Raw genomic sequence first — 56,362 nt, forward strand, 5'->3', positions numbered from 1 at the left:
ACATATACCCTACCGCATGAGAAAAGCCGTCAAGACTTATTGCGTATACAAACATAATGGCTAATATTCCCATGAGTGAGGGCATTAAAATGAGATTCAATTTCTCAATTCCCCCCTTGATCCCCCGAACCAAAACAGCGGTTGTAATCAAAAAAGCAATCGTATGGTAAAAAATCTGGGTTCCTACGCTTTGAGTCAGCATCGTAGTAAACGTTTTCTCCGCTTCACTTACAGAAGAAGGCAAATGGGTCATTGCAGTAATAATATAGTTGAATATCCAGCCGATAACCACTGAATAATAGATCATCACAAGCGATCCGGTCAATCCCATCCATCCGGCATATTTCCAACGCCCTTTATGGCGCGGAGCGAGGGTCTCGAAATTGGTGACACAATCCCTGCGCCCCAAAAAGCCGATCAGCATTTCGGCAATCATCACGGAAAACCCGACAATCAAGACAGTAATCAAATAGACCAGGACAAAAGCCCCGCCGCCATATTCCCCGGTAATGTAAGGGAATTTCCAAATATTCCCCAATCCCACAGCCGATCCGACGGCCGACATCATAAACCCGATTCTACTAAACTGCGCTAATTTCATTCTGTTCCTTCATTCTCATCCATCAGTATGAGCAAAATCAGTTCCCTATCGCCGAATTTTCTCGATTTTAGGGGATATTTTCACCTTATTATAACAAACTTGCAAAAGAGTATTGACATCTGTCTTATTTTGAACTATAATTTCGCCTCACTAATTTAGCTCGCTAGAGTCAGATTAGAGACAGTGTCGGGGCGTAGCTCAGTATGGTTAGAGTACTTGGTTTGGGACCAAGGGGCCGGAGGTTCGAGTCCTCTCGCCCCGACCACTTTTTTGTTTTAAATGGTAATTTTCAAATAAACCCTTTTTGTTATGGTGGAATTAGCTCAGTTGGTTAGAGCACTGGTTTGTGGTGCCGGGGGTCACGGGTTCGAGCCCCGTATTCCACCCCATTACGTTTATTTGAAACCCTTTTGACATTCGATGTTTTAGAAGGCGATTGTGCGTTCGTAGCTCAACTGGATAGAGTAACGGACTTCGGATCCGTAGGTTATAGGTTCGAACCCTATCGGGCGCACCATATAGTCAACTTGCGTCCTTAGCTCAGCTGGATAGAGCAATGCCCTTCTAAGGCATCGGTCAGAGGTTCGAATCCTCTAGGGCGTACCACCTTAGATTTTTTTATATGTGCGGATGTGGTGAAATTGGTAGACACGCCAGACTTAGGATCTGGTGCCGCAAGGTGTGAAGGTTCAAGTCCTTTCATCCGCACCATCAATCGATAAACCCCTATTTATACGGGCCTCGGTAGACTTCTTTAACAATCAATCAATACAACAATTACTTCAACCATCAAACCTTTTCTATCCCATTGCTTCATCAAATTTATTAACAGTGTCCATTGTTTCGGAAATAATCGGTTCCAACTTCGTATAGTCAATTTTATGCTGATCTAAAAACTCTTCGATTGCCCCGACATCCAGTATCTCTATCGAACGTACCATGGTCAGTAATTCACCGTAAAACCCGTCTCCTTCAAAGAGGGCCCGCTCTATATCAGGGGCAACATTGAGCCTTTTAAGTGCCTCACGATGGGGTATATTAAACAGCAGATGGATCAATGACAGCATCCCCACAAAATATGCCGTTGCCATTTGGGCTTTTGTCGGATTGGGATTGATCAGCTCCAAAAGTTTTGTCATCAGTTCTGTCCGGTGAATGACCATAAGGAGCAGCGGAATATTGTCTTGGTCTGATTCCTGAGGTTCAGAAAACATCAGCAGCAGCATCCATCTCGACAGTGGTTCTCGCCCCATCAGGGTAAGAACATGCCGGATCGAAGAGACCGGATTACGGAGCGAAAAAACGGCTGAATTGATAAAACGGATCAATTTAAGGCTGATCATATGATTCATTTCGAATGCTTTGACAAGCTCATTGATTCCGGTTTCGCATTGGAGCATATTCCACAGCTGCATTACCGCTTCTTGATCCAGTGAAAAAGAGGGGTTCTCAAGTACTCTGGGTTTAGAGATAAAATATCCTTGGAAATACGAAAAACCCTTGGATACACACTCCGCATGAATATCATGCGACTCTATTTTCGATCCGATAACGATTAACCCTTGCTGTTTGAGCTGTTCCACATCCTCCCGTTTGATCCGTCTGCTTCGGGTTATATCGATTTTAACATATTCCAAATAAGGAAAAATCGGGGAAAATTTCTCAAGATTCTCCGGAGTAAAGGCAAAATCATTGAGCGCAAAGCGGTACCCTTCTTCAGAAAGTTTTCGGAGACGATCGCACAAGAGCGCGTCGACATTACTCTCCTCCAGCAGTGCATAGACAACCCGTTCTTTGGGGAGCAAGGAAAGAAGCTCGTTAAAAATAAACTGATGATCCGCACGGATGAATCCAACCCGCTTGCCGAGTATACGATCAATCCCGAATGAACTTTGAAGATCATTAATCAGGGTTGCCGTAGCATGTATATTACCGCGTTGTCTGGCATAAAAAAGGTCATAGGCAAAAAGAGCCCCCCGTTCATTAACAATGGGTTGGCGTCCGATATAACTGCTGCCCATCGTTACCCTTTTTCCACAATCAACACCGCGGAAGGCTCATAGAAATAATATCCTTGTGATGCATCGATACCGATCGCTTTAACCTGGTGATAAATCTCTTCATTCGCTACAAATTCCGCAACGACATCAATCCCCATTTCATGGGCAAAATCACAGATATGTTTGACGAAAATCTGAGCATTACGGTCATGCGGAAGATTTTTAATAAGAGAGCCGTCAATCTTAAGCGTATCAATATTAAGTTTCAGCAGATGGTCAAAATTCGAATACCCGGAACCAAAATCATCAATCGCAAAACGGCACCCGATCGATTTGAAACGATCAACGAATTCACTGACGTTACTGTAGTTTTCAATCCCTTCACTCTCTAAGATTTCAAATATCATTAATTTCCCTACACCGTTTTCATGAATCGTTTGTTCCAGATAATCGGCTAATCCGGGGTTGGTAAGATCTTGCGTTGAAAGGTTCAAACTCACCGGAAGAGCAGAATATTTAAAAATCTGCACCACCTTGTCAATCATAATCTTGGTGAGCTCAGGATAAAGCTTTGTTTTTTTCGCTATCTCTAAAAAAAGATACGGAGAAACAATCGTACCGTCGCGGTCAATAATCCGCATCAATGCCTCATATTTGATAATTTTTCCGCTGCCATTATCAACGATCGGCTGGAAATAAGGAACGACTCTGGACTCCTCTATCGCTTCTTTGATCCGTTTATACCATGCGATATTATTTTCTTGCTCACGTTTGGCATGCGTAGAAAACAGCTCTAAACTATGACGATGGCGCTTAGCTTGATTAAGAGCTGCGGTGGCATCTTCCAATACCCTCTCACTGGCGCGTGATACCCCTACCGTAATAGTGAGAACAATCTCGATCTCATCGATCACAAACGACTCTTTTTGCGTTATGATAATCAGCTCTTCCAAAAATTGGACAAAAGCATTCAGATCACTGCAATGTGTCGCAACGATAGCGTACTCGTCGCCTCCCATCTTATAGAGGGTAATGTTTTCATGCGAAATGAGTTTTAAACGAAGCCAATGGCCGTATCCCGACAAAATCGCATCTCCGATAGCAACTCCGTATACTTCGTTAATATCGCTGAAACGGTCAATATTAATAATGGCCAATCCGCATAAAGAGTTTTTTCTAAGCGCATCAACCAAAGAAAATCGGTTGGGCAAATCAGTAATCGGATCAGTTGTAAGATGATAATGGAGCTGTTCGCGCTGGGTAAACGAGCGTATGGCAAATCCGATGTCTCCTGCCAATTCCTCAAGCATTGAGATTTCTTTAGGCTCAAATCCTTCCAAACGTTTGGCATACAAGGTCATAGCCCCTATAGGCGACGCATCAATCGCGCTGATCAAAGGAAGCGAAATCATCGAACCGTACTGTCCTTTTTCCGCAATAAAGCGCCACGATTCTAACGAGCTTTCATGTTCTAAATGTTCGATGACGATGGCCGTATTCTCTCTTATCGCCCGAATGGCAGGATCGTTTAAAGCCCCGTCAAGCGCAACTTTCATTTTCGGATACAAATACCCCGTAGGATCTGCGGAATGGGCTCGGAGAACAAGCGAATTGCCCTCTTTCAATCCAATATGACACAGCTCATACCCTGGATGCTCCGCTAAACGCTGACATGAAAGTTTCAGTAACTCTTCAACATTTTTAGACGTAATCAACAGCTGGTTAATATCTGCTACCGTCCTGAGAATGCCGTCTAAATAAAGAGATTCATCAAGCGCCTCTTTCAGATCCGTTTGCTGGGTTTGCATCAAACGAAATGAATTGCATAATGTTTCATCAAGAATAGAGAGTTCTTCAATCAAATGGGGTTCCTGCGCACCATTGTGATTTTGTGCACGCAATGTTATCCGCTCAAGGGGCTGAATAATCAGCCGACGCACTGTACCCAATACCGCCAAAGCTGCTATTCCTAAAAATAAAAAGAGGGCAAGGCCGTAGAACATGGCGATATAATTAAGCCGCTCAAAAATAAATCCTTCATTCAAATCGACCAGTAATATTGCCCGCTTTTTGATCGCCCCCGAAAAATAGCTCAGCTCACTCGAATAATGAAGATGTTCCCCTTCAATCAATCCTTCTGAGATTTGGGAAAGAGGGAGGTATTCCTCCTTAATTGGTTTGCCGACAAGGGAACGCGATGATGAGACTGCAATCGTTTTGGAGTCCAAAGACAATGAAAGTGTTGCCATAGCACGATCAATCGAACTGGCCTGATCCAGTAAAGTCTGCATGTTTTCAAAACGATTTTGCTGAAGCGATTTTTGAATATCCTCTTCAAGACGAAACATCCCCTGATTAATTCCCTCAGAGAGGTAACGAAGCATTCCAACGCGTTCAATCTTATAAAAACTGCTTGACAAAACCCCTATCGCAATAATAAATCCAATAACCCCCAACAAAGCAAAACGTTGTATTCTCACGGCAATAGCCTATCCGTTTTCACCTGCTGCGCATCGAGATGACGGATGATCTCTTCGGGTCTTTTCTGATAAAGCCACTCTATTTGAGTCGTTGTTGCCATAAATTCATCATAGCTCTGCCCTTCCAAATACCCTTTGATCGTATCATAATACTCACGCGGATCACTTCGAAGACGATCTACCCCTAATGAAAACAGCTCTTTAAGGTGTACAAACTCTTTTTCTCTCCCTTTTATCACCTTTTCATCCACGAATAGCGCATCAATGACAAAAAAAGTATTCATTGTCTGAGTAGATGCAAGGGGGCGAAATCCTTTTTTAAGAAGACCTGAAAGATAAGGCTGATACGAGATAATGATCATCGGAGAATCGGTTTTTTCCAAAGTGGAAATACTTTTCTGAGAAGCATCAATTTTATGAAATTTTGCTTCATTCAAAGCATATTCGGCTATAAACGCGTCAAAAAAATCATCATTCAGCGATCCTCGCTCCAGATAAACATCGATCTTCTTTTTGGCGGAGCGAATCTCATCCATCGAACAGTTTGAAACAATCGCATCCGCTCCGAAAGAGCGATCGACTAAAAAAACCGGTTTGATCGTATTTTTATTTTTAAAGTGGAGCAACTCATACTGCGTCGCGGTAAAGCCCTGAGTAAATCCGCGGTCATACAGGCGCGCATTGTCCGAAAGATCCACCAGCCACATAAAACGAAACGGAGTATTTTCCAGCCATCCTTTCTCTTGGGCATAAATAAAAGGGGTGAACCCGATCCATGGATTGGTAGAAATCTGAATTTTTGAAGACTCTGACGTGCGGCTGATATAAAAATACCAAAGTGCTGTAGAACCCATCAAAAAAAGTAAAACAAATCCAAGAATTCGAGCTTTTCTCACAATGCACTCTCTTCATTTTTAACATTGCTTTTATACTAGCACATAATTCTTTATAAACTTCCAATAACATCATTTAAGAGTTCTTAATGTTACAATGGCAAGACATAAAAAGGGAGTGAGAAATATGCGTCTGTTGATTGGCTTAGCGGTTGGATTTTTAACCTTATGGGGAGTGGATGGTTACAATGGGAAAAGTATCCTGCTAACCCTTCCCTCACCATCGGGTATTATCGTCACGCCCGAACAAAACATCAGCGTCCTTGCTCACCCTAATAACCGAAATCTTGGGATTGCCTTTCTCCCGGTTGACTATTATGCACCCATAGGTGAAAGCAACGTTACATGGATCTCTCCGGGTAAAACTCTGCCGATTTCTCTCACTGTTCACAATGCGTCATACCCGACCGAAACTCTCAGCGTTGATCCGGAAAAAGTGACTCCTCCCCCCGAAGCAGAAGAGAGAATTGCACGCGAACGTGCGGAAGCAAAAGCGATTTACGGACACTTCACTCCTGTCCGCTACTGGGACAAACCCTTCATTCGACCGCTGGATTCCAATATTACCAGTGAATACGGTTCGGCACGTACCTACAACGGCACCCTCAAAAGCTATCACGGAGGAGTTGATCTAAGAGCCAGAGTCCCTATTCCGATTCAAGCTTCGAACGACGGAATCATCGTCCTCGTACAAGATCGCTATTACTCCGGCGGGACGATTATCATTGATCACGGCGAAGGGCTCTACACCTGCTACTTTCACCTCAGCCGATTTGATGTCAATGTGGGGGATTACGTCCATCGCGGAGATACAATCGCTCTTACCGGTGATTCTGGACGGATAACGGGACCCCATTTGCATTTTGGCATCATGGTCCACGGCATTCAGGCTGATCCCCTTGATTTGCTCGCACAGATTGAACAATTATTTGAAACTTCAAAGGAATCTTTATGAAGCGTATTTTCCTCATTAGCACTTTGCTGACAGCTCATTTGAGCGCTTTTTCCACAACAAATATTCAGTATCTGTATGGAGAATTTGAGGGAAAAACATTTTTGGATACCCAATACGGTGCAAAACAGACCATCACCGCTGAACACTATCGGACATTTGAGTACGGCGATCTGTTTATGTTTGCCGACTACGCTTACACCCGAAAAGGTCTTCAATTCACCAACAAAAAAAACGACCTTTACGGGGAAATATCCCCCCGCCTAAGTCTTAATAAGATTGCCGATATCCCTACTTCTGAGGGGTTGGTAAAAGAGTGGTACGGAGCATTTCAGTACAATGGTTCAGATACGTACCACGCATGGCTTTACGGTGCAGGTGCCGATTTGAATCTTCCGGGATTCAGTGTTTTTGGCGTTAACCTCTACCGTAAAATCCAAAATATCGGTGACGATACCTATCAGCTCTCGCTAAATTATTATGCTCCATTGGGGAACCGGTGGCATTTTGAGGGATTTTCCGACTGGACGACAGGAGATTTTTTAACGCAGAATCAACTTCTTTTTGATCTTTCGCCGATATTACAGATCACTTCGGGAAAGTTGGAAGTAGGGACAGAGTGGCACTATTACCACGAAAACACCTATCACACCGATAACGATGTATTCCAGGCAATGATAAAATATGTCTGGTAGGCTATTCTTCTTTCATGGCAACCCATATAAAACCGGCCAAACTGCCTCCGACAAAAATCACTAAAAATCCGACTTGAACCCAGTCCATACCGCTCATTTTTTTCCTTTTATCCATTTGCCCCGTGTAGACGAGAATGGTTCCTTGTAAGCATATCCCATCTTGGTTAACACTCTTTCGTTTTTCACTGCAAGATTATGCGGGGAGCGCGTTTATATCTTTCTCTTTGAGCTGTCCGCACGCGGCACTGATATCGAGACCTTTTGAATCACGAATCGTACACAAGACGCCGTGATTCACCAGATATTCCTGAAATGCAACCATATCCGCACGGGTCGGGCGCTGGTAATCGCTGCCGGGATAAGGGTTAAAATAGATCAAGTTCACTTTGGCCTTGATACCGTGCAGGAGTTTGACCAGTTTTTTGGCTGAAACCAAATCGTCATTTTTATTTTTGATAACAAGATACTCAAACATCACCCGCTTGCGCGTATCGATCGGAAACCGCTTGACCGCATCGATGATCGAAGCGATATTGTACGCTTTGTTCATCGGAATCAGTTCACTGCGGAGTTCGTCATCGACGGCATGAAGGCTGATAGCGATATGGACCCCCAGATCCATCTCTCCCAGCTTGTCGATTTTTGTACTCAATCCGCTGGTCGAGACCGTTTGCCGTTTCCCCGAGATGGAGAGTCCCTCTTCGTCTTTGAATATCGTGATCGCTTTGGCTAAATTCTCCAAATTATCCAACGGCTCCCCCATCCCCATATAGACGATGTTAAGACGGCGGTGAGCGGCGAGGTTGTTATCTATTTTCACGGCCAGAACCTGTGCGACGATCTCCCCGGCACTAAGATCACGTGTGAATCCCCCTTTTGCCGTCAGACAAAACGAGCATCCGACCTTGCATCCGACCTGCGTCGAGACACAAACGGTAAAACGGGCTTCATGCTCGATATTCCCTTCGTCATCAATACTTTCATCTTTCATTTTCAGCCATACGGTTTCAACGGTTTTGCCGTCGCTAAGCTCGAATAAATATTTGATGGTCCCATCGCTGGAACACTCTTTACGGGCAATTTTCAAGGGCATAATTTCATACGTTGCATTTAATTCTTCGCGCATCGCTTTGGGAAGGTTTTGCATGGTCTCAAAACTCGTCGCATATTGGTGATAGATCCATCCCCAAATCTGCTTGGCACGAAATGCGGGCTTGACCATTTGGGCGAGTTCGGCTTTCGTATAATCAAGGATACACTTCTTAGCCATGGATCAACCCTTTTGCTTTCAGATGATCGCTTAACAGCACTTTGGCAAAGCCGTGATTGGCGATAAAGTCACGGTGAGCATTTGCGTCACAGAAGTTTGTCACGCAAAACACTCCTCCCGCCGGAATCCCGAATACCTGAGCTACGCGCATCACACTAAAAAACTCCATATTTTCAATCCCCAACCCCAAGGCACGAAATTGCCCCATCGCTTTTTCGCTTGTCGTGATGTAGTTGGACGAATTGACCATTACGTCTTTCTCACCGTTTGTTTGTGCTGAAATAACATTATCAATCGGCGTATAGGCATTATTATCCAAAAAACCTAACTCGATGTTAGCGGCTGTTTTAGACTCGACGATATCATGGATTTTATACTCGCCGTAACTTCCCGCACTTCCGACGAACAGGATAAATTCAGGCTTTTCATTGAGACATAGCCGAGTCAAACTCATGGCACTGTCGATCAGCCCGACCCCGATCGGCAATGCAAAATCAAACGTTTCATTGTTTCCTGCGCACAAAATCATAATTTTCCTTTATACGCCATCGGAATAAAATCCCGATGGACTACGCTAACGCTAAGTTCTACCCGCTTCGGGGCACAATGTCTTCGGCAGAGAGCCCGGTACACAGGTGTGCTTTTCATAATCGAACTGGAATACCGTTAGCGGACAGATAGCGCTTAAGGTCCATAATATCGATCTCTTTATAGTGAAATATACTTGCAGCCAATGCCGCATCGGCACCATGCTCGAACGCTTCTTTGATATGTTCCATCGTTCCCGCTCCGCCGCTGGCGATGACAGGAACATTCACGGCATGACTGATCTGTTCGGTAATCGAGAGATCAAATCCCGCTTTGGTTCCGTCGGCGTCCATAGAGGTAAGAAGTATCTCTCCCGCTCCGCGGTCTACGACCTCTTTGGCCCATTGCAGAGCATTGATCCCCGTATCCACACGGCCGCCGTTGAGATAGACATTGTATTGATCCCCCGTTTTTTTCACATCGATTGCGACAACGATGCACTGGGAACCGAACCGTTTAGCCCCTTCATTGATAAATTCAGGGCGTTTAATCGCCGCAGAGTTAATACTCACTTTGTCGCATCCGACGGCAAGAAGCTTGTAAATATCATCGAGGACCCGAATTCCGCCGCCGACGGTAAGAGGAATAAAGACCTCTTTCGCTACCTGTTCGACGATATGCACGATAGTATCCCGTTCTTCATGAGATGCCGTAATATCCAAAAAAGTGATCTCATCAGCCCCCTCTTCATTGTAGCGTTTCGCTACCTCGACGGGATCACCCGCATCTTTGAGTCCGACAAAATTAACACCCTTTACGACTCGTCCGTCTTTAACGTCCAAACAGGGGATAATGCGTTTGGCAAAATAGTTATTGTTCATTTAAAACCTTGCATACAATCATTGCGAAAGTATATCCCCCATTACCAAAAGTAACGATAAAGGAACCAAATTGATAACCTTCATTCAAAACATCTACAAACAGACATTTTTGTGATTTAATAGGGGATTAACACTTTATTAGGTACAATCAGGCCAATGCAAAAAGACCGTGCCGCTATCGCCAAAAAGAAATTTGGCCAGAACTTTTTAAAAGATGAAGTTGTTTTAACACAAATCATCCAATCGATGCCCGATACGCCTCATCGTATCGCTGAGATCGGGCCTGGATTAGGTGATTTAACTAAGTATTTAGTTGATGTCAAAAGTGTCACCGCTTTTGAGGTCGATACCGACTTGTGCAAGCATTTGAAGCACCAATTTGCCGATGCTATCAGTACCAATACTCTTGAACTCCGTTGCGGAGATGTGTTAGAGCATTGGAAGAGTGAGCTTTTGGATGAACCGTACGATTTAGTGGCAAACCTGCCTTACTATATTGCGACCAATATCATCCTCAAAGCCCTCGCCGATCCGGCGTGCCGAAACTTGCTTGTCATGATACAGCGTGAAGTGGCGGAGAAATTCTCTGCCGCACCCGGAGAGAGAGCTTTTGGAGCGCTCAGCGTAATTACGCAGAGTGTCGGAGAGGCGGAGGTCGTTTTACACGTCCCGCCCACCGCATTCGAGCCTGCTCCCAAAGTCGATTCGTGCGTACTGCTCATTTCTAAACGTACGAACCGTAATGATGAAGGGTTTGAAGAATTTTTACGAACGGCCTTTACACAGCCTCGTAAGACCCTCCACAAAAATCTAACCGCACGCTATGATGGCGATCTTCTCGTTCGAGCCTTTCAAGAGCTTGATCTGGAACGTTCCATCCGACCTCATCAGCTTGATACCTCTGACTTTCACCGGCTCTACGCCCTTATAAAATAATCTTTTCAGGGCACTTTAGAGCATCTAACTATACTCAATATATTGCGCTTTTAAAAAAGCGCCCATAAGGAAAATTTATGTCCGATGAACAAACTGAACCACAAGCGCAGCCTCAAGGTGAAGCCGGCCAACGCCGAAATAACCGCAGACCGTTTCGCAGCCGAAATAATAATCGCCCCGAGGGTAGTGAAGGTAACGTAAGCACTGAAGCGCGCACAGATAACCGTCCTCCTCGCATGGATAACCGTCCACCGCGTACCGACAACCGTCCTCCTCGCACCGATACAAGAGGCAATACGGGTGAAGGTCAAAGTACCGAGCCGCGTGAAGACAATCGACCACCACGTACAGATAACCGCCCTCCTCGTACCGACAATCGCCCACCGCGTACTGACAACCGTCCTCCTCGTACCGACAATCGCCCACCGCGAACTGATCGCCCTGAGGGAGCAGACAACAACAATGCAACCGATGCCGAGCCAAACCGCTCAGGCCGTGACCGCGGTCGCGGAGGACGCCGAGGAAGCCCTAGTACGCCGATCGACAACAACTTGCGTGATTTCGTCCTTAAAAATCAGGAAGCACACAAAAATCGTCTAAATCCGCATTTCAAACTCAACCTTGAAAATAACGAAAAAATCCGCATCACCCCACTCGGCGGTCTGGGTGAGATCGGTGGAAACATCACGGTTATTGAAACGGAAAATGAAGCGATTATCATCGATATCGGGATGAGTTTTCCGGATGAAGAGATGCACGGTGTTGACATCCTTGTTCCGGATTTCAGCTATTTGAGAGAAATTCGTAAAAAAATCGTTGCCGTTATCATTACGCACGCCCACGAAGACCACATCGGCGGGGTTCCTTATTTATTCAAAGAGATGCAATTCCCGATTTACGGAACACCATTGCCGCTTGCCATGATCGGCAACAAATTTGACGAACATCATATGCGCGATTTCCGTCGTTATTTCAATCCGATCGTCAAACGTCAAGTGTATCGTGTCGGAAATGATTTTGATATCGAGTGGATGCACATGACCCACTCGATTATCGACTCATCCTCATTGGCGATCACGACCAAAGCGGGTACTATTATCCATACGGGTGACTTCAAAATCGACTTCACCCCGGTTGATGGTTACACAGCCGATATTCACCGTCTTGCCCACTATGGAGAAAAAGGGGTGTTGTGTCTATTAAGCGACTCAACCAACTCTTACAACAAAGAGTGGACTCCGAGTGAACTTACCGTTGCTCCAGGATTTGATCGTATTTTCTCAAAAGCAGAAGGTCGTATTATCATGTCGACGTTCAGCTCAAACATTCACCGTGTCTACCAAGCAATTCAGTACGGTCTCAAATACAACCGTAAAGTATGTGTAATCGGACGCTCAATGGAACGCAACCTTGAGGTATGTATGCAATACGATTACATCAAGCTCCCTAAAAACATCTTCATCGATGCCGAAGAAGCCAATCGAATGAACGATAAAGACGTGTTAATCGTTACCACCGGAAGTCAGGGAGAACCGAGTTCAGCCCTTTTCCGTATGGCAATCGGCGAGCACCGTCATATTAAAATCAAACCGACGGATATGATCGTCCTCTCCGCCCGTGCGATTCCGGGAAATGAAGGCTCAATTTCAGGAATGCTCAATTACCTGCAACGTGCCGGTGCACGTGTGGCTAATGACCGCGACATTCACGTATCGGGACATGCAAGTCTGGAAGAGCAAAAATTGATGCTTCGCCTTACCAACCCGAAATTTTTCCTCCCGATCCACGGTGAATATAATCATATTATGAGACACCGCGATACAGCTATCAGCTGCGGAGTGCCGGAACGCAATATTCTCCTGATGAGCGATGGTGACTGTATTGAAGTCAATACGAAAATGATGCGTAAAACCAAAACCGTCAAAACGGGTAAAACATATATCGATAACCAAAACAACCACCAGATCGAAGACGACATCGTTATCGATCGCCAAAAAATGGCCTCTGAGGGGATGGTTATGCTCGTTGCTCAAGTCAGCGCCGCAGAATCACGACTTCTCTCCAAACCGTTGGTTACCAGCTTCGGTATCGTAGCCGACCGTCATGACAAAGCCTTTGCCCAAGAGATGGAAGATGTTTTAGAACACTTCTTGATCAACCTCAAACCGGGACTCATCGAGAACCCTAAAGCATTGGAAAATGACTTGCGCCAGGTAGTCCGTAAACATATCTATCGCAAAATGAAAAAATATCCTCTAATCGTACCTCACGTTTTCGTGATGTAAAAGACGCTTTAGCGTCTTTTACACCTTACTTCGTTATACTCTCTCAAAATTACTTTCATAGACTGCTAAATGAAAGCACCCCTATTAATTAGGAAGAATAAATGTCAATTTCAAAAATCAGTACTAAAGAAAATATCTTTGGTGACCATATCGCTTTTGTAGAAGAATGGGATTTTTCGCAAGCCAACACGTCCGAAGAAAACCGCATTTTCGCCATCACTCAGGTAGCATCGATTTGCTATCAATCTCCAAAAGCTTTAGGCAGTGAAACCCTTTATAATCGGTTAATGGCAGAATCCATGGGGCTCCCCTCAAGTTCATTTGAATTTGTGCCTGTATTACTGGATTTTAGCAACCCGATGCACTTGGAACTTCTCCAAAAAGAATATAGCAATGTAAAAAAGTTTGGAGAACTTGTGGAAGACGGCAAGTACCTTCTCACGAACTATCGGGCCATTGTCTATGATTTTGAAAATGACAAAGACGGCTACAGTTTTGATATACGACAGATTTACAACACTCCGGATGAAGCAAAAATCATCCGTAAGAACTTTCATGTCTTTTTGTATAAAGTTGATTTGCCGACACGATCTCAAATGGTGCGCCATCGTATTAACTGGCAAGAACTTTCACGACGATACGTCTCCGGAAAACGGGTCCCCTTCGATTTTTACATTAGCGAAAAAATGGTTCCGATAACGACAGGTGACTACGACACGCAGAAAATCATTGACCTATGCGTCGAGCATTATATGAATGCCATTGATGCCGGTGTCAAACCTCAAGAAGCACGAAGAATCATACCGCAAGCTGCATATTCTCAAATTTGGGGGGCATTTATGCCGACACAGCTTGAGAATTATTTTAAATTGCGTCTTGATGAACATGCCCAATGGGAAATCAGAAAAACAGCGGAAGCTATGAAAGAGTTACTCCAAAATTCACCAAAAGAGGATCATTAATTATGAAAAAAAGTCTATTTCTCGGCATGCTTGCCACAGTATTGTTTATGGGCGGATGTGCTGAAAAACAAATTGCCATCAACGGTATGATTTGCCCTGCAGGTAAAACGGAAGATCGTATCAGAGCCGATTTCCAAGAATGCCGATATTATGATCTTAAAGCTGCAACCGAAGCATCAAAGGCACCGATAACGGTTGAATGTCAAAAATGTCTGGAAAGCAAAGGGTACAAAATCGAGCAATAAATCGTTCTTTGAACGGTTTGTCGTTAAATGAATTGGGATTTTAAAAAGAGAGATCTGCCTCAAAAGAGGCAAGCTTTAGGAGCTTTGCTCCTGAAGCATTTAGAAGAATTATAATGCTGATTTAGCTTGAGCGGTGAGGGCAGTAAATGCCGCTGCATCGTTCATAGCCATATCTGCTAGGATTTTGCGATCAAGTTCGATGTTGGCACGTTTAAGGCCGTTCATGAATACTGAATAGCTCATTCCGTTTAGGCGGCATGCCGCATTAATACGGATAATCCACAATTTACGGAATTCACGTTTTTTCTGTTTACGATCACGAAATGCGTATACGAGTGAACGTTCGAGCTGCTCTTTCGCTTTACGGAAATGTTTGTGTCGTCCACTGTAGAAACCACGTGCGAGTTTCAATACTTTTTTATGACGTCGGCGTCTTACGACACCAGTTTTTACTCTTGGCATTTTTTTCCTTTCTTGACCCAATCCATTTTAAAATTTAATGAATAGGTGCCGCTCTGCGGACTTGCCCAGCTATTTGCTGGAGAGTTAAATCGCTAAAGCTATTAGCCTACGATCATCTTTTTGATGTTTTTCACATCGACGGCTGCAACTACTTTTGGTGAGTTTTGCCCGCGACGCGTTGCTGCATCTTGTTTTGTCAAAATATGGCTGCGGAATGCAGAACCACGTTTAACAGTGCCGTTTTTCTTCACTTTGAAGCGTTTTACCGCCCCTTTAACTGATTTCATTTTTGGCATCGGCTTGATCCTTTCGCAAAAATTCTCTAAATGAGACGCGGATTATACCATAAAAAAGCTTTTTATTTTATGTTAAACACTAAAACGAACAACGCATCGTATACGTCAAAAAGACATCTGTTCTTTGTAATTCCAAAATCTATGAAACGTTCATGGGGAGATCTTACTTGAAACCACTTCCCGCATCTGCGGGAAAGATAGTCATGAAGGGGAATAAAAAGAGGGAAAAATTACTTTTTGTCGTCTTTTTTCGGATGGATCATCATATTGCAATAACGTCCTTCCATTTGCGGAGCTTTATACATCGTGCCAATATCTTCAACCATAGGCCAAACACGCTGTAACACAGCTACAGCTGCTTCAGGATGAGCCATTTCGCGACCGCGCAAGAAAACGCGGAAATGAACATGTTTGCCCTCTTCCAGGAACTCACGTGCATGTTTTACTTTATAGCTGACATCGTTTTCGGCAATCTTAACGGAAAGTTTAATCTCTTTGACTTCTACTTTCGTTTGCTTTTTACGAGCCTCTTTTTTCTTTTTCTCTTCTTGGTAATGAAACTTACCGTAGTCCATGATTTTTGCGACAGGGGGTTTCGCATCCGGAGAGATGAGAACTAAATCCAGTCCCAGTTCGTTTGCTTTGTTCATCGCCTCATTGATAGAGATGATACCTAATGCTTCACCGCCGTCAACTACACAGCGTACCTCAGGGACCCTGATATCTTCGTTCATCAGGACTCGGTCTTGTTTTTTAATCAAAAATGTACCTCATTAATTTTTTGTTTAACTAAAGAGAGGAAATCCTCTTCGCTCAAGTTATATTGTTCACGCTTGCGTCGGTCACGCACCGCGATACTCTTATTGTTGACCTCTTCATCACCGAGAACGATGATCATCGGCACACGTCCTTTTTCCGCTGTACGAATTCGCTTATTAAGACTTTCATTTTTGTCGAAAATCTCAAAGTCCGCACCTAAATCAATCAATTTATCGGCCAATTCACGCGCATATGCTTCGTGTGTAGGGGCGATTGGAACGATCGCAACCTGCGTCGGAGCGATAAACATTGGGAATTCCCCAGCGTAATGCTCTGTCAATATACCAACAAATCGCTCAAACGAACCTAAAATTGCACGATGAATCATTACCGGCTGGATTTTAGTGTTCTCTTCTCCGTTGTATTCGAGTTCAAAACGCGCAGGAAGGTTAAAGTCGAGCTGAATCGTACCGCATTGCCATTCGCGACCGATAGCATCGGTAATTTTGATGTCGATTTTAGGTCCGTAAAACGCTCCGCCCCCCTCATCAATCTCATACGCGAGATTATTTTTATCCATCGCCGTTTTCAATGCATTCGTCGAAATTTCCCATACCGCATCATCTCCGACCGCTTTTTCAGGCTTCGTCGAAATCATCATCTTGTAGTTAAACTCAAATGTTTTCATGATTTTATCAACGAAATCAACGACTTCGATAATCTGCTGCTCAATCTGATCCGCCGTACAAAAAATATGGGCATCGTCTTGGGTAAATTCACGAACACGGAATAATCCGTGAAGTGCCCCCGTCATCTCATGACGGTGAACCACACCATATTCGAAATATTTGAGCGGAAGATCACGGTACGAATGCAAATCATGCTCGTAGACTTTGATATGGCCGACACAGTTCATCGGTTTAACACCGAACTCCAGCTCATCAATGTTGGTGAAATACATATTCTCACCGTAGTTTTGATAATGTCCCGATACTTTCCACAAATCGCTTCTCAACATCTCAGGACCGCGCACCGGCTCGTATCCGCGCTTACGGTGTGCTTTGAACAGGAGCTGCTCCAAACGTGAACGCATGCGTGCTCCGGCCGGAAGCCAGATCGGGAACCCTGCCCCTACTTCCTCGCGGAATGTGAAAAGTTTCATCTCGGCACCGATTTTACGGTGATCGCGCTTTTCGGCTTCGGCCATCATGTCCAAATACGCTTTCAATGATTCTTTATCGGCGAATGCGATTCCGTAAATACGGGTCAGCATTTCATTTTTGCTGTCTCCGCCGAGATACGCACCCGAAATTTTGGTCAGTTTGAAATAGCGCAAAAGTCCGACACTCGGCAAATGCGGTCCACGGCAAAGGTCTTCGAAATTGCCCTGCTTATAGATCGATACCGTATCGCTTGGTATTCGGTCCATTACCGCTTGTTTGAGATGATCGTCGGCAAATTTAGCGCGCGCTTCATCTTTGGTAATTTCGTAACGCTCTATTTTTTCTTTCCCTTTGGCGATGTCGAGCATTTTTTTCTCGATCGTTTTCAGATCTTCTTCACTGATGGATTCATTGACTTTAAAATCGTAATAAAATCCCTCTTTAACTACCGGCCCGACATAAAATTTGGCGTCGGTGTACAGCGCTTTGATAGCTTCGGCGAGAAGGTGTGCACACGAATGGCGGATTATTTCGAGTGCATCCGCAGAGTTGTCATAAGCGATCTCTTCGCCACTGATACCCAAGCTTTGCGCGGTTTGCAAATCAAAAATTTGATCGTTATGTTTGATCGCGATAATATCCATAGAAAGTTGCCTCGTAATGAAAATGGTTAAAACTATCGCGGATTATACGGTGTTGTTGATTGGTTTGAGTTTAAATCTGATAAGTATGGAGGAGAATTAGGGTAAAAATGTAAAATGGTGGTCCCAACAGGACTCGAACCTGTGACCACTACCTTGTCGAGGTAGTGCTCTACCAACTGAGCTATAAGACCATCCTACTTAATGCAAGAGCGAAATTATATCCTTGCGGAAGTTAAAAGTCACTTAACTTTTGCAAGTCTGCGGGCGAAAATTTAAAATCATTAGCAATATGACTGATAAATCGATCATGACATCGGCAAAATTGAAAACAGCAAAATCAAATCCGCAGTGCCAATACACATAGTCAACAACACCGCCATGGATGAATCGGTCATACACATTGGACAAACCTGCACCGACCATTATGCCGACGGGGAGAAGATAACACTTTTTTTTAAGCCAAAGCGTATAGCCGACTACACCGATCAACAAAGTGATCTGTATCCATTTCAAATTCTCTTCCAAAAATGCGAACATAGAGAAAGCGACCCCTTTGTTATACACCAAAATCAGATCGATACAGTCAGTGTAATAGCGGAATCCATCCACAAACAGCATTTTAATATTTTGATCGATAATAAAAATGCCGGTTGCGGCCAAGATTAAGATCACCAGCGATTTAAGCATTCAAAGCCTTCTCGAAAAAACTCACCATGCGGTCCATCGCTTTTTCCAACGCTTTCGCATCTTTTCCTTCGAGTAAGATACGGAGCTTGTTCTCTGTGCCTGAGTAGCGGATAAGATGACGCATATGTGCCGCCTCAACAGCTTTAAGTTCTGCAGAAAGCCCCTCAATCTGATCAAGCGGTTTTTTGGTTTTGACTTTGATGTTTACCAACTTTTGAGGATAGAGCTTAAAAGGACGGAGTATTTTGCTCGCTTTTACCCCCGAAGTGAGCAATAACGCCAAGATTTGCAATGCACTGACCAGCCCGTCACCGGTTTTGGCATAATCGTGCATCACGATATGACCGCTTTGTTCTCCCCCGAAATTGATCCCGTTTTCCCGCATCAACTCCAGAACATATTTGTCACCGACATTCGAACGCAGCAGTTTCAGTCCGTGTTCATTCATGGTATCTTCCAGTGCCTGATTGCTCATCACCGTCGCAACGATTCCCCCACCGGTAAGTTGTCCGTTTTGATGCAAAAAGAGCCCTAGCGCTCCTAATATCTGATCTCCGTCAACCTCTTCTCCATGTTCATCCACAACAATCAGCCGATCAGCATCGCCATCCAAAGCCAACCCGATATCGGCACGGTACTGCTTGACTGCTTCCCGCACATCTTTCGTATGGAGGGCTCCGCACCCCTCATTAATGTTGAATCCGTTGGGTTTGTCATGCAAAACAATGACTTCGGCTCCAAGTTCTTCAAGGACGGTCGGCCCGACTTTATATCCCGCACCGTTTGCCGTATCCAAAACGATTCTCAGCCCTTGCAGGGTCAAGTCGCGACTGAATGAATTTTTGAGCTGTACGATATATCGGCCGATCACATCATCAATCCGCTTGGCCGAACCGATCTTTTTACCGGTTACCTGCCCCTCATCAAGACGTGCTTTATCATGGGCAATCGCTTCGATTTGCGCTTCTATCTCTTCGGAAAGTTTGTTTCCGTGCGCATCAAAGAATTTGATCCCGTTGTCTTCATACGGATTGTGGCTTGCCGAGATCATGATTCCCGCATCACAGCGCATATTTTCAGTCAAAAAAGCAATTGCGGGAGTAGGCATAGGACCGATCTGCACGACATCGTATCCAACCGCCGTCAGACCGGTGACAATAGCGTTTTCAATCATATACCCGCTTCGGCGCGTATCTTTTCCCACCAAAATTTTCTTCGTACGGGCACGGTCACTAAAATATATTCCTGCCGCCATCGCCACACGCATTGCCAATTCTGCTGTTAAAAATGAGCCCGCTTCACCGCGTACTCCATCGGTTCCGAATAATTTCATTCCGTTTTCTCCCTAAAAGATTGATAATTTAGATACTCTCTATAAAATTTAACTTAATTTTAATTATATTTAAGGTAGCATTCTACCCTAAAAAAAATTCGACAAGGATAAATGCCATGGCAAACCATAAGTCAGCATTGAAACGTATCCGTCAGACGGAAAAGCGTACAGAACGCAACCGATTCTATCGTACGCGTATTAAAAACATCGTTAAAGCAGTCCGCACTGCAGTGGATGCAGGAAACAAAGAAGAAGCCCAAGCTGCTCTTGTTGTTGCCAATGCCAACCTTCATAAATATGTAAGCAAAGGTGTCTTGAAAAAAGAGACTGCTGCACGTAAAGTAAGTCGTCTTCACCTCGCTGTTAACGCGATCCAAGCTTAATACATTAAAAGCTGAAACTTGCCCTTCCGGGCAGATTTTGGTTAACCTCTTTTCGCACAACGCCTTTCTTTAGGAAATACTATTTATGTTATCCGACAAACTCACCCCTTTTATTAATCGTTACAACGAATTGACCGAACTTCTGAGTTCTCCCGACATTGGTTCAGATATCAAACGGATGACCGACCTCTCCAAAGAGCAATCTGCACTTCAAGCCATTGTTACCAAAGCAACCGAGTACAAAAAACTTCTTGATGATATCGAAGAGAATAAAACTCTTATTTTTGACAATGAGCTCGGCGATTTGGCAAAAGAAGAACTCAAAGCGCTCGAACCCTTGGTTGAGCCGCTCGAAGAAGAGATCAAAAAACTCCTCATCCCTGCCGATCCAAACGATAAACGAAATATTTATATCGAACTACGTGCCGGAACCGGCGGTGACGAAGCGGCCATCTTCGTAGGAGACCTTTTTAACGCCTATGTCCGTTACGCTGATGTCAAAGGGTGGAAAATCGAGCTAATGAGTTCCAGTCCATCCGATGCCGGGGGTTACAAAGAGATCATTGCCCTCATCAAAGGAGAGCAGGTCTACTCACGGCTCAAATATGAAGCGGGAACCCACCGCGTACAGCGTGTCCCTGCAACTGAATCGCAAGGGCGGGTTCATACCTCGGCTATTACCGTCGCTGTTATGCCTGAAGTTGACGACGTTGAAGTCAATATCAATGAAAGCGATCTCAAAATCGACGTTATGCGCTCAAGCGGATGCGGCGGGCAAAGTGTCAATACGACCGACTCAGCCGTCCGTATTACCCATATTCCAAGCGGTATCGTCGTCAATAACCAGGATGAAAAATCACAGCACAAAAACAAAGAGAAAGCGATGAAAATCCTCAAAGCGCGTCTGTACGAGATGCAGATCCAAGAGGCAAAAGAGAAAGAGATGAATGAGCGTAAAGAGCAAGTGGGGACAGGGGATCGTTCCGGTCGTATCCGTACCTACAACTACCCTCAAAACCGTATTTCCGATCACCGTATCAATCTTACCCTCTACCGCCTCGATGAAATTATGCAGGGCGGATTGATGGATGATATCATCGAACCGTTGATTGCCGATACACAGGCAAAAATTATGGAGCGGGCGGGATTATAATTTCTGCTATCTACTTTTCTGTTTAGTCAGAAAAGTAGCAAAAGATCATACCATGATCCAAGAACGCTCGTTCCTCTCGGCACTGCTGCCTTCGGAACGGCTCTATGAATTGGATCATGGAAATTTTAATTTTTCCAAATGGTTTCAAAAACCCCTTTGACTTCCCCTTTAAAGGTAATCGTCCCCTCATCTAGCCCCAGATACAGCGTCTCTCCGCTTTTAGGATACACGCAGGCATTATCGGCAACCGATCCTTCGATAGAAGCCCTGTAAAAACACGCAGCCATCCCTGTTCCGCACGCTAACGTCTCATCTTCTACTCCGCGCTCATAGGTTCGGACACGGATTGCGCCATTGCTCTCTACATGGGCAATATTGACATTGGCATTGTATTTATAACGGAGTTCCCGAGCCATCGCAATGTCAAAATTAGCCATATCCGCATCAAAGGTCACAAGATGAGGAACACCCGTATCGATGAGCCACCATGTCATCTCATACTCTGAAATAGCATCATTGATAACCAGAGGAGGGGTCAAGTCGCTTTGGACCATATCTCCCTCGACCTGCGCTTTTATCACACCCGCGCCCGTTAAAAACTCCATTTTCTCACCGGCTAATCCAAAACGGTACGCATAATGAGCGCAGGCACGGCTCCCATTTCCGCACATCGAGGCGGTGGAACCGTCGGCATTGTAAAACTCCCATTCAAAATCATGGCTGTCATGGGGGAGAATAACAATCAATCCATCCGCTCCTATACCGTTTTGACGGTCACAAAGAGTACGGGCAAGTCCGGATCGATCCGCCCCATGGAAAGCATGAAAGATGACAAAATCGTTGCCGCTGGCGCAATATTTGGCAATTTGAAGCATGATAGCCCTTTATAATAATGGTGTAATTATACCTTAGGAGCCGGATAGAGCGTTTTAATCGTTTCAACAAATTGTTCGCACTCTTTTTGGAGGTGTTTGAGATTCGAGGAATTATCGATCACCCATGTCGCGCGGGATCGTTTTTCATCTATATCCATTTGACTCTCGATACGTCGCAGAGACTCTTCTTTTGAAAAACCGTTGCGCTTCATAAAACGCTCCAATTGCAGCTCTTTCGGGGTATACACCACAACGGAATGTTTAATCGGATACGACGATGTTTCAAAAAAGAGGGGGATATCGATCAGATAAGGATATTTGAGGCGATCTTGTTTTTCGCTTTCTTCTTCGATGGCGGCGCGGATTTTCGGGTGTAAAAAGCTTTCAAGCTCTTTTTTTGCTTCGGGATCGGCAAAAATCTTTTTCCCTAATTCTGCCCGATTTACTTTCGAACCTTTGACAAACTCTTCTCCGAAATGCTCAGCTACCCACGCACTGTTTTCATCCAAAATCCGGTGGCTAATCGTATCCGCATCGATAATGCGAAGACCATTCAGCCCCAGCAAGGATGCCACGGTGCTTTTGCCCGTTGCAATCCCTCCGGTCAGCGCAATAGCATATTCAAACGCCATAGTTATCTCGAATAGCGCGGTTTACTGCGCGTGGGCACTCCGCCAAGGAGAACTTAGCGTTAGCGTAGCTATCGGAACGAGTTTCGATAGCGTCATAATAAGAGTGATATTCAAACGCCATTAATTACGGATAATCCCGAGATAATTTTTACGGATATATTGAGGCATTGCAAACGCTGCGATATGAACATCGCAATTGTAGTATTGATGCCCCTCCAACAGATCACTGCGCTGTAGAATCAGATCCGCTGTCGGATGATACTCTTTGGAACAGAGCAATAGCGTAGAGCCGTCTTCAAGGTGATAGGGCATGATAATTTTGAAATAGTTCCCTAAAATCTGCATGAGGTTGATATTCCCCTCTACGTCATCAAGATCCGGATGGCGCATTACCGCAAGGGCATCCTCTTTTAGCACACGATTAAGATGAGCAAGTACCGCACTATCTGCATTCAGCGTATCAATCATTGCGACATCAATACTTTTATCTGCAGTGTCACGCAATGAACCGAGCAAATCATCACCGCTCACAACCTTAGGCTGGATAGCGCGGTAACGTCCGAGTTCTCCTTGAAGCAGATCACTGTTCTGACTCGCTACCAAAACCGTACTGGGATTTTTATGGGTACACATCGCAACATGGACCATCATTTCGGGGTAAATAAATGTTTTCATCAGGTTAGGGTTCTCTTCTTAGTCGGAATTTTTCAGCGATTGTAACACGCAGAGATTAAAAGGGTTTGAATATTCCATAGATATTTAGTGACTAAAGGTTAATCTGCCGTGTTTGGCTATAATTTTAGCCAATTATTGTCGATAAATCGAGGAGTCTCTATGTGTGCAGAAAGAATTCAGCGTTTTTTGATGGCCATCGTATTAACGATTGCAATGGTTTCCTTTGTGACGGGACACATGCAGTTGGCCGTAATCCTACAAACCTTGGTCATTGTAATGGTTGCCGCATGGGCGCTGAGTGATTTTTGCCCTTCATTATGGGTTTTCACAAAAGTTTTCGGCAAATGTCCCAAAAAAGATTAAACCTCTAAATTTCTCCTAACCACTCTTGCGTTATAATTACTTTATTATTAATTCACGCCCTCGGAAGTAATTCCTTAGGCTACGGTAACACTATGTTTCCTTCAGCAGGAGGCTCGTGTTTTATATTTAAAGTATGAGGAAACCCATGAGCCAAATCAGTTATAAAGATGCCGGTGTCGATATCGATGCGGGTAACAGTTTCGTCGAAAACATTAAACCACTCGTTAAATCGACTGCTATCCCCGGTGTTTTGGGTGGAATCGGCTCTTTTGCCGGTGCTTTTGAGCTCCCGAAAGGCTACCGTGAACCGGTGATGCTCGCGGCAACCGACGGTGTCGGAACCAAACTTAAGCTTGCCATCGATTCAGGTATCCACAATACCGTCGGAATTGATCTGGTCGCAATGTGTGTCAATGATTTGATCTGTAATTTCGGAACGCCTTCCTTTTTCCTCGATTATTATGCGACCGGAAAACTTGACGTTACCGCGGCTACGGCTGTTGTCAGCGGAATCGCAGAAGGGTGCCGTCAAGCCGAATGCGCCCTCATCGGCGGGGAAACGGCCGAGATGCCGGGAATGTATCACAGTGATGATTACGATTTGGCAGGATTTGCTGTCGGTATCGGTGAAAAAAGTGAACTCGACCGCAGTGATAAAGTCCAGGCAGGCGATATTTTGATCGCATTGCCGAGTTCAGGCTTGCACTCAAACGGTTTTTCATTGGCACGTAAAGTCTTATTTGAAAAAATGGGGATGAAATTCGACGATACTTTCGAAGGGAAACCGCTTATCGAAACACTCCTGACACCGACACGTATTTACGTTAAAACATTTAAAGCGCTCAAAGATAAAATTCAGGCTCTTGCCCATATCACCGGAGGCGGGATCGTCGAAAACTTCCCTCGTGTACTCCCGGAAGGTCTTCGTGCCGTTATCGATGAATCCTCAATCCGCGTTCTTCCGATTTTCGAACTCATCGGTCAACATGTAGAACGAAGTGAAATGTTCCGCGCCTTCAATATGGGTGTCGGAATGATTCTCGTCGTACGTGCGGAAAATGTTGATGCCGTATTGGCGGAAACGGACGGTTACGTTATCGGTCGCCTTGAAGAAGGAAAACGCGAAGCGGTACTCGTTTAAGCAAACTTCTCCCCACTCATCTTTATGCAAAAGATGAGTCCCCCCTCTTCTACTTCCAAGATATTTTTTTCTATTAACATTTCTTTTGTGTTTCTATATTACTATTCTATTATTATATGTGAAAAGGATATTTAAATGAAGGCTAAAACAATTGCAATCGCAGTAGTGGCCATTGCTGTCGGAATACAGTTTGTACCCTATGGAAAAGATCATACCAATCCACCCGTTATGAGCGAACCGCAATGGGATTCGCCTCGTACGCAAGAGCTTTTCAACCGGGCTTGTGCCGCCTGCCACTCCAATGAGACCAAATACCCTTGGTACAGCAATGTTGCCCCGGTATCATGGCTTTTGGCGCGGGATGTCGATGAAGGCCGTGAACATTTTAATGTTTCAATGTGGGGTATTCAAAAGAAAAATGAAGCTAAAGATGCCGCTAAAGAGGTTCGGGAAGGAAGTATGCCGCCATGGTTTTTTCTCCCAACGCATCCTGAAGCCAGACTCAGCAGTACCGAGAAACAAGAGCTAATCAGCGGTTTGGAAAAAACATTCGGAAAAGAAGAAGAGGAGGAGGGAGAGGAAAAATAATCGATTTTCCTCTGCTTTAGCGAAGAGGATCAATCCTCTTCATGTTTCTCTTTCTCTTTCTTTTTCTCTTCACTTTCTAATAGATCAGCACGCGGGAAAGTAAACGTCGACTGACGGGAAACCATCACTTTATCTTTTGCATCAACGGCATATGCATTGATGGTAATCGGAATGACGGTATCTTTACGATCATCATCCACAAGCATTTCATCCGTATATAAAACAACCACTTTTTTCTTAACGACACCCGGTTTGACTTTGAACGGTTTTTCCGGCTTGGCAATTTTAATTTTCCCCTCCATACCGGCTGGAGCGATAACATCAAAATAATAGTCATGGTCTTCATTCAATGTATTTTGTAACAAGAACGTATAGGCATTATCCACTTCTACTTTTCCGTCATCATGTTCATTGATTGAGTACAAGCGGTTCTCTTTGTTGATATTCAACAGCATATACTCTTTTTCGCTGCCCATCATTGCCAAAATAATACTGACAATAATCAAGATAGCCATATAGCCCAATATTTTTGGACGCAAATAATGGGTTTTCCCTTTCATAAACAGGGTCTCTTTTTCACTTGACCATTCGACAAGACTCGGTTTGCCAAGTTTACCCATAACTTCCGTACATGCGTCAACACATTCAAGACAGTTAATACACTCAAGCTGCAACCCTTTGCGGATATCAATATGGGTCGGACAGACGGTCACACAACTCTCACAGGTGGTACATTCCGCATTGCTATTGACGGCAAGCAGATCATTTTGTTTGGTAAACATTTTCTCTTTGTGCTCGTTGTAGATCTCTCCGCCGCGGTTTGGGTTATAGATTGCCATTACCGTATCATCATCATACAAAACGGATTGGATACGTGAGTAAGGACAGACATAGACACAAAAATTCTCTTGCAAGAAAATAACGTCATATACCAAAAAGAGAACAATTCCTAAAATGGATCCTAACAGCACCGTGTGTTCCATAGGGTTTTGGATATATACCATGAAATCTTCCGGCGGTACGAAATACCACATCAAGTCAGCCGCCGCAATAAATGCCAACCCCGTCCACAATAAAATTCCGACCAGGCGCTTAACCTTGTTTTCGAATTTTGAATAGTCCGGTTCCTGCTGTTTGTTTTTGATCCGTTTTCGAAGTCCCAAAAGTTTTGTTTCGATCAAGTCACGGTAAACAACACGGAAAATAGTCTGGGGGCAGATCCATCCGCAAAAAACACGTCCGCCCAATACCGTGATCCCGAAGATACCGATGAAAAGAATCATCAGCAAAAACGGCATCAAATAAAGTTCCTGCATATCAAACTGGATAAACATCAGATGGAGTTTCAGCTTATCAAAACTAAGCAGGAAGAGATGATTACCATCAACCGTTATCCATGGCAACACCAATGAAAAAACAGTAACCAGACCATAAAACCAATACCGCTTAATGCGCCAAGGGGTCCACCCAGACAAATACTCTTTTCCTTTGGGATCTACTGTTTCACTCATTCTACTTCCTTCGCGTTAAATTCAATATTGGGGCACCGGATTGTTCCGATCACCGTTGCTTCCGCATCAACATCATCTCCGATGCCGATTACACCATTAACCACCTCTTTAAGTTCACGTGATTCAATATAGTCTTTGAGAGAGCTTCGACTTACCCCAAGAACGCGTGCAATCTCACTGACACTCTTTCTTTTCTTCAATAAATCGATAATTTGTTCCAAATACATATCAAATTTTGATGATGATTTTGATCCTCTCGGGCGTCCGATCCCTTTTTTCCCGTCATCTTGCAAAACCTGTCGAAGTTGATCAATCAGACCCAAAACGACCATTGTATCACTTTTGCGATCGATAATTACACCCGGTTTCACAAAATGGATCGTGTTGTTGTTTTTAAGGAGACAGCTAAACATTTGGACAACATCTTCGATACAACTGCTCAAGGTCCATGTATCGTAAATAATCAAGGTATCGCCATCCAGTGAACGAAAAAACTCTACGACTTCCTGACGATCGGCGATCCGTTTATTCTGAGATGTTTGATCCACAAGCTCTTCGTTTATCACCATCTTTTTTTGATCGGCATAGCCGTTGATTAATTTAAGTTGCTCATAGACACCGTCAAAATCTTTATCGGGACGTATATAACTGACAGTCATTGTATGCTTAAATCCTTTCAAAAATCCAATTTAATCGTCATCTTATCAAAAAGTGACGAGTAAAGTCAATAGAAAAGATTATTTTTTCGTCATTATTTTTGGTCAATTATGACTACTTCGCATTGAAGCTCAATATCAAACTGCTTTTTCACCCGCGTTTGAGCTTCATGGATAAGCTCCAATGCCTCTTGATAGGTTCCTCCGCCATAATTGACGAGAAAATTAGCATGAACCTCACTAAAGGCCATCGCTCCGACACGCTTTCCTTTCAGCCCCACCGCTTCGATGAGCCGTCCGGCATAATCGCCCGGAGGATTTTTAAAGCAGCTCCCGGCACTCGGTTCATGCGGCTGATTGGAACGCATCTGTGCAAACATTTCTAACCGCTCCGACGAAAATCCCCGTTCAAGATCAAATGCCGCTTCGAATACCACCTCACTGATCGAAGTTTTTCGATATCCGTATTCGAGCTCTGCTTTGTTTTTCCAGCCGCTTGGGGTACGAATGGCGATAAGGTGATTAAAAATCTCATACTCTTTGAGTCCCGCATTCATCTTCAGCATCCCCCCCACGGTTCCCGGGAGCTTTGAGAGATATTCAAAATGGGCAATATCGTTCTTCTTGCAAAAAGAGACAACCCGGCCTCCCGGAGTCGCCGCACCGATAACAAGTCGATTGTCTTCAATCTTGATAAAATCATACTCTTTAGACAGGATCATCAATGGAGGAGGTACAGGGGAGACGAGGAGGTTATTGGCACTGCCGACGATAAAGTGCCCTTCGGGGACAAGATCGTTTTCAATCAGGGCAACATCAACTGCCGGCCCGATACGAATGGAACTGAACTTGGAAAAATCGATACGCTTGGTATTCATTGGGTAAAGGTAGGAATCATATTAAATATACGTATCGTAAAATCCTGCATCTCATTCATCATCCATGGCATCGTCAGAATAATGACGATAACGATACCGATAATTTTAGGGATAAAACTCAGCGTCATCTCATTGATCTGGGTAGTGGCTTGAAAAATACTGACCGCAAGACCCAAAAACATCCCGACAAGTAATGCCGGTAACGCTAAAACCAATGCGATTTTAAACGTTTCAATCCCCAATCCTATCAATTCTTCTTGCATCATAGTGAATTCCTAACGCCATCGGAACACATCCCGACGGCTGCGCTAACGCTTAGTTTCGCTCGGCACGAAGCCCGCGTGCAGTGAACCGCACTCATTTTAACTATTCCTCAATTCAGTATATTCAAGGGGGATCATAAAATCCTTCGGGTCAATGCGCTGTTCAAAAAATCCGTGTTCATAGCCTATCGAAAAAAGTTTTTCAATTGCTTGATATTGGGTATCGTTCAAAGAGATTGATTCGTCGTTCGCATACAATTCCAAATATTTTTCCAATGTTGCCGCATCAATGCGGACCAATGAACGCTCCATTAACATTTTGGAGAGGCGATCTTTGTGATCCCGTGCGATTTGGACGGCTTTGGTTAAAAGATTTTCATATTCAATTGCCGATGTGATAGGCAACGAGCGTCGAATGGCCATCCCCCCCAAAGGAAGAGGAAGTTCTCCGCCGGACAGCTCGCACCAAATGTCCCACATTTCACGTTCGACTTCTAATGATTCATCATATCCCAAGATACTTTCATGAATCAGTACACCGGCATCCACAACGCCGTCTAAAACTGCTTGTTCAATCTCTAAAAAGTTCATATAAACGATCTTAGCGTCCGGATAAGCCACTCGAAAAAGGAGGGCATTGGTTGTGAATTTGCCGCTGAGCGCAACCGTGAACCGTTTTTTAAGAAGCGTATCGCGCTTGCGGATTAATTTGGGACCGTACCCTTGCCCGAAACTTACCGCCGTCCGTAACAGAGCATAATCATTCCGGATATGGGGATAAAGTCCGAAACTGATGGCACTGATATCATAGGTCCCTTTCAGTGCTTCTACATTGAGCGTTTCAATATCCAATGCAATATTTTCGAACTGAACATTATTTTTTCCGACCCAACCAAATTTGATTGCGTAATACATAAAAATATCATCGGCATCCGGAGAGTGGGCAATCACCATTTTTTTCACTGAAAATCCTATTCAAAAGTACAAATCAATTAAATTTTAACCAAATAACGCTAAAATATCTCTATTCCATAATGCGAATTATTAATATTTCAATTTGACATATTTTTAGAATATATTTCAATTTGTCATATTATGACGCAATTTTAAAACACTTTAGTCTCAGGAGAGCACCGCATGATGGATCCAAATAAACTCAAATCGCTTGAACTCGCGATGAAACAAATCGACAAAACCTTTGGTAAAGGGACGTTGATGCGTTTGGGCGACAAAGAGATCGAACCGATTAATTCAATCAGCACCGGATCAATCGGGCTTGACTTAGCACTCGGAATCGGAGGAATACCCGAAGGTCGCGTGGTTGAAATCTATGGACCTGAGAGTTCTGGAAAAACGACTCTCAGTCTGCAAATTACCGCTGAATGTCAAAAAAAGGGCGGAATCTGTGCCTTTATCGATGCAGAACACGCACTCGACATCGGATACGCTAAAAACCTCGGAGTTGACGTCGAGAATCTTCTCGTTTCTCAGCCTGACTACGGTGAGCAGGCACTCGATATCGTCGAAACGATCGTACGAAGCGGTGCCGTTGATTTGATCGTCATTGACTCCGTTGCGGCACTTACGCCGAAAGTAGAGATCGAAGGTGAGATGAACGACCAGCAAGTCGGTGTTCAAGCGCGTCTGATGTCCAAAGCATTGCGTAAACTCACCGGTATCATGCACAAGATGAACTGTACCATTATCTTCATCAATCAAATCCGAATGAAAATCGGAACGATGGGATACGGTTCACCGGAGACGACAACCGGGGGGAATGCACTAAAATTCTATGCATCCGTCCGCATTGATGTCCGCAAAATCGCTACCCTTAAACAAGGTGAGAGCCAAATCGGAAACCGTGTCAAAGCTAAAGTCATTAAAAATAAAGTCGCTCCGCCGTTTCGTCAAGCGGAATTCGATATTATGTTCGGTGAGGGGATTTCCAAAGAGGGAGAACTTGTCGATTACGGTGTAAAGCTTGATATCATCGATAAAAGCGGAGCATGGTTCAGTTTTGAAGATACAAAACTCGGCCAAGGGCGTGAGAACGTAAAACAAAAATTTAAAGATGAGCCGGAATTGGCTCACAAAGTCGAAGAAAAAATTAAAGCAGCCATGGGCGTAACCGGTATTATGGTAATGGATGAATCTGAAATGAGTGAGGTAGATGAATGATTTTTATTGATGAAGTAAGTGCGATCGAAGTAATGGATTCCCGTGGAAATCCAACTGTAAAGGCAACCGTTCAATTGAGCGACGGGACACGTGAGAGTGCTATCGTCCCAAGTGGAGCAAGTACCGGTAAGCGTGAAGCATTGGAACTCCGTGACGGTGACGGACGCTATATGGGCAAAGGGGTGCTTAAAGCCGTAGAACATGTCAACTCTGACATTGCGGATGCGATCATGGGCCTTTCTCCGTTTAATCAGGCAATGGTTGATGCCGTAATGAAAGAGCTTGACGGAACTGAAAACTACGGAAACCTTGGGGCGAATGCTGTTTTAGGCGTATCTATGGCGGTAGCACGGGCTGCAGCGAAAAGCCTGAATATTCCGTTGTACCGCTATCTTGGCGGTGCGAATGCAATGGTTCTTCCCGTACCGATGCTCAACATCATCAATGGCGGAAGTCATGCGGATAACAGTGTCGATTTTCAAGAATACATGATTATGCCGATCGGATTTAGTGATTTCAGTGAGGGTCTGCGTGCTTCTGCAGAGGTTTATCACAACCTTAAAAAAATCCTCAAAGACCGCGGTGCCAATACAGCACTCGGCGACGAGGGGGGATTTGCTCCGGATTTAAGTTCTAATGAGGAACCGATCCAGGTTATCATGGAAGCTATTTCAAAGGCGGGTTACAAAGCGGGTGAACAAATCGCTATCGCCCTCGATGTCGCTGCATCGGAACTGGTGACAGAAGGGGGATACCGTCTTGATTCTGAAAACCGCACCGTTACTTCTGAAGAGCTTGTAGGTTACTATGAAGCATTGTGCGCCAAATATCCGATCGTATCGATTGAAGACGGCCTTAGCGAAGATGACTGGGCCGGATGGAAAATCCTTACGGAACGTTTAGGATCTAAAATCCAACTCGTCGGGGATGATTTATTTGTCACGAATGCAAATATCTTGGCTGAGGGGATCAGTAAGGGAATCGCAAACTCCATCCTAATCAAACCAAATCAAATCGGTTCCGTATCCGAAACGATGCTTACCGTCCGACTTGCTCAGCGCAATGGCTACAAATGCGTAATGAGCCACCGTTCCGGTGAGAGCGAAGATGCATTTATCGCCGATTTTGCAGTAGCCCTGAACTGCGGTGAGATCAAAACCGGTTCAACGGCACGCGGTGAGCGTACGGCAAAATACAACCGTCTCCTGGAAATCGAAACGGAAGTAATGTATGGCGAATATCTGGGGAGTTCCCTTTTTAACTGATGCAAAATGATGATCAACTGCTGCGTGAAGAGGAAGGGGAAAGCTTAAGCGAACGCTATTTCGGTCTTCCGACCCATAAATTTCTCCTTGCTGCAGGAGTTGTTCTTTTAGTGGGGGTCTATATGGGGTTCATCTTTTTCGGTGACAACTCATTAAGTGTCCTTCTTGATCTTGAAGAGCATCAAGATTATCTAAGCGAAGACATTGAGCGCTTAAAAGTTGAAAATGCTGCTTTACAGAAGCAGTATTTTGAGCTTAAAGAGCTTGATGCTGATTCACAGTAATGACGGGAGATTTATGAAATTTTCACTTTTAGTCTCACTTATACTACTCTCGCCTCTTGTTGCTCGTGAGAATCCTTTTTTTACCCCTGCTGATTCTAAAGCCAATAAAGTAACCTCCAACATACCCGATACCAAACCGCCGCTAGGGACAGTGAACTATACCCTTCCGGATCAAGCCCGTATTTTAAAAGAAGTTACGTTTACCATACAAAATCTTGACGGAAGTATCGAAACCCGAAAAATGGAGATTGATCACAGTATTGACTGGCATCGCCCGATCAGTATAAGCCAGGGATCCAATGCCTCTTCCGCGCAGCCAGCTGCCGCGAATAGTGCCTCTTCCGCCGATTTTGGGTTTATCCGCTTTAATACCAAAGGAAAACATCTGACCATCAAAACAGCTGACCCGCTTGTCCGTCATTTTGTTCTCAGTGATCCGAGCCGTATCGTCCTTGATTTCAAACGAAATGTCACTTTTAAAGAAGAAGAAAAAATACTCAATGCTGCACCTTATCTAAAAGTGACACTGGGGAATCATGCCAAATTTATCCGTGCAACGATTACGTTGGATGGACGTTACCGCTATTCTTTAAATAAAACAGGCGATTTAATCAGTATTACGTGTAAATAAAAAAAGAAGAATTAAAGGGAAAGATTCTCTCCGAGTGGAGAGAAAGAGGAATTATTTTACGGCAGCCAATGCAGCGTCGTAGTTTGGTTCTTCTGTGATTTCAGGAACGATCTCTTTGTAAGTTACGATACCTTCTTCATTTACAGCGAAGATTGCGCGGCATGTTACACCAGCAAGAACTGAACCGCCAAGCAATACACCATAAGCGTTTGCGAAATCTTTGTTACGGAAATCCGAACATACTGTCAATTTGTCAATCCCTTCTGCTTGGCAGAAACGTCCTGCAGCAAATGGCAAGTCCAAAGATACGATAGTTGCTTTAACACCTTCGATTGAAGAAGCTTTTGCATTGAAGTTACGTGTTTCTGTCGCACATACACCAGTGTCAAGAGAAGGAACAACGATGATAAGTTGTTTTACGCCTTGAGCTCCACCGACGACTACGTCGCCCAATCCAGCTGAATTAACAACCGTTACTTCAGGCGCTTTATCTCCAACATTTACTTCATTTCCTAGAAGTTCTACGTCTGTACCTTTGAATTTTGTAGTTGCCATGTTGGCTCCTTGTTTTTGTTTTATTGATGTGAGAAGTATATTTTAAATCGGATAATTTAACTCTGAATTATAGAAGAGATATTTGCTTTTAAGCTATTTCACAGTTTACAACGGGGATTGATAGAAATATTCTGATAATCACTTAATTCATTCAGCGCATACGCTTCAATCGATGCACGGCCGATCATTGCCGCATTATCGGAACAATATTCGAGCGGAGAAAGATACAACTCTGCCTTAAACGGTTGCAGCAGCTCAAGAACACGTCCGCGTAAATAGAGGTTTGCACTTGCACCGCCGACAATAGCAAAGCGTTTAGGGGGATGTGATTTGAAATATTTTTTCAATTTCTGCAGCAAGTGTTCCGTCGCCGTGCGCTGAAAGGATACGGCGATATCAGGATAAGCAGATGCATCATTCGCTTCAACCGCAAGACGTACCTGATTTTTAAGCCCTGAATAACTGAATGCGATCAAAGGAGACTGCCATAAAGGAACCGTAAAAGAAAATCGGCTTGCATCACCATCTACGGCAAGCTTTTCGATCAGCGGTCCTCCGGGATAGCCCAGATTCATCATTTTGGCTACTTTGTCGAAACTTTCCCCATAGCTGTCATCCATGGTCGTTGCCACCGTATGCATTACATTATAGGATTCCACTTCAATCAATTGTGTATGTCCGCCGGAAACCAGCAAAACCGTTAAAGGCAGAAGGGCCTCTTTCTCTATGAAGAGAGAGTAAATATGCCCTTTGAGATGGTTGACGGGGATCACGGGGATATTCAGCGCGATACTTAATGCTTTGGCCATTACGACCCCTTCGATGAGGGTCACACCGAGTCCCGGTTCATTGGTAACGGCAATCGCTTTCAGTTTCGAAAACCAACCTTCACACTCAGCCAATATCGCCGGCAAGGCCTGTGCATGCAAACGGCTCGCAAGCTCCGGAACGACACCGCCGTATTGCGAATGCTCCAATTCCTGAGAGATCTTTTTATGGTAGATAAGCTTTTTAGTCGCTATTTCCGTAATAGCGATAGAACTGTCATCGCAAGAACTTTCGATACTCAAGATCATGAGAGGACCCACTCTCTAACCCATTGCCATTCGCCAAATCCCGAAGCGGTATTGATATGCCCGCCGTTATGAATGATTTTCATCTCTACCCCAAGGGCTTTTTGAAGCGAATGCGCTTCATCCGGTGTCATATACGGGTCGTTATCCGAAGTGACCAGCAGCGCTTCCTCCGCAAACAGCGAAGAGGGAACATCCAGAGGAAAAAATGTTTTCAAGGTCTCCAGTTCACAATGTAAGCTTGGTGGAGCTACCAAAAGGAGCCGTTTTACAGGGGTGATTTCCCCCTCATGACATAAATGGAACCAGAGGATATTTGCAAGCGAATGGCAGATGACGACATCCGGCTGAAAATCGTTCAAAAGGGCTTTAGCCTGCTTCATCCACCGATTTTTGCTCGGGAAGTGCGGATTATCCAAAAGGGGGAAACTGACCGTGCCGTAATCTTTGGCAATTTCTCCTGCGAGCCATGCCTGCCAATGAGGGTCATCGCTTCCCCCCCATCCGTGCAGTATTAAGACCTTTAACATGAAAGCCCTCGTACATAGCGGCGGACTTCATCATCGATAACGAAAATCTCTTCGATAGAGTCAGGTGTCAGATGAAAGTTTTCATACGCGTTCAAAATCATCGTCGAGATATCGATAAAGCGGATCTCTCCGCGGACGAAACGTTCAATTGCCGCTTCATTCGCCGCATTGACAATGACGCCGCGTGCAGGGTTACGAAGCAAATCATCTTTGATTGCCCAGATCGGATAACGCTCCGCTTCGATAGGACGAAATTCGAGGGCTCCGACGCGCGTCAAATCGATCCGATCCACAATCGGAGTATCCACTTTCCCCATCAAGGCGTATGCAATGGGAAGGCGCATATCCGCATGGGCGAAATGGGCGGTCGTCGAACCATCCGTATAATCAATCATCGCATGGATCAATGATTGTGTCTCGATCAGCGCATCGTATTGCCCCTCGCCGAAAAGCCAGCGCGCTTCTAGCAATTCAAAGAGTTTATTCACCATGGAAGCACTGTCAATGGTTATTTTTTGCCCCATCGACCAGTTTGGGTGTTTTAATGCATCTTCGAGTGTCGCTGTGGATAATTTCTCCAACGGCCAATCACGGAATGCTCCTCCGCTGGCGGTGATCATCATCCGTTCAACAGGGCGTCCCCCCTGATGGAGATACCATAATCCAAAATGTTCACTGTCGATCGGAATAATTCCCGACGTATCCAAGAAAGCCCCTCCGACAACCAGTGATTCTTTGTTGGCAAGGGCTACTTTTTTACCGCATTCCAAGGCTTTAAGGGTGGGGCGGAATCCGACAAAACCGACCAGGGCATTAATGACATGGTTGGAATCCGATTCTTCGATAGCACTCAGAATCGCTTCTTCACCCGAGTACACATTGCTATGCTGGACTAAAGAGCGGTCTTCCTCACGCATAACGACAACGCGCTTCGGATGATGCAATTTGATTTGTTCATTCAGGAGAGTTATGTTGCGTCCGGCAACGAGGGTGTCTACAGAGAGATGAAACTGTTTAGCGATATTGAGCGCATTGACTCCGATCGAACCGGTAGAGCCCAGTAGGATCAAACAAGACCCCGAAGAAGAACGAGCATGATAATCGATGCAAATAAATATCCGTCGATGCGGTCAAGCACTCCGCCATGCCCCGGTAAGATTGAACCGCTGTCTTTGACTCCGGCTTGGCGCTTGAGATAGCTCTCAAACAAATCGCCGAATACCGCCCCTATAGCCGCCGCCATAGAGATAATAATCGCCTGAGCGATATCGACGATCGTGATCCCGATAAAAAATCCGGCACCGGTGGCAACAGCGATACCGCCATACACACCTTCGCGGGTTTTACTCGGGCTGGAGATGCTAAAAGGAGTTTTACCGATGCTCCGTCCTACCACATAGGCACCGACATCTGCCGATGCAACGACGACAAGAAGCCACAAGAGCGAAACAATCCCGTATTCTTGGTACATGCTGAGCGTAAAAAGCATACCGGCGGTCGGATAGATGAAAGGGAGAAAGTTTTTAGGAGAAATATTTTGGGTGTATGCTACCGCTGCGGCAAATATAAGCCCTGCAATCACAACCAAATCTTCCCCATACGGATACAGCGCAGCGGCAAGCCACAAAATCGCCGCATAGGCATACAAAGAGTTGTTCTGTATTCCAAAGAGACGGGTCGCTTCATGGAAAGCGAGGAGATAAATGATCCCCATCACCGACCACATTAGCCAAAAGTTGTTGATGAGTCCGACAATGAGAACGCCGACAACAAGAAAGATTGCCGTTACAACACGTTCTTGTATTGAATTTTTTGCAGTTTGCATAGTTTGGTTAGCCAATAGTATTAAAATTTAGAAATTATAGCACTTTTCTTGTATTTTAAGGTCTATGAAATTGGCATCCTAGGCTGTTCTGAGCCTTTATTAATCTTTTAAATGAAACTCGTAGCAATACTTTTATACTTTAATATCTAAAAGATGAAACGGCTTGAGCGGTTTTTTACTTTCCTCCCGCTTCTCATCATGCTGAGGACGTCTTTCTTCTTGTTCAGCCTGTTCTTTGGTATGTTCGCGATCAGGGTCTACTCCGTGAATCTCTTCCGTAGGACGCACCTCTTCGATCTCTTTTTTTTCTGCTTGGGCTGCTGTCGCCGCTGCCAATGTCTGAAGTTCAAAGCGATTCAAGACAGCATTCTTCTCACTTGCTACACTTGCCATCTGCTGATTCGTGTAAATGGCACTGCCGATTGGACCGATATCTGCCATGAGAACTCCTTTTATCCTTTGTCTATATTGATCGTATTGTATTTCGTATAGAGAACATTGGCCCCCTCTACGATTTTCACTTCTCGTCGTGGAGTATAATCGACCAAATAGCGTCCTTTTTCAAATACGGAAAAATCAACACAAAGTTTTGCCGCCGCTTCGATCACCCGCGTAGGAAGCTGCTGCTTATCCGTCGTAATGATGACATGTGCCGAAGGACGGTCTTTGAGATGCATCCAGATATTGCCGGCTTTAGCATTTTTAAGGAGTTCAATGTTCCCTTTTTCACTTTTTCCGAGAGAAACCTTTATCCCCTCTATCCAAAATTCGGCAATCAAATCGGATGTTTTGAGTTTTGACCCCCCGGTTTTAGTCGGGAACAGCAATGCTATCTGCTCAGGAGTAGGTGCTTCTTCAACGGTTTGGATAAAGAGTTCGTAATGTCGGATTTTGGCTTCGAGATTGCTCCGTTCTTGGTGCAATCCGATCGCTTTTTGTTTCGCTTTTTTGGAGCGTTTAAAAAAACTGTCGGCAGTTCTTGCAGCCGTGTTGCATCCCGAGGGAAGTTCTAAACGTATCACAGTTCCGTCAAAATCATGCAGTTCCGCTACTTTTTCATAGGGCTTTATCGACTCAAGATTCGCTAAAATCAAATGCCCGGCATGCTGCGCCTGCTCAGCTTCCTCCAACAGTACCGATTCTTTCTGAAGTCCGTCCAAATGCTTTTGCAGCGTTGCCAAACGCTTGCGTAAAAGAGCTTTTTTCTCTCGTTTCAGATGCTCTAGCTTATCGGCATTGCGCTGGTTGAAGGTATCGAGTAAAAACTGACGGACATCTTCAATCGGATAATCTTTAGGCTCATAGGGAGGCTTGGGCATTTCACCCAATTTTTGTCCGACACGCACGCTGCGCGTCGAAACATCCTCATCGATGTGGCGCAAGGCTTCCAGCACAACTTCATCTTTATCCAGGATAATAACGTTCGTATGTTTTCCGGTAAATTCCAACTGTAAAATAGTCGTTTCGGACTTGTATGATCCGCTTGTACTGACCGTAATACGGATGATTTTATCATGGTTATACAGTTCGACCGATTGTACAGTCGATCGATTAAACCGCTTGGCCAGTAAAATATCAAAAGGCGCTTGATAGATTTTCCCGCGATTGCCGGCTTCCCCGATGCTGATTGTCGAATTTCCCCGCTGCATCTCAAAATTCCAACTGTTTTCCTGATCAAAAACCAATTGTAGAGATGTATCGTTGACTCGGAAAGCTGCCACGATGTGCTTAAACTGCTTCATATACTCAACAATTTGTTTAAGATAAGAAAATCTCATAATTTTACCTTGCCTTTAGAAAAAGAAAATTACAATAGTGTCACATTTGAAACACAGGTCGCATTCATGAATCTATTTAATACGATAAAAGCTAAGTTTATCGTCAATCTGGTGGCTGCCGTAGGCGCCATCCTTATAAGTGTCATTGTAGCATACTTCATTGCCGTCGGATCGATCAAGGATATTATGATCGGTGATCTTAATACCGTTGCGGATGCTTTGGACAAAAATGTCAACTATATTGCCGCTCTTCAGCCGAAAGGGTACGAAGATGCTGGATTTAAAGAAGAAATCAAAAAAATCAAGATTGGGAAAAGCGGTTACGTCTATTTCATCAATTCCGATGGGGTCATGACGATTCACCCTAAACCCGAAGACGAAGGGGTCAATAAATCGGGACACGATTACATTGACCATATCCGAAGCGACAAAGCGGGCGGCATTTATGAATATGTCTCTTCTACAACAGGCCAAGACAAAATAGCGGCTTACCGCTATGTTCCGGCATGGGACATGTGGGTCATTCCGGGGATCAATAAAGCCGATTATTTTGATGAGCTCAGATCAAGCTTTTTTAAATGGTTTTTACTGCTCGGCAGTGTCCTCACCGCTCTTTTGGTTGCCATCAACTATTTCTCCGGCAGAAGCATCCTCCGTCCGATCGAAGAGCTTGATCATGTCTCTTCCGATTTGGCACACGGAAACGGCGATCTTACCAAACGGCTCCCTATCTTGAACAAAAATGATGAAATCGGGATTGCCAGCCATTATTTGAACCAATTTATCGCAAAAATTCAAAGTACGATCAATGACACCAAACAAATCACCGCTTCAGCAGTAGGCTCTACCTCAACCCTCAACTCTGCCGCGACCAATCTCTCGGTACAATCGGAAAAAACCAATTCCATCGCCCAAAACACGAATGCAACTGCCGCAGAAATCGGGGCCACTTTAGAACAAAGTGTTAATATGGCTAAAAAGACTCTCGAAAACAGCCGTTCTACCGAAAAAGAACTGGGGCATGTTCGGGAAATCGCCAATGCCATCACCCGCGAAGTCCACAGCACCACTCAAATGGGTAACGAACTCAGCGAACGTTTTACACAGCTCTCCTCCGATGCGGCCAGTGTCAGCGGTGTTCTCAGCATTATCTCCGATATTGCCGATCAGACCAATCTCTTGGCGCTTAATGCAGCCATCGAAGCCGCACGTGCCGGTGAGCACGGCCGCGGATTTGCCGTTGTTGCCGATGAAGTACGCAAACTTGCGGAACGAACCCAAAAAAGTCTGACTGAAATCAACTCAACGATTTCCATCGTTATTCAGTCGATCTCCGATTCTTCCGATATGATGAACAGCAACAGCGAAAATATCGAACGTCTCGCTGAGCGAAGCGAAGAGATCGATGTCAAAATCGACGCAGCGTCAAACGCGCTCCGTGCCAATGTGGATGCAAGCCACCAAAGCGTCCAAGAAGCCGAAAATATGGCTCTAAAAATCAATGAAATCATCAGCAAAGTTTCTGAGATGTCAGGACTTTCCCAAAGCAACCAAGAAGAGATTACCCAAATTTCTAAAATTGCGGCCGAACTCTACAATGCGGCAGCCAGCCTGAATACCCAGTTAGGGCAGTTTAAATCCTAAGAACCGCCTCTGCACCTTTTGCGCTATAATTCGCTAAAAGGGCAAAGGGGAAGATCATAATGCATGCACCGAAGGGATTTGGAAAAACCTATTTTTCTCTCGTTGCCATTCAAGCCTATGCTTCCGAAATCCGTCTGCTCCGAATCATTCATCAAATTGCATGGATTTGTCCCACCCATCCGATCCATACCTACTCAACAATCTCACCGCCGAAGAGTGTCCTAAACTCATTACTCATTACGACTATTAATCAAGGACATTCATGTTTAAACCAGCCCTATCATTTGTCGCCTGTGCGACACTCGTCGCCTCTTTAGAGGCTCAAGAACTCTTACTCGATCCGATTGTCGTTACGGCAACCAAAACGGAACAATCCCTCAAAAATGTCACTTCGAATGTCGAAGTCATTACCGGCCATGAACTGCAAGAAAAACATATCATCTCCATTTCCGAAGCTCTGAATTTAATTCCCGGTGTCAGCGTGGTCAGCAATGGCGGTCTTGGAAAATCAACCTCCGTATTTTTAAGAGGCTTTGATTCCAAAAGGACGTTGGTCCTTATTGACGGAGTTCGATACAACGATATATCGAACTCTATAGACGGCGTTTCCTTCGAACACCTTATGGTCAATCAGATAGAACAGATTGAAGTGATAAAAGGGGCGCAAAGCGGCATTTGGGGAAGTGAAGCAAGTGCCGGCGTCATCAATATCATCACCAAAAAAGCAAGAACGGGTACAGCTTTCAATGCGCATCTGGATTACGGCAGTTTCGCGACCAAACGCTACGGAGCAGACGTATCCCATAAAAATGACAAATTTGAGTTTCAGGCGGGGGCGAATAAAATAACCTCGGATGGATTTACCGCCTATGCCAAGCGCTATCATGCTATCGATGGGTATGAAGATGACGGCTATAAAAACCGGACGGCCACTATTAAAGCCGGCTATAATTTTGATGATCAAAACAAGATCCATGCGGCGCATACCGATATCGACGTATACACGGAATATGATAACTACAATGGTGATTCCGCCAAAAGCTACACTAAAAAAGAGAAATTAAGCCAAATTTCTTTTGAAAACAAAAACACCATCGCTTCTACAAAACTTTATGCAAATCGTTCGAGCTTTAAAAGAGACTATTCGGACGGTTCAGAATTTGACGGCAGAGTGAATGAGCAGGGCCTAACCTCTGAAATTCCCTATAATAGCAGTGACTTTATCCTTCTCGGCGGGGACTATAAATCATTTGAACATCTCAATCAATTCAATAAGAAATTCACGGATAAAGCGTTGTTTGTTACGAATAGCAATATAGTCAACGACCGTTTAATTCTTACGGAATCTCTCCGAAGGGATGATTACGATGCATTTGACGACAGAACCACAGGCAAAATCGGAATCAAATATAATTTTGATACGGGTATCTATCTCTCGTCCAATTACGGAACGGGCTACAACGTACCGACACTTTATCAACTCTACGACGGAACGTATGGAAATACGGAGTTGAAATCTGAAGATACTCGAAGCTATGATCTCTCATTCGGGTACAACGGTTTTGAAATAACCTATTTTTCCAATCGCGTCAAGGATATGATCGATTATGATTTTACGACTTCTGCCTATAACAATATCAATGGAACGTCAACCCTCAAAGGAACCGAAATCTCCTATAAAAGAGAACTCATCGATACCGCCCTCTTATCCTTGAGCTATACCCGTTTAAGTGCCAAAAATCAGCAAGGGCAGAATTTGCGCCGAAGAGCGAAAGAGAACCTCAAATTCAGTGTCGACTACTACGGCTTCAGTAAAATGCATCTCGGCTTAAACGGAGAATATGTCGGCACAAGGTATGATCAAGAGAACAATCAAGGGGCGCAGACCGGACGATACACCATAGCAAATGCAGTTGCCAACTATGACCTCTCTGAAACGATTAAAATGTATGTGAAAATCGATAACATTACCGACAAGTATTATCAAAGCGTCAATAATTATGCGACCTCGCCTCGTGCGTACTATACTGGCTTGGAGATCTCTTTTTGATGAAAATTTTTGCACTAATTAGCTTTTTTACAGCAGCGCTATGGGCTGATCCTATCGAAGTGACGATCATTTACGGCAATAACCTGCCCGACAAAGTCATCACTACGGATTACACGGAGGGGACAACGGCACTGGAGCTGCTTAAAAAGGTGAGCAGCGTCGAAACAGCCCAAAAAGGGAAATTTACGTTTGTAAGATCGGTGGACGGAGTGCAATCGGTGGTTGGAAAGTTTGGCTGGTTTTATCTGATCAACGGAGAATCGGTTCATCAAATGGCGCAAAACTATATACTCAAAGATGCATTGACGATGACGTGGGTCTATAAGGTGGAAGTGTGCTATTAAAACTTCTGTTAGTCATGCTGTTAGCTCTTCAGCTCAACGCTATCGAGCGGATTGTCGCCCTGAGCCCCGCTATTAACGAAATCGTTTTTGCTCTCGGTGAAGGGGACAGGATTGTCGGCAATACTCAATATTGCCGCTACCCGAGGGCCTCGAACAAAATTCCGAAAGTGGGGGGATATTTTTCCCCCTCGCTGGAGAAAATCGTGGCGCTGAAACCCGATATCGTCATTATGCAGGAGAATAATGCCGCATTTGACGAAAAAGTACGGAGCCTCGGCATACGGACGATGGTGATCAAAATCGATACAATCGATTCGATCAAAAAAGCGATTGCCGATATGGCGAAACTTTTGCACAAAGAGGCTCAGGGATCCTTGATCGTCGCCAAAATAGACCGATCGCTTTCAGGGCTGAAAGGGATCGTCAAAAATAAAAAGATTTTGATTCCGATCGGCTACCATACCGAATTTTCCAAAGAGATCTATGTCGCAGGGCAGAATCTCTATTTTGATGACATTATCGACGCCAGCGGCAACACCAATGCCCTTCAACGTACCCAAAAAGGACAGCCGGTTCTCAATCTTGAAAAAATACTCAACCTCAATCCCGATATAGTGATTATTTTGGCACCGCTGATGGGAGAGAGAAAATTTACCAAAGAGGCTCTGATCGCTCCGTGGCTGAAGCTTCCGATCAATGCGGCTGCGACGAAGTCGGTCTTTGTCGAAGAGGGAGACTATGCCGGGGTTCCCAGCGACAGAGTCGTCCATTTTATCGACGACTTCGGAGGATTTTTACGTGAAACTGCGCGTTGATGATGTAACGACATCGTATCTGCGGAACATCTCGTTTGAGCTCGAAAATGAGAACATCGTGATTTTAGGTTCCAACGGAGCGGGCAAAACCACCCTGTCCAAAGTGATCGTCGGCTTGGAAGAGAACAGCAATGTCTATTACGGCGAAGAGAAGGTTTCCGCACTGAGTGCGGCACGGCGCTGCAAAGCGGTAAATTTTATCCCCTCAAAACTGGAAGTTTTTGATGAGTACATCGATGTGGAAGAATTTTTGCAGCTGAGCCTGTTCAACGGCACCGGTCAAAGCGATATGGAGGCTATCTTAAAACGTCTGGAGATCGAACACCTCAAAAACAGCTCCTGCAAAACGATCAGCAGCGGAGAGAGTCAGCTGGTATTGTTTGCAAGCGGATTGCTGCATAACGCCGAACTCACTATTTTCGATGAACCGACCGCCAATCTCGACAGCGACAAGAAGATCAAAGTATATGAGACATTGAGGGCTCATACCGGATGGAAGATGGTGATCACGCACGATTTGAATCTCGCGTATCAGCTGGGGTATCGGATCCTCTTTTTAGAGCACGGAGAACTCGTATATGACGGAAGCTGTGAAGCATTTTTCGATAAGGAGAATCTGGAACGGCTTTTTGGAAACTCCATCAAAAAGGTGGAGGAATATTTCATGGTGAATTACCGATGAAACTTTTTATCTTTATCCTCTCCCTGATTATTTTGGCCGTTGCCCCCTTCGTCGGGGAGACACCGTTGGAAATTAGGAAAATCCTGGATGCTGGCGCCATGGAACATCTCCTTTTTTGGGATTTGAGATTCCCTCGCGTGCTGGTGGCATTCTTCAGCGGCGCCATTTTGGCGCTGGGAGGGATGATATTTCAGGCGGTTTTTCGTAACTCCCTCACCACCCCTTTTACCCTCGGAGTCTCCAGCGGAGCGACATTGGCAACTGCGATTGGGATCGTTTTTCTCCCCTCTTCGCTTGCGGCGTTATCCTATCTCTTCAGCTTTGCGGGGGCATTTTCGACGATCCTTTTACTGTTTCTCTTTGCCCGGGCGCTGCGTGCGGAACAGACCAACTCGCTCCTGCTGATCGGGATCGCCTTATCGTTTTTCTACTCCGCCGCGCTGATGGTGGTCTATTATCTCAGCGATCTGGAGCAGAGCCACTCGATTATCCGTTTTACGATGGGGAGCCTCAATATCGTGGGATTGGACAAGTTCTATCCGGTCATCGCCGCCGCACTCCTTTTGCTGGGTGTTGTATCGAGATACAAAAAAGAGCTGAAACTGATCCTCACCTCGTATGAAAATGCCTTTTTAAAAGGGATCGAGATCAAAAAAATCAACCTGATCCTCCTGCTGGTCGTCTCTTTGAGCGTCGGAGTGAGCGTCAGTGTCGTAGGACCCATCGGATTTATCGGGCTGGTGATCCCCCATATCATCCGTCTGGTGTATAAACGAAGCAGTGATAAACTCATTCTTCCGGTCTTTTACTACGGCGGAGTATTTTTAGTGCTGTGCGATCTGATCGGGCGTAATCTCGGAGCGGTTTCGGAAGTCCCTATCGGGGTAGTCACCTCCTTTGTCGGCGGACCGTTTTTTATCTATATCATCCTCAGAAGAAAGAGAAGCAATGGTTAATCTCTGTATCAGCGCGGTCTCCTCCAATCAGGGAAAAACGATCCTCACCTCTGCCCTGCTGTATATGTTCAAAGATTCGGTCCGCCCTTTCAAAGCGGGCCCCGATTTTATCGATCCGCAGTTTCACCGCCATATCTGCGGCACCGAGAGTATCAATCTCGACGGCTTTATGATGAATCCCGCACAGGTACAGTGGCTTTACCGCCAGTACAGCGACAAGGAAGTCTCTATCGTCGAGGGGGTGATGGGATTTTACGACGGGATGGATAAAAAAAGCAGCGCGTATGACATCTCCAAACTCCTCAACATCCCGACGATTCTTTTGATGGACGGAAGCGGAAGCTACATCACGATCAGCGCCGTTTTAAAGGGGCTTAAAACCTACAAGAGGGGAAATACGATACGCGGAGTCATCCTCAACCGTATCGGCTCACAGAGCCACTACGAGCTAATCAAAACGCAGATCGAAAAAGATTTTAACGATGTCGCCGTATTGGGATGGATATCCAATCATCTTAGCGCTTTGAGAGATACCCATTTGGGGCTTGATCTGAAAGATATGGATAAGCTCGAAGAAATTTCCAAAGAGGTGCTGGAGCATATCGACATCGGGAAGCTCACAGCGATAGGGGAATGTGAACCCAAGAAGAACGTAGCGTATCCGTTTAAACCTCTTCCCAAAACCGATAAAAAGATCGCCGTGGTCAGCGATGAGAACTTCTCCTTTTTGTACCATGACAATCTCCGATTTTTGGAGGAGGTATTCTCCGCGGTTGCTGTTGTTCGCCCCTCGCACGACGAAACGATCCCCGAAGATTGCGACAGCGTCTATATCTGCGGCGGTTACGTCGAAACGGAGAGGGCGTACGCAAAAATCAAAAATGCCAATCTCTTCAGAACCTCTTTGATCCGCCATGCCCAAACGAAAAAGATTTATGCCGAGTGTGCGGGGCTTCTCTATCTCGGACATAGCGTCGATGAGAAAGAGATGAGCGGCATTTTGGATGTCTCCTTTACCCTCGAAAAACGGTTTCAGCGGCTGGGATACTACACCAATGAAGCGGGGGTAAAAGGGCACGCGTTTCATTACACAAAACCCGTTGACGATTCAAAAGGGTTCGATCTCCTCTCCAAGGGTGAAGATGGAAGCGTGGGGAGCTGGCAAAGCGCGAACGGCAACGTATTGGGCACCTATCTGCACACCCTCTTTCGAAGCAACCCTAGCCTCGTGAAAAGGAGGCTGATGTGAAGGCCTTTGATCTTCATGCGCAAACACTGCTGCAAACTATTCTTTCCGCCCGCCGCGACGTGAGAGGGAACCGTTTTCAGGGTACCCCCATCGAAGACGAGGTGCTGAGGAAGATTCTGGAAGCGGCGATCTCCGCCCCCTCAGTCGGTTTTTCACAGCCGTGGAAATTTGTCATTGTCAAAGATACTTCCAAGCGTGAAGCAATCTATGAGGAGTTTGTCCGAGAGAACGCCAAAGCGGCTAAGCTGTTTTCGGAGGATTCGCTTTATTCGACCCTCAAACTGGAGGGGATCAAAGAATCGGCGCTCAATATCGCCGTGTTGTACCAAAAACCGACAAAAACCGTGTTAGGGCAAACGACCCAGAAAAAGATGGGGGAATACAGCGTCGTATGCGCGATCCAGAACCTTTGGCTGATGGCGCGGGCCTATAACATCGGTGTGGGATGGGTGAGCATTCTGCGCCCCAAGAGAGTCAAAAAGATTTTGGAAATCAGTGATGATTACAAACTGATCGGCTACCTCACCCTGGGGTATGTGGACAAGTTTTTGGACGAACCCGAACTGCTGAAACTGGGGTGGGAGAACAAAAAGACGATTGACGAGGTTGTAGAATGGGTGTGAAAACCGTTGTAACCCTCAGCGACCTGCCCGAAACGCTCGGGGTAAAAACGCTTATCCCCTCTACCGACGGGGTCATGGACAGCGTCTATTTTTTGGACAAGGATCGGGTTCTGAAGATTTTCGAAAATGCGGAGGCGGACGCGGTGGAAGAGGAGTTAAAGCTTCTCGCTCACTGCAAATCTCTCACGATTTCGAAACCGGAGGGGAAAATATTTTGGGTGCAGAACAAACCTGCCCTTATCTACCGCCGCTGTCACGGAAAAAGCCTCAAATATGCCGAGGTCGATGAGATCAAGCAGATTGGTACATTTCTGCGTGCGTTTCATCGTCAAACAGCGGCACGCCAGAGCACTAACGAGCGGTTATTCGAGAAATCACGGCTGGAGCAGATGATCCAAGAGACTAAGAGCGAAATTTTCGATACGATAGTTAAAAAAATCGATCTCACGCTGCGCAATGACGGGATCATTCACGGGGATCTCTTTTTGGACAATGCCCTATTTTTGGAGGGGAGGCTCTCGTGCGTCATCGATTTTACCCAGGCGTGCAACGGCGATTTTTGGTTTGACCTCGCCGTCGTTGATCTCTCATGGTGCGACAGCGATGAAAAAACCGAGGCTCTGCTGGAGGGCTACGGCGCAACGCTCACTTTGGACGAATTTCGCCCTTACCGCGAGTATGCAACGCTGTTTTACAGCGTCAACCGCTGCCTTAACGGCGGCAATTACCAAGAACTATTGGAGAAATTAGTATGATTAAAACGATTACGGGAAACAGAGATTTTGCGGAGAGCCTGCGGGGAAAACGCTCGTCGTTTCTTCTGTGCATGAGCAACACCAAAACGGCTGCTATAGAGGGGATCACTCAGGCGGGAATCCCCGGGATGCTCCATCTCACCCCGACGCTCGATGCGGAGTTTATCGCGATCGGTGAGGTGCGGAGCCTAGGCACTATCGCCGAAACCCCCAAAGGGGTCCCTACCCCCGCCCTCATCACCCGCGCCGTCCATCTGCTCCACCCTTTCCGCGAGATCGAGATGCTGGATCTGGGGCTGGAGATCACTCCGAAACTGGAGCATTTCAAGCTCCATTCGTTCGGCATCGCTCCCAGCGGCTCGATTGCCGAGGGGGCGAATATCCCCGCTGAGGAAGTGTTTGAAAAAGGGATAGCGTTCGCCCAAAACCTCGTACTCCAAAGCGACTACATCATTTTAGGCGAATCGGTTCCCGCCGGAACGACGACGGCGCTTGCCACGGCGCTGGCATTGGGATATGACGCACAGGATAAATTCAGCAGCAGTTTTAAAAACGCCCCGAGCGGTATCAGAGCGCGCGTCGTCGATCAAGCCCTCGCTCGTATCGACGAGAACGATGATCTCTTCGATACCCTTTCCAAAGTGGGGGACAATATGCTGATCTTCAACGCCGGATTCATCCTCGGTCTCCAAAGCCGCGACATCCCTATCGTCCTCGCCGGGGGGACACAGATGGCGTGTGTCCTCCTCGTGATCAACCGTATTTTGCAGATGATGGAGGGGGAACTCGACACTGCCAAAATCGCCCTCTGCACGACCAAATGGGTTGCCGAAGATACGTCAAGTGATATCAAAGCCCTCTTGGAGATGGTCGATTTTCCCATCAACGCCTATTACGCCGATTTCGATTTCTCCCTCACTTCTCATCCCGCCCTCAAACTCTACGACGAGGGGGAGGCGAAAGAGGGAGTCGGTGCCGGAGGAGCGCTGATGTATGCCCTCCTCAACGGTATCACCAAAGACTCAATCACCCGCAAAGTCGAGAGCTTTTTACAATGAAGATACTCTACTTCGGGGGGCAGAAATCGGGCAAAAGCTCTCTGGCAGAGGCCAAAGCACTCAGCCTATCGACCGGCAAGCCCACCTACCTCGCGACCTACGACCACAGCTTCGGCGATGACGAGATGGGAATGCGGATCGACAAACACCGCGATTCGCGAGGAGAAAAGTTCATCACCCTTGAAGAGACCCGTCATTTGGCATGTGTGATGGAACCGCACCAAACCTACCTCGTCGACTGCATCTCGATGTGGATTCTCAACCGCATTGAGGAGAGCGAAGAGGCGTTGGTCGAAGAAATCGAAGCGCTGGGGCGTATAGAGGCTAACATCGTGTTTGTCCTCAACGACGTCGGATCGGGAGTGATCCCGAATGATCCGATCAGCCGCCGCTATGTCGATCTCAGCGGTATCATCGGTCAAACACTGGCCAGGCTTTGCGACGAAGTGTACGAAGTAAAGCTGGGCTTGGAGAGACGGCTCAAATGACGACCTACGCCCATGGAGGGGATGTGAACGCCTTTGCACACCACTGCGGATGCGAGGCAAGCGAGGTTATTGACCTCTCTTCCAACATCAACTTCATCACCCCGAATGTCGATTTTGGCGGTGTTACTCTCAACAGCTATCCGAGCTATGAGAAGCTAACAGAGGCGTTAGCCTCTCATTACCGTGTGAAGAGTGATGAGATGGAACTTTTCAACGGGGGAAGTTCGGCGATCTTCTCCCTGATGCGGTTTTTCGACAACCCCACCTGCACGATCTACTCCCCCGCCTATCTGGAGTACAAAAAAGCCGCACACCTTCACGGTAAAAAAGTTGCTCTCATCAACCGCTTTGAGGAAATGGATGCGGAGGTCGAGGAGAACTCCCTCGTCATCTTCGTCAACCCCTCCACTCCCGACGGACGCTACTATGAGATCGAAACACTGATGAAGCAGTGGATGGAGAAAAACTGCACGATCCTCATCGACGAATCGTTTTTGGAATTTTGCAGGGAAGAATCGGCAACCCGCTACCTCCAAACCTACGACAAACTCTACGTTTTAAAATCACAGACCAAATTTTACGGATGCGCGGGGGTGAGAGTCGGGATCGTCCTCTCCTCGCGTGAGAATATCGGCGCCCTCCGAGCCAAAGAGCCGTTGTGGAAAATCTCGGCGCTCGATAGCCATTTTCTCATTACCGCACTCAAAGATGAGCCATTTCGTACACGTTCCCATGCGCTCAATGACGAAGCGAAAAGGTATCTGAAAACTATCCTTGAGCATTCTCCCCTTTTTGAGGAGGTATTGGAGAGCGATGCGAACTTTTTCCTCGTCCGGCTCGCTCACATGAATGCGAAAGCGTTTCAGGAAAAACTGATACCGCAGAAAATCATGGTGCGCGACTGCTCCAATTTCGACTTTTTGGATGAGCGGTTTGTGCGGATTGCGGTCAAAGATTTGGAGGCATTAAAGCGGTTTGAGATAGCGATCGCAAATATTGCTTCTGAGATGAGAGAGGGTACAATAAGCGAAACAGATAGGGAAAACAGATGGAATTAGTCTATTTATGGGTTGAAAACTATAAGAATATTCACAAACAGGGTTTTAATTTTAGCCCCCGGTTTAAATGTAGTTATGACCATGAAACAAACCAATTAACGACTGATAAGAATAACGATTATGTCCATATTTTTCCAGACAATATCAATATAACGGCGATTGTTGGGAAAAATGGGAGTGGAAAGAGTAGTCTTTTTAATCAATTACTCACAGATGATAAAGTACATTGTTCCACAGAGGAAGAAGATTGTGCAACTACAAAAAGCTTATGGATTTTAGATGATAATAATGAAGTAAGTAAAGTAAATTGTTCGGATTTATCATTTAACTACAATGTTATTTTATTTCAAGAAGATATTGACTCAGAATTACATACCAATAAATACAATATCAATCAGTATTTTGTAAAAAAATTAGCTATAGAGGATAGATATAAAGTTAATAATATTGCCATAAGCTTTTTTACCAATGTCGAAAATTTGAGTTATTTAAAAGAATTTAACTTTATTCCAACTCATGTAGAGTTTGAATTTATACATAAGGTTCAAGAAAAGGATTTTAGAAAATTACTTGAGCATATATTTTATTATGAAGATACCCAGCTAGACAGAAGTATACATCATCGTATTAATTCTAGTGATTTGTATAATATTGTTGAATTTTTAAACAAAGAATTAGAATCTTCTCTAGAATATTTTAGAAAAAATAATGATATTAAACATTATCTATACTTACGAGATTTTATATATAAAATAAAGTTTCATCAAGACAAAAATTCAATAAGTATCATTGAGCAGTTTATACAAGATCAATATAGCTTCAATGGCAATTTTGCACAAGAACTTGGAAGAAGACTTTTTCAGAATCCTGACGAAAACATCTTTCGCACTATTATTCAATCGGTTAACGAGATACAAAAGTCTGTTAGCTTTAAAGGTTTCGAAATTAATTTAAGAAATAATGATTTAGAAAAACTTTTGTCTAATGTACATAGAGGTTTTTTTCATGTTAATTTTTTTAAACGAAATGAAAAAAATGAAAATATTTATTTTTCTGACTTAAGTTCAGGTGAACAAAAATTTATTCTTTTATTCTCAAAAATATTTTATGTCATTCGTAAAGTATTCTTTGAAAATACGCAAAAATTTATTATATTTTTAGATGAGCCAGATAATTATTTACATCCTAATTGGCAAAAAAAATTACTCTCTTATTTAATTGACTTCTTAAGTAAAACTAAAATTCTAAAAGATAAAAAATTTAGTATTTATCTTACTTCTCATTCACCTTTTATACTTTCAGACATACCAAAATCAAATATTCTCTTTATTGACAACGGTATGGAAAGTAATGGTGTACTACACAAGCAAACTTTCGGAGCTAATATCCACACGCTTTTAAGCGACGCATTTTTTATGGAAGATGGCTTAATAGGAGAATTGGCAAAAGAAAAAATAAATCAAGTATATAAATTTATCACTGAGCATGATACAAACTACATAAAAACTAAAGAAAAAGCTCAACAAATCATTAATCTTATTGGTGAGCCTCTAATACAAAAACAATTGCAACAACTCTTTGATAAAAAATTTGAAATAAGCAGTTTTACTATCGATGATGAAATAGCTTTTTTAGAAACAAAGCTAGATGCTTTACGAAAGATAAAAAATGATCAAAATTAATCTCACAGCTACTCAAAGAATAGAAATTGAAACTTCTCATTATGATGCAATTTATAATAGTTTGGGTAAACGAAAATCTATAGTTAAGATCATAGAAAATACATTCAATAGTAAGCATACTTTGAAAGATTTTTTGATCGGAAATACTAAAAAATTAGCGGAAATATTAGAAGATTATTTTGCATTAAGTAAAAAAGAACAAACTGAATTTGTTAAATTTTTTGATCCATACTTTATAAATCAATATGAACAAAAACTCTCTGTAACTCCTAAGAGTAAAGATTCATACGTATTTAATGGTATTAAATATAATGCTTATAGTCTTTGTCAATCATTACAAATTAATGTTTGTCCTTACTGCAATAAAAACTATACAATTACAATAGCCGATATAGATAATGATATATTTACTAGACCTACACTCGATCACTTTTTAGATAAGGCTACTTATCCTTTTTTCGCACTATCTTTATACAATTTAATTCCATCTTGTCATATATGTAACTCGCATATAAAAAAATCAAAATCATTTAGTTTTCAAACGCATATTCACCCTTATGCTGACGATTTTAATAGCATAAAAAAATTTACTACTGATAAAGTATTATTGTCATTAATCAGCAAAACAGATGACTTTAATATTGTTTTTGAGAGTAAAGACTATATATCAAAGAAAGATGAAGAAAAAGCAGATAATCATATTAAAGACTTTGCATTAGAAACTTTGTATGACGCTCATAAAGACAAAGTTTTGGAGTTAATAGATTTATCGCGTGCCTACAATGAAGATTCATTTCAAAATATCGTAAATACATTTAAAGATTCAACTAGGATTTTTAAAGATATTAATGATGTTAAAAGGTTGCTCTTATGTCACCATATTGAAGATGAGAATATAGATAAAAGACCATTAAATAAACTCATAAAAGATATCAGCGAAGAGCTGGAATTGATTTAATGTTCTTTGAAATAGCCCTCATCGCCTACATCACCGACCGTCTCTTCGGCGAGTTCAAATTTATCCGTCACCCTGTGGTATTGATGGGGGACTTTATCACCGCGTTTCAAAAGCGGTTTTATCGTGACAGTATTCTGCGCGGATTCTGGCTCGTGTTTTGGTTGTTAGCCACCGTGTTAGCAATCATCTATCCGATCTCGCTGATCGGCAACCCGTGGGTATTGGGAATCATCGCCTCGACGGGGATCGCGGGGAAGATGCTCTATGAGAGTGTCCGAAACGTCCTGCATGAGCCGCAATCGATCCGTTATCTGGTGAGCCGTGACACCGACAACCTGAATGAGAGCGACATCCGAAAAGCCGCGATTGAGACCTACGCCGAAAATCTCAGCGACGGAGTGATCGCCCCGCTGTTTTATCTGTTAGTGTTCGGTTTGGTGGGGCTGTTTCTCTATAAAGCGATCAATACCCTCGATTCGATGGTGGGGTATCGCAATGAGCGCTACGAGAAATTCGGCAAAGTGAGCGCGCGGTTGGACGATGTACTTAATTATCTCCCCTCCCGCATCACGGCAGTGATGATTCTCGTCCTATTCGGTAACCTCAGCGCCCTCAAAAAGACATGGCATTACGGCGCATTGCATGAAAGTCCCAACGCGGGATACCCGATAGCGGCGATGGCCCTCTCGCTGGATCTGTCGCTCGGGGGGCCGACATCGTATTTCGGCAAGATGAAAGAGAAACCCTATTTCGGCGACGGAAAGCGGGAAATCAGTGACGGCGATATCCGCCGCGCATTGGCTCTTCAGTGGAAACTCGATACCCTGTTGATACTACTTTTGGCTGCGGGAGTTTGGGCATGAGATCGATCTCTATTTTCGGCACCTCGTCCGACGCGGGGAAATCGACCCTGACGTTTGTGATCGCCCGTCTATTGCAGGAGCGGGGGATCAACGTCGGGGTGTTCAAAGCCCAAAACGTCTCCAACAACTCCCGCGTCTGTGACGACGGAAGCGAAATCGCCATCGCCCAGTATTTTCAGGCGGAGGTGCTGGCTCTTCCGACGAGCTACCACCTCAATCCGATCCTCCTCAAATCGGGGCACGGCAACAGTGCCTCGCTGATCGTAAAAGGGCACGTTGTGGAGGACAAAGAGGTACGGGAATACTACCGTGACCTCGATCTCCTCAAACCCGCCGTCGATGAGTGTTTCGAGTATCTGCGCGCTCAGTACGAGTGTCTCGTCTGCGAGGGGGCGGGAAGCCCCGTCGAACTGAACCTGATGGACAAAGACCTCTCCAATATCTATATCGCCCAAAAATACGGCACCAAGATCATCCTTGTCGCCGATATCGAAAAGGGGGGCGTGTTTGCCTCGATCTGGGGGGTCTATAATCTCCTCCCGGACGACTTACGCGCCAATGTGATCGGGGTGATCGTCAACAAATTCCGCGGCGATCGGAGCCTCTTTGATGAGGGGGTTACGATTATCGAAGAGCGTTTCGGTATCCCCGTCCTCGGTGTCCTCCCCTATCTTCCCCTCAATCTCGGATTCGAAGATTCCCAGAGCCTCAAAAACTTCGTCCAAAACAAACCCCATCCGGTGAAAAAGATTGGGATCATCAACTACCCCACGATGAGCAACTACAACGATTTCGAACCTCTTATCGCCGATGAGACAATCTTTGTCGAGTTTATCACCTCCAATATTGCGCTGGAGAGTTTCGATGTGATCATTCTCCCCGGCAGCAAACGGGTGATCGAGGATTTGAAGTGGCTCAAAAAGGTAGGGCTATACGAAGCGCTGCAACAGCGGACAAAAGAGATATTGGGGATATGCGGCGGGTATCAGATGATGTTTCGTGAAATTCTCGATGAAGGGTGTGTCGAGACGGCAGAACCGAGTCGCGAAAACGCCCTCGGGTTTATCGACGACGTCATCGTGTTTCAAAAAGAGAAAGTGCTTAAAAAAGGTGAGTATTCGATCTTCGGAAAAACGGTGAGGGGTTTCGAGATCCATCACGGGGTGAGTACCAAATATCCCCTCTCGTATGAGAAAGATCACATCAAGGGGACGTTTGTTCACGGACTTTTCGAAGACGAGGCGTTTGAGAGTTATAAAAAAACAACCATCGACAGTTTCATCGGTACGATGAGAGACGAAATCGATATGAAAAGGATACTGAAACATGTCGTATAAAAAATGGTTTGACGCCCACGCGGCCAAACACCGTGCCATCATGGAAAAACTGACCCACCTCAGCAACGAAGAGGTGATAAAGTACTTTCGGTTCGAAAACATGGTGAAGAACGAGAGTGAGTTCTGCCCCCTCTATGCGGAGAATAAAAAGTGCCACGACACCCCAGAGCTCAACTGCTACCTCTGCGCCTGCCCGAATTTTAGATTCAACGATGCGGGGTTTTCCCTCGAAGAGGAAAAAACCCTCTTCAGCACCTGCTCCATCGAAAGCCCCGACGGGGACCGCTATGTGAGCGAGTCGGCCATCCACCAAAACTGCGCCGGGTGCATCGTCCCCCACCGCGAGAGCTACATCCGCAAAGTGTTCGATCGGGACTGGCTCAAAATCATGAAAGAGGTGCCGTGTGAATAAGATCTATCTGGGGGTCAAATTTGCCCTGAGCTATTTCACTCTCCTCCCCATCCGCTTTGACGTGAACGATGATCTCTCC

The 56,362-nt window shown here is 44.8% G+C and carries 60 protein-coding genes, 6 tRNA genes and 1 pseudogene (1 of these 67 cut by a window edge); 38 read left to right on the forward strand and 29 right to left on the reverse strand.

The annotated features are described in order from the left end of the window. Positions 1–601 (reverse strand): annotated as a pseudogene (locus tag WAO38_RS08085) (sodium-dependent transporter); the annotation flags it as partial. Positions 602–788: 187 nt separating this feature from the next. On the opposite strand from WAO38_RS08085, the gene WAO38_RS08090 reads away from it, so the two are divergent. From WAO38_RS08090 to WAO38_RS08110, 5 genes are all read left to right on the forward strand, one after another. Beyond that, positions 789–866, forward strand: a tRNA-Pro gene (locus tag WAO38_RS08090). 47 nt (positions 867–913) lie between these two features. Continuing rightward, a tRNA-His gene (locus WAO38_RS08095) sits at positions 914–990 on the forward strand. 51 nt (positions 991–1,041) lie between these two features. Further along, a tRNA-Arg gene (locus tag WAO38_RS08100) sits at positions 1,042–1,118 on the forward strand. Positions 1,119–1,130: 12 nt separating this feature from the next. Beyond that, positions 1,131–1,207 (forward strand) — tRNA-Arg (locus WAO38_RS08105). A gap of 20 nt (positions 1,208–1,227) precedes the next feature. Then, positions 1,228–1,312 (forward strand) — tRNA-Leu (locus tag WAO38_RS08110). An 89-nt stretch (positions 1,313–1,401) separates the two neighbouring features. Here WAO38_RS08110 and WAO38_RS08115 read toward each other — a convergent pair. From WAO38_RS08115 to WAO38_RS08125, 3 genes are read right to left on the reverse strand one after another with little or no spacing between them, the layout of a single operon-like run. Next, positions 1,402–2,622: an EAL and HDOD domain-containing protein gene (locus WAO38_RS08115; protein ID WP_422236053.1), complete on the reverse strand. Its 1,221-nt coding sequence runs from the start codon at positions 2,620–2,622 to the stop codon at positions 1,402–1,404. Between the two features lie 2 nt (positions 2,623–2,624). Next, the gene (locus tag WAO38_RS08120; protein WP_422236055.1) at positions 2,625–5,081 is read right to left on the reverse strand and encodes an EAL domain-containing protein; all 2,457 of its coding nucleotides are present in this window, start codon (positions 5,079–5,081) and stop codon (positions 2,625–2,627) included. After that, positions 5,078–5,977 (reverse strand): hypothetical protein, encoded by a 900-nt coding sequence (locus tag WAO38_RS08125; RefSeq protein ID WP_422236057.1) that lies wholly within the window; start codon positions 5,975–5,977, stop codon positions 5,078–5,080. The genes WAO38_RS08120 and WAO38_RS08125 overlap by 4 nt, the downstream gene beginning before the upstream one ends. A gap of 124 nt (positions 5,978–6,101) precedes the next feature. Between WAO38_RS08125 and WAO38_RS08130 the strand changes: the two genes are divergently transcribed. Both WAO38_RS08130 and WAO38_RS08135 read left to right on the forward strand, forming a co-directional pair. Next, the gene (locus WAO38_RS08130; protein WP_422236059.1) at positions 6,102–6,929 is read left to right on the forward strand and encodes a M23 family metallopeptidase; all 828 of its coding nucleotides are present in this window, start codon (positions 6,102–6,104) and stop codon (positions 6,927–6,929) included. Then, complete coding sequence (locus WAO38_RS08135; RefSeq protein WP_422236060.1) at positions 6,926–7,621, forward strand: outer membrane protein OmpK; 696 nt, start codon at positions 6,926–6,928, stop codon at positions 7,619–7,621. The genes WAO38_RS08130 and WAO38_RS08135 overlap by 4 nt, the downstream gene beginning before the upstream one ends. Positions 7,622–7,814: 193 nt before the next feature. Here the strand turns inward: WAO38_RS08135 and rlmN are convergent, their stop codons facing one another. From rlmN to hisF, 3 genes are all read right to left on the reverse strand, one after another. Beyond that, the gene (gene rlmN, locus WAO38_RS08140; RefSeq protein ID WP_422236061.1) at positions 7,815–8,891 is read right to left on the reverse strand and encodes a 23S rRNA (adenine(2503)-C(2))-methyltransferase RlmN; all 1,077 of its coding nucleotides are present in this window, start codon (positions 8,889–8,891) and stop codon (positions 7,815–7,817) included. Further along, positions 8,884–9,420, reverse strand: a complete 537-nt coding sequence (locus WAO38_RS08145) for a purine-nucleoside phosphorylase (protein WP_422236063.1) — start codon at positions 9,418–9,420, stop codon at positions 8,884–8,886. The genes rlmN and WAO38_RS08145 overlap by 8 nt, the downstream gene beginning before the upstream one ends. A 115-nt stretch (positions 9,421–9,535) precedes the next feature. Next, on the reverse strand, positions 9,536–10,300 hold the full coding sequence (gene hisF, locus WAO38_RS08150) for an imidazole glycerol phosphate synthase subunit HisF (RefSeq protein ID WP_422236065.1): 765 nt from the start codon (positions 10,298–10,300) through the stop codon (positions 9,536–9,538). A gap of 156 nt (positions 10,301–10,456) precedes the next feature. Here hisF and rsmA point away from each other — a divergent pair, with 156 nt between their 5' ends. From rsmA to WAO38_RS08170, 4 genes are all read left to right on the forward strand, one after another. Then, the gene (rsmA, locus tag WAO38_RS08155; RefSeq protein WP_422236067.1) at positions 10,457–11,236 is read left to right on the forward strand and encodes a 16S rRNA (adenine(1518)-N(6)/adenine(1519)-N(6))-dimethyltransferase RsmA; all 780 of its coding nucleotides are present in this window, start codon (positions 10,457–10,459) and stop codon (positions 11,234–11,236) included. 236 nt (positions 11,237–11,472) lie between these two features. Beyond that, the gene (locus WAO38_RS08160) at positions 11,473–13,521 is read left to right on the forward strand and encodes a ribonuclease J (protein WP_422236173.1); all 2,049 of its coding nucleotides are present in this window, start codon (positions 11,473–11,475) and stop codon (positions 13,519–13,521) included. Positions 13,522–13,622: 101 nt separating this feature from the next. Next, a complete protein-coding gene (locus WAO38_RS08165; protein WP_422236069.1) occupies positions 13,623–14,483 on the forward strand; it encodes an FAD-dependent thymidylate synthase in 861 nt (286 codons plus the stop codon). Between the two features lie 2 nt (positions 14,484–14,485). Then, positions 14,486–14,728: a hypothetical protein gene (locus tag WAO38_RS08170; RefSeq protein WP_422236071.1), complete on the forward strand. Its 243-nt coding sequence runs from the start codon at positions 14,486–14,488 to the stop codon at positions 14,726–14,728. A gap of 108 nt (positions 14,729–14,836) precedes the next feature. On the opposite strand, the gene rplT is transcribed toward WAO38_RS08170, so the two are convergent. From rplT to glmM, 7 genes are all read right to left on the reverse strand, one after another. Further along, positions 14,837–15,190 (reverse strand): 50S ribosomal protein L20, encoded by a 354-nt coding sequence (gene rplT / locus WAO38_RS08175; RefSeq protein WP_422236073.1) that lies wholly within the window; start codon positions 15,188–15,190, stop codon positions 14,837–14,839. A 101-nt stretch (positions 15,191–15,291) separates the two neighbouring features. Further along, the gene (rpmI, locus tag WAO38_RS08180) at positions 15,292–15,486 is read right to left on the reverse strand and encodes a 50S ribosomal protein L35 (RefSeq protein ID WP_422236075.1); all 195 of its coding nucleotides are present in this window, start codon (positions 15,484–15,486) and stop codon (positions 15,292–15,294) included. A 230-nt stretch (positions 15,487–15,716) separates the two neighbouring features. After that, the gene (infC, locus tag WAO38_RS08185) at positions 15,717–16,247 is read right to left on the reverse strand and encodes a translation initiation factor IF-3 (protein WP_422236077.1); all 531 of its coding nucleotides are present in this window, start codon (positions 16,245–16,247) and stop codon (positions 15,717–15,719) included. After that, positions 16,244–18,052 (reverse strand): threonine--tRNA ligase, encoded by a 1,809-nt coding sequence (gene thrS / locus WAO38_RS08190; protein ID WP_422236079.1) that lies wholly within the window; start codon positions 18,050–18,052, stop codon positions 16,244–16,246. The genes infC and thrS overlap by 4 nt, the downstream gene beginning before the upstream one ends. A gap of 115 nt (positions 18,053–18,167) precedes the next feature. Further along, positions 18,168–18,243, reverse strand: a tRNA-Val gene (locus WAO38_RS08195). 52 nt (positions 18,244–18,295) lie between these two features. After that, positions 18,296–18,739 carry a signal peptidase II gene (gene lspA, locus WAO38_RS08200; protein WP_422236080.1) on the reverse strand — a complete coding sequence of 148 codons (444 nt, stop codon included), beginning with the start codon at positions 18,737–18,739 and terminating at the stop codon, positions 18,296–18,298. Beyond that, positions 18,732–20,072 (reverse strand): phosphoglucosamine mutase, encoded by a 1,341-nt coding sequence (gene glmM, locus WAO38_RS08205; RefSeq protein WP_422236082.1) that lies wholly within the window; start codon positions 20,070–20,072, stop codon positions 18,732–18,734. Before glmM ends, lspA begins: the two co-directional genes overlap by 8 nt. 116 nt (positions 20,073–20,188) lie before the next feature. Between glmM and rpsT the strand changes: the two genes are divergently transcribed. Together rpsT and prfA are read left to right on the forward strand one after the other, a co-directional pair. Next, a complete protein-coding gene (gene rpsT / locus WAO38_RS08210) occupies positions 20,189–20,455 on the forward strand; it encodes a 30S ribosomal protein S20 (protein WP_422236084.1) in 267 nt (88 codons plus the stop codon). A gap of 85 nt (positions 20,456–20,540) precedes the next feature. Then, entirely contained in the window at positions 20,541–21,608 is a 1,068-nt protein-coding gene (prfA, locus tag WAO38_RS08215; RefSeq protein ID WP_422236086.1) for a peptide chain release factor 1, read from the forward strand. 125 nt (positions 21,609–21,733) lie between these two features. On the opposite strand, the gene dapF is transcribed toward prfA, so the two are convergent. From dapF to WAO38_RS08230, 3 genes are all read right to left on the reverse strand, one after another. Further along, positions 21,734–22,483: a diaminopimelate epimerase gene (dapF, locus tag WAO38_RS08220; protein WP_422236088.1), complete on the reverse strand. Its 750-nt coding sequence runs from the start codon at positions 22,481–22,483 to the stop codon at positions 21,734–21,736. Between the two features lie 26 nt (positions 22,484–22,509). Next, positions 22,510–23,115: a dephospho-CoA kinase gene (coaE, locus tag WAO38_RS08225; RefSeq protein ID WP_422236089.1), complete on the reverse strand. Its 606-nt coding sequence runs from the start codon at positions 23,113–23,115 to the stop codon at positions 22,510–22,512. Positions 23,116–23,235: 120 nt separating this feature from the next. Then, positions 23,236–23,790 (reverse strand): spermidine synthase, encoded by a 555-nt coding sequence (locus tag WAO38_RS08230; protein WP_422236091.1) that lies wholly within the window; start codon positions 23,788–23,790, stop codon positions 23,236–23,238. A 159-nt stretch (positions 23,791–23,949) separates the two neighbouring features. Here WAO38_RS08230 and WAO38_RS08235 point away from each other — a divergent pair, with 159 nt between their 5' ends. The 3 genes from WAO38_RS08235 to WAO38_RS08245 all read left to right on the forward strand — a co-directional run bounded on the left by WAO38_RS08235 (position 23,950) and on the right by WAO38_RS08245 (position 25,882). Then, positions 23,950–24,153, forward strand: a complete 204-nt coding sequence (locus WAO38_RS08235) for a phosphoribosylaminoimidazole synthetase (RefSeq protein ID WP_422236093.1) — start codon at positions 23,950–23,952, stop codon at positions 24,151–24,153. 145 nt (positions 24,154–24,298) lie between these two features. Next, positions 24,299–25,294, forward strand: a complete 996-nt coding sequence (gene purM, locus WAO38_RS08240) for a phosphoribosylformylglycinamidine cyclo-ligase (RefSeq protein WP_422236095.1) — start codon at positions 24,299–24,301, stop codon at positions 25,292–25,294. Positions 25,295–25,429: 135 nt separating this feature from the next. Beyond that, the gene (locus tag WAO38_RS08245; protein WP_422236096.1) at positions 25,430–25,882 is read left to right on the forward strand and encodes a heme-binding domain-containing protein; all 453 of its coding nucleotides are present in this window, start codon (positions 25,430–25,432) and stop codon (positions 25,880–25,882) included. A 29-nt stretch (positions 25,883–25,911) separates the two neighbouring features. Here the strand turns inward: WAO38_RS08245 and ccoG are convergent, their stop codons facing one another. The 5 genes from ccoG to WAO38_RS08270 form a co-directional block, all read right to left on the reverse strand. Beyond that, positions 25,912–27,393 carry a cytochrome c oxidase accessory protein CcoG gene (ccoG, locus tag WAO38_RS08250; protein WP_422236098.1) on the reverse strand — a complete coding sequence of 494 codons (1,482 nt, stop codon included), beginning with the start codon at positions 27,391–27,393 and terminating at the stop codon, positions 25,912–25,914. Then, a complete protein-coding gene (locus WAO38_RS08255; RefSeq protein WP_422236100.1) occupies positions 27,390–28,052 on the reverse strand; it encodes a hypothetical protein in 663 nt (220 codons plus the stop codon). The genes ccoG and WAO38_RS08255 overlap by 4 nt, the downstream gene beginning before the upstream one ends. Before the next feature lie 92 nt (positions 28,053–28,144). Continuing rightward, entirely contained in the window at positions 28,145–28,927 is a 783-nt protein-coding gene (locus WAO38_RS08260; protein ID WP_422236102.1) for a UDP-N-acetylmuramate dehydrogenase, read from the reverse strand. Continuing rightward, positions 28,924–29,190, reverse strand: a complete 267-nt coding sequence (fliQ, locus tag WAO38_RS08265) for a flagellar biosynthesis protein FliQ (protein WP_422236175.1) — start codon at positions 29,188–29,190, stop codon at positions 28,924–28,926. The genes WAO38_RS08260 and fliQ overlap by 4 nt, the downstream gene beginning before the upstream one ends. A 99-nt stretch (positions 29,191–29,289) precedes the next feature. Next, positions 29,290–30,144, reverse strand: a complete 855-nt coding sequence (locus WAO38_RS08270; RefSeq protein ID WP_422236177.1) for a menaquinone biosynthesis family protein — start codon at positions 30,142–30,144, stop codon at positions 29,290–29,292. 186 nt (positions 30,145–30,330) lie between these two features. Here WAO38_RS08270 and recA point away from each other — a divergent pair, with 186 nt between their 5' ends. From recA to WAO38_RS08290, 4 genes are read left to right on the forward strand one after another with little or no spacing between them, the layout of a single operon-like run. Beyond that, positions 30,331–31,368 (forward strand): recombinase RecA, encoded by a 1,038-nt coding sequence (recA, locus tag WAO38_RS08275; protein ID WP_422236178.1) that lies wholly within the window; start codon positions 30,331–30,333, stop codon positions 31,366–31,368. Next, complete coding sequence (eno, locus tag WAO38_RS08280) at positions 31,365–32,633, forward strand: phosphopyruvate hydratase (RefSeq protein ID WP_422236104.1); 1,269 nt, start codon at positions 31,365–31,367, stop codon at positions 32,631–32,633. The genes recA and eno overlap by 4 nt, the downstream gene beginning before the upstream one ends. Beyond that, positions 32,633–32,917: a hypothetical protein gene (locus WAO38_RS08285; protein WP_422236106.1), complete on the forward strand. Its 285-nt coding sequence runs from the start codon at positions 32,633–32,635 to the stop codon at positions 32,915–32,917. Before eno ends, WAO38_RS08285 begins: the two co-directional genes overlap by 1 nt. Positions 32,918–32,930: 13 nt before the next feature. Continuing rightward, complete coding sequence (locus WAO38_RS08290; protein WP_422236108.1) at positions 32,931–33,548, forward strand: AMIN domain-containing protein; 618 nt, start codon at positions 32,931–32,933, stop codon at positions 33,546–33,548. Between the two features lie 51 nt (positions 33,549–33,599). Here the strand turns inward: WAO38_RS08290 and tpx are convergent, their stop codons facing one another. From tpx to WAO38_RS08325, 7 genes are all read right to left on the reverse strand, one after another. Next, complete coding sequence (gene tpx / locus WAO38_RS08295; RefSeq protein WP_299997513.1) at positions 33,600–34,103, reverse strand: thiol peroxidase; 504 nt, start codon at positions 34,101–34,103, stop codon at positions 33,600–33,602. Positions 34,104–34,201: 98 nt separating this feature from the next. Next, a complete protein-coding gene (tsaD, locus tag WAO38_RS08300) occupies positions 34,202–35,179 on the reverse strand; it encodes a tRNA (adenosine(37)-N6)-threonylcarbamoyltransferase complex transferase subunit TsaD (RefSeq protein WP_422236180.1) in 978 nt (325 codons plus the stop codon). Then, positions 35,176–35,706 carry an RBBP9/YdeN family alpha/beta hydrolase gene (locus WAO38_RS08305; protein WP_422236110.1) on the reverse strand — a complete coding sequence of 177 codons (531 nt, stop codon included), beginning with the start codon at positions 35,704–35,706 and terminating at the stop codon, positions 35,176–35,178. The genes tsaD and WAO38_RS08305 overlap by 4 nt, the downstream gene beginning before the upstream one ends. Further along, on the reverse strand, positions 35,700–36,776 hold the full coding sequence (gene dxr, locus WAO38_RS08310; RefSeq protein ID WP_422236112.1) for a 1-deoxy-D-xylulose-5-phosphate reductoisomerase: 1,077 nt from the start codon (positions 36,774–36,776) through the stop codon (positions 35,700–35,702). The genes WAO38_RS08305 and dxr overlap by 7 nt, the downstream gene beginning before the upstream one ends. Then, complete coding sequence (locus WAO38_RS08315; RefSeq protein WP_422236114.1) at positions 36,773–37,531, reverse strand: phosphatidate cytidylyltransferase; 759 nt, start codon at positions 37,529–37,531, stop codon at positions 36,773–36,775. Before WAO38_RS08315 ends, dxr begins: the two co-directional genes overlap by 4 nt. 132 nt (positions 37,532–37,663) lie before the next feature. After that, on the reverse strand, positions 37,664–37,972 hold the full coding sequence (locus WAO38_RS08320) for a hypothetical protein (protein ID WP_422236116.1): 309 nt from the start codon (positions 37,970–37,972) through the stop codon (positions 37,664–37,666). An 11-nt stretch (positions 37,973–37,983) separates the two neighbouring features. Continuing rightward, positions 37,984–39,309, reverse strand: a complete 1,326-nt coding sequence (locus WAO38_RS08325) for an NFACT family protein (RefSeq protein ID WP_422236118.1) — start codon at positions 39,307–39,309, stop codon at positions 37,984–37,986. Between the two features lie 66 nt (positions 39,310–39,375). Between WAO38_RS08325 and WAO38_RS08330 the strand changes: the two genes are divergently transcribed. From WAO38_RS08330 to WAO38_RS08415, 18 genes are all read left to right on the forward strand, one after another. After that, positions 39,376–40,953 (forward strand): methyl-accepting chemotaxis protein, encoded by a 1,578-nt coding sequence (locus WAO38_RS08330; RefSeq protein WP_422236120.1) that lies wholly within the window; start codon positions 39,376–39,378, stop codon positions 40,951–40,953. A 262-nt stretch (positions 40,954–41,215) separates the two neighbouring features. Beyond that, complete coding sequence (locus WAO38_RS08335) at positions 41,216–43,003, forward strand: TonB-dependent receptor plug domain-containing protein (RefSeq protein WP_422236122.1); 1,788 nt, start codon at positions 41,216–41,218, stop codon at positions 43,001–43,003. Next, positions 43,003–43,347, forward strand: a complete 345-nt coding sequence (locus tag WAO38_RS08340) for a DUF4430 domain-containing protein (protein WP_422236124.1) — start codon at positions 43,003–43,005, stop codon at positions 43,345–43,347. The genes WAO38_RS08335 and WAO38_RS08340 overlap by 1 nt, the downstream gene beginning before the upstream one ends. Further along, entirely contained in the window at positions 43,338–44,162 is an 825-nt protein-coding gene (locus tag WAO38_RS08345) for an ABC transporter substrate-binding protein (RefSeq protein ID WP_422236126.1), read from the forward strand. Before WAO38_RS08340 ends, WAO38_RS08345 begins: the two co-directional genes overlap by 10 nt. After that, positions 44,146–44,844 carry an ATP-binding cassette domain-containing protein gene (locus tag WAO38_RS08350; RefSeq protein WP_422236128.1) on the forward strand — a complete coding sequence of 233 codons (699 nt, stop codon included), beginning with the start codon at positions 44,146–44,148 and terminating at the stop codon, positions 44,842–44,844. Before WAO38_RS08345 ends, WAO38_RS08350 begins: the two co-directional genes overlap by 17 nt. After that, positions 44,841–45,800, forward strand: a complete 960-nt coding sequence (locus WAO38_RS08355; protein WP_422236130.1) for a FecCD family ABC transporter permease — start codon at positions 44,841–44,843, stop codon at positions 45,798–45,800. Before WAO38_RS08350 ends, WAO38_RS08355 begins: the two co-directional genes overlap by 4 nt. Beyond that, positions 45,793–47,049 carry a cobyrinate a,c-diamide synthase gene (locus WAO38_RS08360; protein WP_422236132.1) on the forward strand — a complete coding sequence of 419 codons (1,257 nt, stop codon included), beginning with the start codon at positions 45,793–45,795 and terminating at the stop codon, positions 47,047–47,049. Before WAO38_RS08355 ends, WAO38_RS08360 begins: the two co-directional genes overlap by 8 nt. Continuing rightward, complete coding sequence (gene bluB / locus WAO38_RS08365; protein ID WP_422236134.1) at positions 47,046–47,672, forward strand: 5,6-dimethylbenzimidazole synthase; 627 nt, start codon at positions 47,046–47,048, stop codon at positions 47,670–47,672. The genes WAO38_RS08360 and bluB overlap by 4 nt, the downstream gene beginning before the upstream one ends. Further along, on the forward strand, positions 47,663–48,427 hold the full coding sequence (locus WAO38_RS08370) for a phosphotransferase (RefSeq protein WP_422236136.1): 765 nt from the start codon (positions 47,663–47,665) through the stop codon (positions 48,425–48,427). Before bluB ends, WAO38_RS08370 begins: the two co-directional genes overlap by 10 nt. Further along, positions 48,424–49,485: a nicotinate mononucleotide-dependent phosphoribosyltransferase CobT gene (gene cobT / locus WAO38_RS08375; RefSeq protein WP_422236138.1), complete on the forward strand. Its 1,062-nt coding sequence runs from the start codon at positions 48,424–48,426 to the stop codon at positions 49,483–49,485. Before WAO38_RS08370 ends, cobT begins: the two co-directional genes overlap by 4 nt. Continuing rightward, positions 49,482–49,973 (forward strand): bifunctional adenosylcobinamide kinase/adenosylcobinamide-phosphate guanylyltransferase, encoded by a 492-nt coding sequence (locus tag WAO38_RS08380; protein WP_422236139.1) that lies wholly within the window; start codon positions 49,482–49,484, stop codon positions 49,971–49,973. The genes cobT and WAO38_RS08380 overlap by 4 nt, the downstream gene beginning before the upstream one ends. Positions 49,974–49,996: 23 nt before the next feature. Beyond that, complete coding sequence (locus WAO38_RS08385; RefSeq protein WP_422236142.1) at positions 49,997–51,031, forward strand: pyridoxal phosphate-dependent aminotransferase; 1,035 nt, start codon at positions 49,997–49,999, stop codon at positions 51,029–51,031. Next, positions 51,022–52,713, forward strand: a complete 1,692-nt coding sequence (locus tag WAO38_RS08390; RefSeq protein WP_422236144.1) for an AAA family ATPase — start codon at positions 51,022–51,024, stop codon at positions 52,711–52,713. The genes WAO38_RS08385 and WAO38_RS08390 overlap by 10 nt, the downstream gene beginning before the upstream one ends. Next, positions 52,700–53,671 (forward strand): hypothetical protein, encoded by a 972-nt coding sequence (locus WAO38_RS08395; protein ID WP_422236145.1) that lies wholly within the window; start codon positions 52,700–52,702, stop codon positions 53,669–53,671. Before WAO38_RS08390 ends, WAO38_RS08395 begins: the two co-directional genes overlap by 14 nt. Beyond that, entirely contained in the window at positions 53,671–54,534 is an 864-nt protein-coding gene (gene cbiB, locus WAO38_RS08400; protein ID WP_422236147.1) for an adenosylcobinamide-phosphate synthase CbiB, read from the forward strand. The genes WAO38_RS08395 and cbiB overlap by 1 nt, the downstream gene beginning before the upstream one ends. Continuing rightward, on the forward strand, positions 54,531–55,871 hold the full coding sequence (locus tag WAO38_RS08405) for a cobyric acid synthase (protein ID WP_422236149.1): 1,341 nt from the start codon (positions 54,531–54,533) through the stop codon (positions 55,869–55,871). Before cbiB ends, WAO38_RS08405 begins: the two co-directional genes overlap by 4 nt. Beyond that, positions 55,861–56,283: a hypothetical protein gene (locus WAO38_RS08410; RefSeq protein WP_422236151.1), complete on the forward strand. Its 423-nt coding sequence runs from the start codon at positions 55,861–55,863 to the stop codon at positions 56,281–56,283. The genes WAO38_RS08405 and WAO38_RS08410 overlap by 11 nt, the downstream gene beginning before the upstream one ends. After that, positions 56,276–56,362: the beginning of an adenosylcobinamide-GDP ribazoletransferase gene (locus WAO38_RS08415; protein ID WP_422236153.1), read on the forward strand. 660 nt of this gene lie beyond the right edge of the window; only the first 87 of its 747 coding nucleotides appear in the window; the start codon lies at positions 56,276–56,278; the stop codon falls past the right edge of the window. The genes WAO38_RS08410 and WAO38_RS08415 overlap by 8 nt, the downstream gene beginning before the upstream one ends.

This window comes from Sulfuricurvum sp., from assembly GCF_049277495.1.
Taxonomy (GTDB): Bacteria; Campylobacterota; Campylobacteria; order Campylobacterales; family Sulfurimonadaceae; genus Sulfuricurvum.

What these genes read in the sequence shown, in the direction of transcription:
- WAO38_RS08115 (WP_422236053.1), bottom strand. Translation starts at nt 2,622, where the DNA reads ATGGGCAGCAGTTATATCGGACGCCAACCCATTGTTAATGAACGGGGG.
- WAO38_RS08130 (WP_422236059.1), top strand. Translation starts at nt 6,102, where the DNA reads ATGCGTCTGTTGATTGGCTTAGCGGTTGGATTTTTAACCTTATGGGGA.
- WAO38_RS08135 (WP_422236060.1), top strand. Translation starts at nt 6,926, where the DNA reads ATGAAGCGTATTTTCCTCATTAGCACTTTGCTGACAGCTCATTTGAGC.
- rlmN (WP_422236061.1), bottom strand. Translation starts at nt 8,891, where the DNA reads ATGGCTAAGAAGTGTATCCTTGATTATACGAAAGCCGAACTCGCCCAA.
- WAO38_RS08145 (WP_422236063.1), bottom strand. Translation starts at nt 9,420, where the DNA reads ATGATTTTGTGCGCAGGAAACAATGAAACGTTTGATTTTGCATTGCCG.
- hisF (WP_422236065.1), bottom strand. Translation starts at nt 10,300, where the DNA reads ATGAACAATAACTATTTTGCCAAACGCATTATCCCCTGTTTGGACGTT.
- rsmA (WP_422236067.1), top strand. Translation starts at nt 10,457, where the DNA reads ATGCAAAAAGACCGTGCCGCTATCGCCAAAAAGAAATTTGGCCAGAAC.
- WAO38_RS08160 (WP_422236173.1), top strand. Translation starts at nt 11,473, where the DNA reads ATGGATAACCGTCCACCGCGTACCGACAACCGTCCTCCTCGCACCGAT.
- WAO38_RS08165 (WP_422236069.1), top strand. Translation starts at nt 13,623, where the DNA reads ATGTCAATTTCAAAAATCAGTACTAAAGAAAATATCTTTGGTGACCAT.
- WAO38_RS08170 (WP_422236071.1), top strand. Translation starts at nt 14,486, where the DNA reads ATGAAAAAAAGTCTATTTCTCGGCATGCTTGCCACAGTATTGTTTATG.
- rplT (WP_422236073.1), bottom strand. Translation starts at nt 15,190, where the DNA reads ATGCCAAGAGTAAAAACTGGTGTCGTAAGACGCCGACGTCATAAAAAA.
- rpmI (WP_422236075.1), bottom strand. Translation starts at nt 15,486, where the DNA reads ATGCCAAAAATGAAATCAGTTAAAGGGGCGGTAAAACGCTTCAAAGTG.
- thrS (WP_422236079.1), bottom strand. Translation starts at nt 18,052, where the DNA reads ATGGATATTATCGCGATCAAACATAACGATCAAATTTTTGATTTGCAA.
- lspA (WP_422236080.1), bottom strand. Translation starts at nt 18,739, where the DNA reads ATGCTTAAATCGCTGGTGATCTTAATCTTGGCCGCAACCGGCATTTTT.
- glmM (WP_422236082.1), bottom strand. Translation starts at nt 20,072, where the DNA reads ATGAAATTATTCGGAACCGATGGAGTACGCGGTGAAGCGGGCTCATTT.
- rpsT (WP_422236084.1), top strand. Translation starts at nt 20,189, where the DNA reads ATGGCAAACCATAAGTCAGCATTGAAACGTATCCGTCAGACGGAAAAG.
- prfA (WP_422236086.1), top strand. Translation starts at nt 20,541, where the DNA reads ATGTTATCCGACAAACTCACCCCTTTTATTAATCGTTACAACGAATTG.
- dapF (WP_422236088.1), bottom strand. Translation starts at nt 22,483, where the DNA reads ATGCTTCAAATTGCCAAATATTGCGCCAGCGGCAACGATTTTGTCATC.
- coaE (WP_422236089.1), bottom strand. Translation starts at nt 23,115, where the DNA reads ATGGCGTTTGAATATGCTATTGCGCTGACCGGAGGGATTGCAACGGGC.
- WAO38_RS08230 (WP_422236091.1), bottom strand. Translation starts at nt 23,790, where the DNA reads ATGAAAACATTTATTTACCCCGAAATGATGGTCCATGTTGCGATGTGT.
- WAO38_RS08235 (WP_422236093.1), top strand. Translation starts at nt 23,950, where the DNA reads ATGTGTGCAGAAAGAATTCAGCGTTTTTTGATGGCCATCGTATTAACG.
- purM (WP_422236095.1), top strand. Translation starts at nt 24,299, where the DNA reads ATGAGCCAAATCAGTTATAAAGATGCCGGTGTCGATATCGATGCGGGT.
- WAO38_RS08245 (WP_422236096.1), top strand. Translation starts at nt 25,430, where the DNA reads ATGAAGGCTAAAACAATTGCAATCGCAGTAGTGGCCATTGCTGTCGGA.
- ccoG (WP_422236098.1), bottom strand. Translation starts at nt 27,393, where the DNA reads ATGAGTGAAACAGTAGATCCCAAAGGAAAAGAGTATTTGTCTGGGTGG.
- WAO38_RS08255 (WP_422236100.1), bottom strand. Translation starts at nt 28,052, where the DNA reads ATGACTGTCAGTTATATACGTCCCGATAAAGATTTTGACGGTGTCTAT.
- WAO38_RS08260 (WP_422236102.1), bottom strand. Translation starts at nt 28,927, where the DNA reads ATGAATACCAAGCGTATCGATTTTTCCAAGTTCAGTTCCATTCGTATC.
- fliQ (WP_422236175.1), bottom strand. Translation starts at nt 29,190, where the DNA reads ATGCAAGAAGAATTGATAGGATTGGGGATTGAAACGTTTAAAATCGCA.
- WAO38_RS08270 (WP_422236177.1), bottom strand. Translation starts at nt 30,144, where the DNA reads ATGGTGATTGCCCACTCTCCGGATGCCGATGATATTTTTATGTATTAC.
- recA (WP_422236178.1), top strand. Translation starts at nt 30,331, where the DNA reads ATGGATCCAAATAAACTCAAATCGCTTGAACTCGCGATGAAACAAATC.
- eno (WP_422236104.1), top strand. Translation starts at nt 31,365, where the DNA reads ATGATTTTTATTGATGAAGTAAGTGCGATCGAAGTAATGGATTCCCGT.
- WAO38_RS08285 (WP_422236106.1), top strand. Translation starts at nt 32,633, where the DNA reads ATGCAAAATGATGATCAACTGCTGCGTGAAGAGGAAGGGGAAAGCTTA.
- WAO38_RS08290 (WP_422236108.1), top strand. Translation starts at nt 32,931, where the DNA reads ATGAAATTTTCACTTTTAGTCTCACTTATACTACTCTCGCCTCTTGTT.
- tpx (WP_299997513.1), bottom strand. Translation starts at nt 34,103, where the DNA reads ATGGCAACTACAAAATTCAAAGGTACAGACGTAGAACTTCTAGGAAAT.
- tsaD (WP_422236180.1), bottom strand. Translation starts at nt 35,179, where the DNA reads ATGATCTTGAGTATCGAAAGTTCTTGCGATGACAGTTCTATCGCTATT.
- WAO38_RS08305 (WP_422236110.1), bottom strand. Translation starts at nt 35,706, where the DNA reads ATGTTAAAGGTCTTAATACTGCACGGATGGGGGGGAAGCGATGACCCT.
- WAO38_RS08315 (WP_422236114.1), bottom strand. Translation starts at nt 37,531, where the DNA reads ATGCAAACTGCAAAAAATTCAATACAAGAACGTGTTGTAACGGCAATC.
- WAO38_RS08320 (WP_422236116.1), bottom strand. Translation starts at nt 37,972, where the DNA reads ATGGCAGATATCGGTCCAATCGGCAGTGCCATTTACACGAATCAGCAG.
- WAO38_RS08325 (WP_422236118.1), bottom strand. Translation starts at nt 39,309, where the DNA reads ATGAGATTTTCTTATCTTAAACAAATTGTTGAGTATATGAAGCAGTTT.
- WAO38_RS08330 (WP_422236120.1), top strand. Translation starts at nt 39,376, where the DNA reads ATGAATCTATTTAATACGATAAAAGCTAAGTTTATCGTCAATCTGGTG.
- WAO38_RS08335 (WP_422236122.1), top strand. Translation starts at nt 41,216, where the DNA reads ATGTTTAAACCAGCCCTATCATTTGTCGCCTGTGCGACACTCGTCGCC.
- WAO38_RS08340 (WP_422236124.1), top strand. Translation starts at nt 43,003, where the DNA reads ATGAAAATTTTTGCACTAATTAGCTTTTTTACAGCAGCGCTATGGGCT.
- WAO38_RS08355 (WP_422236130.1), top strand. Translation starts at nt 44,841, where the DNA reads ATGAAACTTTTTATCTTTATCCTCTCCCTGATTATTTTGGCCGTTGCC.
- WAO38_RS08360 (WP_422236132.1), top strand. Translation starts at nt 45,793, where the DNA reads ATGGTTAATCTCTGTATCAGCGCGGTCTCCTCCAATCAGGGAAAAACG.
- WAO38_RS08370 (WP_422236136.1), top strand. Translation starts at nt 47,663, where the DNA reads ATGGGTGTGAAAACCGTTGTAACCCTCAGCGACCTGCCCGAAACGCTC.
- cobT (WP_422236138.1), top strand. Translation starts at nt 48,424, where the DNA reads ATGATTAAAACGATTACGGGAAACAGAGATTTTGCGGAGAGCCTGCGG.
- WAO38_RS08380 (WP_422236139.1), top strand. Translation starts at nt 49,482, where the DNA reads ATGAAGATACTCTACTTCGGGGGGCAGAAATCGGGCAAAAGCTCTCTG.
- WAO38_RS08390 (WP_422236144.1), top strand. Translation starts at nt 51,022, where the DNA reads ATGGAATTAGTCTATTTATGGGTTGAAAACTATAAGAATATTCACAAA.
- WAO38_RS08395 (WP_422236145.1), top strand. Translation starts at nt 52,700, where the DNA reads ATGATCAAAATTAATCTCACAGCTACTCAAAGAATAGAAATTGAAACT.
- cbiB (WP_422236147.1), top strand. Translation starts at nt 53,671, where the DNA reads ATGTTCTTTGAAATAGCCCTCATCGCCTACATCACCGACCGTCTCTTC.
- WAO38_RS08405 (WP_422236149.1), top strand. Translation starts at nt 54,531, where the DNA reads ATGAGATCGATCTCTATTTTCGGCACCTCGTCCGACGCGGGGAAATCG.
- WAO38_RS08410 (WP_422236151.1), top strand. Translation starts at nt 55,861, where the DNA reads ATGTCGTATAAAAAATGGTTTGACGCCCACGCGGCCAAACACCGTGCC.